At 71.9% G+C, this 56428-nt stretch carries 49 protein-coding genes and 1 pseudogene (2 of these 50 running past the window's edge); 28 read left to right on the top strand and 22 right to left on the bottom strand.

Annotation, left to right across the window (positions count from 1 at the left end; all coding sequences use genetic code 11):
- Both ACWBNA_RS20405 and ACWBNA_RS20400 read right to left on the bottom strand, forming a co-directional pair.
- Nucleotides 1–1398, bottom strand: partial view of an MGH1-like glycoside hydrolase domain-containing protein gene (locus tag ACWBNA_RS20405; RefSeq protein WP_482705856.1) — the 5' portion only. It extends 1320 nt beyond the left edge of the window; the window shows 1398 of its 2718 coding nt (coding positions 1–1398); its start codon is at nt 1396–1398; its stop codon lies off the left edge, out of view.
- Nucleotides 1399–1587: 189 nt separating this feature from the next.
- Nucleotides 1588–4962 carry a pyruvate carboxylase gene (locus tag ACWBNA_RS20400; protein ID WP_482705855.1) on the bottom strand — a complete coding sequence of 1125 codons (3375 nt, stop codon included), beginning with the start codon at nt 4960–4962 and terminating at the stop codon, nt 1588–1590.
- A gap of 211 nt (nt 4963–5173) precedes the next feature.
- On the opposite strand from ACWBNA_RS20400, the gene ACWBNA_RS20395 reads away from it, so the two are divergent.
- From ACWBNA_RS20395 to ACWBNA_RS20370, 6 genes are all read left to right on the top strand, one after another.
- Nucleotides 5174–6601: a hypothetical protein gene (locus tag ACWBNA_RS20395; protein WP_482705854.1), complete on the top strand. Its 1428-nt coding sequence runs from the start codon at nt 5174–5176 to the stop codon at nt 6599–6601.
- Nucleotides 6602–6651: 50 nt separating this feature from the next.
- Nucleotides 6652–7914: an AAA family ATPase gene (locus ACWBNA_RS20390; RefSeq protein ID WP_482705853.1), complete on the top strand. Its 1263-nt coding sequence runs from the start codon at nt 6652–6654 to the stop codon at nt 7912–7914.
- On the top strand, nt 7911–9332 hold the full coding sequence (locus tag ACWBNA_RS20385) for a vWA domain-containing protein (protein WP_482705852.1): 1422 nt from the start codon (nt 7911–7913) through the stop codon (nt 9330–9332). The genes ACWBNA_RS20390 and ACWBNA_RS20385 overlap by 4 nt, the downstream gene beginning before the upstream one ends.
- A 479-nt stretch (nt 9333–9811) precedes the next feature.
- The gene (locus ACWBNA_RS20380) at nt 9812–10744 is read left to right on the top strand and encodes an amidohydrolase family protein (protein WP_482705851.1); all 933 of its coding nucleotides are present in this window, start codon (nt 9812–9814) and stop codon (nt 10742–10744) included.
- A gap of 329 nt (nt 10745–11073) precedes the next feature.
- Nucleotides 11074–11295 (top strand): hypothetical protein, encoded by a 222-nt coding sequence (locus tag ACWBNA_RS20375; RefSeq protein ID WP_482705850.1) that lies wholly within the window; start codon nt 11074–11076, stop codon nt 11293–11295.
- Nucleotides 11296–11334: 39 nt separating this feature from the next.
- Nucleotides 11335–11499 (top strand): hypothetical protein, encoded by a 165-nt coding sequence (locus ACWBNA_RS20370; RefSeq protein WP_482705849.1) that lies wholly within the window; start codon nt 11335–11337, stop codon nt 11497–11499.
- A gap of 143 nt (nt 11500–11642) precedes the next feature.
- On the opposite strand, the gene ACWBNA_RS20365 is transcribed toward ACWBNA_RS20370, so the two are convergent.
- Nucleotides 11643–12065, bottom strand: a complete 423-nt coding sequence (locus tag ACWBNA_RS20365) for a secondary thiamine-phosphate synthase enzyme YjbQ (protein WP_482705848.1) — start codon at nt 12063–12065, stop codon at nt 11643–11645.
- 218 nt (nt 12066–12283) lie between these two features.
- On the opposite strand from ACWBNA_RS20365, the gene ACWBNA_RS20360 reads away from it, so the two are divergent.
- The 5 genes from ACWBNA_RS20360 (at nt 12284) to ACWBNA_RS20340 (ending at nt 16326) form a co-directional block, all read left to right on the top strand.
- Nucleotides 12284–12367, top strand: a complete 84-nt coding sequence (locus ACWBNA_RS20360) for a putative leader peptide (protein WP_349817350.1) — start codon at nt 12284–12286, stop codon at nt 12365–12367.
- A gap of 141 nt (nt 12368–12508) precedes the next feature.
- A complete protein-coding gene (locus ACWBNA_RS20355; protein WP_482705847.1) occupies nt 12509–13393 on the top strand; it encodes an ABC transporter permease in 885 nt (294 codons plus the stop codon).
- Nucleotides 13366–14106: an ABC transporter ATP-binding protein gene (locus tag ACWBNA_RS20350; RefSeq protein WP_482705846.1), complete on the top strand. Its 741-nt coding sequence runs from the start codon at nt 13366–13368 to the stop codon at nt 14104–14106. Before ACWBNA_RS20355 ends, ACWBNA_RS20350 begins: the two co-directional genes overlap by 28 nt.
- A gap of 57 nt (nt 14107–14163) precedes the next feature.
- Entirely contained in the window at nt 14164–15189 is a 1026-nt protein-coding gene (locus ACWBNA_RS20345; RefSeq protein ID WP_482705845.1) for an ABC transporter substrate-binding protein, read from the top strand.
- Nucleotides 15190–15249: 60 nt separating this feature from the next.
- Nucleotides 15250–16326: an NAD(P)-binding domain-containing protein gene (locus ACWBNA_RS20340; RefSeq protein WP_482705844.1), complete on the top strand. Its 1077-nt coding sequence runs from the start codon at nt 15250–15252 to the stop codon at nt 16324–16326.
- Nucleotides 16327–16335: 9 nt separating this feature from the next.
- Here the strand turns inward: ACWBNA_RS20340 and mltG are convergent, their stop codons facing one another.
- Together mltG and ACWBNA_RS20330 are read right to left on the bottom strand one after the other, a co-directional pair.
- Nucleotides 16336–17178 (bottom strand): endolytic transglycosylase MltG, encoded by an 843-nt coding sequence (gene mltG / locus ACWBNA_RS20335; protein WP_482705843.1) that lies wholly within the window; start codon nt 17176–17178, stop codon nt 16336–16338.
- Between the two features lie 43 nt (nt 17179–17221).
- Complete coding sequence (locus ACWBNA_RS20330; RefSeq protein ID WP_482705842.1) at nt 17222–19030, bottom strand: ABC transporter ATP-binding protein; 1809 nt, start codon at nt 19028–19030, stop codon at nt 17222–17224.
- Between the two features lie 93 nt (nt 19031–19123).
- Here ACWBNA_RS20330 and ACWBNA_RS20325 point away from each other — a divergent pair, with 93 nt between their 5' ends.
- Nucleotides 19124–19579 (top strand): MarR family winged helix-turn-helix transcriptional regulator, encoded by a 456-nt coding sequence (locus ACWBNA_RS20325; protein ID WP_482705841.1) that lies wholly within the window; start codon nt 19124–19126, stop codon nt 19577–19579.
- Between the two features lie 73 nt (nt 19580–19652).
- Here the strand turns inward: ACWBNA_RS20325 and ACWBNA_RS20320 are convergent, their stop codons facing one another.
- From ACWBNA_RS20320 to ACWBNA_RS20310, 3 genes are all read right to left on the bottom strand, one after another.
- On the bottom strand, nt 19653–21179 hold the full coding sequence (locus tag ACWBNA_RS20320) for a cation:dicarboxylate symporter family transporter (protein WP_482705840.1): 1527 nt from the start codon (nt 21177–21179) through the stop codon (nt 19653–19655).
- Between the two features lie 173 nt (nt 21180–21352).
- Nucleotides 21353–22975 carry a peptide-N4-asparagine amidase gene (locus tag ACWBNA_RS20315; protein ID WP_482705839.1) on the bottom strand — a complete coding sequence of 541 codons (1623 nt, stop codon included), beginning with the start codon at nt 22973–22975 and terminating at the stop codon, nt 21353–21355.
- A 57-nt stretch (nt 22976–23032) separates the two neighbouring features.
- Nucleotides 23033–23782, bottom strand: a complete 750-nt coding sequence (locus ACWBNA_RS20310; RefSeq protein ID WP_482705838.1) for a hypothetical protein — start codon at nt 23780–23782, stop codon at nt 23033–23035.
- Nucleotides 23783–24070: 288 nt separating this feature from the next.
- Between ACWBNA_RS20310 and ACWBNA_RS20305 the strand changes: the two genes are divergently transcribed.
- From ACWBNA_RS20305 to ACWBNA_RS20290, 4 genes are all read left to right on the top strand, one after another.
- Entirely contained in the window at nt 24071–25867 is a 1797-nt protein-coding gene (locus ACWBNA_RS20305; protein ID WP_482705837.1) for an ABC transporter transmembrane domain-containing protein, read from the top strand.
- A complete protein-coding gene (locus ACWBNA_RS20300; RefSeq protein WP_482705836.1) occupies nt 25864–27645 on the top strand; it encodes an ABC transporter ATP-binding protein in 1782 nt (593 codons plus the stop codon). Before ACWBNA_RS20305 ends, ACWBNA_RS20300 begins: the two co-directional genes overlap by 4 nt.
- 286 nt (nt 27646–27931) lie before the next feature.
- Nucleotides 27932–28402 carry a DUF5709 domain-containing protein gene (locus ACWBNA_RS20295; protein ID WP_482705835.1) on the top strand — a complete coding sequence of 157 codons (471 nt, stop codon included), beginning with the start codon at nt 27932–27934 and terminating at the stop codon, nt 28400–28402.
- Nucleotides 28403–28456: 54 nt separating this feature from the next.
- Entirely contained in the window at nt 28457–28708 is a 252-nt protein-coding gene (locus ACWBNA_RS20290) for a type B 50S ribosomal protein L31 (protein WP_482705834.1), read from the top strand.
- A gap of 23 nt (nt 28709–28731) precedes the next feature.
- Here ACWBNA_RS20290 and ACWBNA_RS20285 read toward each other — a convergent pair whose 3' ends face one another.
- Complete coding sequence (locus ACWBNA_RS20285; RefSeq protein WP_482705833.1) at nt 28732–29526, bottom strand: metal-dependent hydrolase; 795 nt, start codon at nt 29524–29526, stop codon at nt 28732–28734.
- Nucleotides 29527–29671: 145 nt separating this feature from the next.
- Between ACWBNA_RS20285 and ACWBNA_RS20280 the strand changes: the two genes are divergently transcribed.
- Nucleotides 29672–32185, top strand: coding sequence for a DEAD/DEAH box helicase (locus ACWBNA_RS20280; protein WP_482705832.1), 2514 nt, complete (start codon nt 29672–29674; stop codon nt 32183–32185).
- Between the two features lie 19 nt (nt 32186–32204).
- Complete coding sequence (locus ACWBNA_RS20275; RefSeq protein WP_482705831.1) at nt 32205–33071, top strand: acyl-CoA thioesterase; 867 nt, start codon at nt 32205–32207, stop codon at nt 33069–33071.
- Between the two features lie 27 nt (nt 33072–33098).
- On the opposite strand, the gene ACWBNA_RS20270 is transcribed toward ACWBNA_RS20275, so the two are convergent.
- Both ACWBNA_RS20270 and ACWBNA_RS20265 read right to left on the bottom strand, forming a co-directional pair.
- Nucleotides 33099–34076: a DUF6397 family protein gene (locus ACWBNA_RS20270; RefSeq protein WP_482705830.1), complete on the bottom strand. Its 978-nt coding sequence runs from the start codon at nt 34074–34076 to the stop codon at nt 33099–33101.
- A 127-nt stretch (nt 34077–34203) separates the two neighbouring features.
- Complete coding sequence (locus ACWBNA_RS20265) at nt 34204–34617, bottom strand: roadblock/LC7 domain-containing protein (protein WP_482705829.1); 414 nt, start codon at nt 34615–34617, stop codon at nt 34204–34206.
- A gap of 95 nt (nt 34618–34712) precedes the next feature.
- On the opposite strand from ACWBNA_RS20265, the gene ACWBNA_RS20260 reads away from it, so the two are divergent.
- Nucleotides 34713–35141: a PPOX class F420-dependent oxidoreductase gene (locus ACWBNA_RS20260; protein WP_482705828.1), complete on the top strand. Its 429-nt coding sequence runs from the start codon at nt 34713–34715 to the stop codon at nt 35139–35141.
- Nucleotides 35142–35156: 15 nt separating this feature from the next.
- Here the strand turns inward: ACWBNA_RS20260 and ACWBNA_RS20255 are convergent, their stop codons facing one another.
- The 5 genes from ACWBNA_RS20255 to ACWBNA_RS20235 form a co-directional block, all read right to left on the bottom strand.
- The gene (locus tag ACWBNA_RS20255; RefSeq protein WP_482705827.1) at nt 35157–35762 is read right to left on the bottom strand and encodes a GTP-binding protein; all 606 of its coding nucleotides are present in this window, start codon (nt 35760–35762) and stop codon (nt 35157–35159) included.
- Nucleotides 35763–35837: 75 nt separating this feature from the next.
- Nucleotides 35838–36251, bottom strand: a complete 414-nt coding sequence (locus ACWBNA_RS20250; RefSeq protein WP_482705826.1) for a DUF742 domain-containing protein — start codon at nt 36249–36251, stop codon at nt 35838–35840.
- Between the two features lie 22 nt (nt 36252–36273).
- Nucleotides 36274–36711, bottom strand: coding sequence for a roadblock/LC7 domain-containing protein (locus tag ACWBNA_RS20245; protein ID WP_482705825.1), 438 nt, complete (start codon nt 36709–36711; stop codon nt 36274–36276).
- On the bottom strand, nt 36708–39353 hold the full coding sequence (locus ACWBNA_RS20240) for a sensor histidine kinase (RefSeq protein ID WP_482705824.1): 2646 nt from the start codon (nt 39351–39353) through the stop codon (nt 36708–36710). The genes ACWBNA_RS20245 and ACWBNA_RS20240 overlap by 4 nt, the downstream gene beginning before the upstream one ends.
- Nucleotides 39354–39412: 59 nt before the next feature.
- The gene (locus tag ACWBNA_RS20235; protein WP_482705823.1) at nt 39413–40186 is read right to left on the bottom strand and encodes an MHYT domain-containing protein; all 774 of its coding nucleotides are present in this window, start codon (nt 40184–40186) and stop codon (nt 39413–39415) included.
- A gap of 152 nt (nt 40187–40338) precedes the next feature.
- Between ACWBNA_RS20235 and ACWBNA_RS20230 the strand changes: the two genes are divergently transcribed.
- The gene (locus tag ACWBNA_RS20230) at nt 40339–40938 is read left to right on the top strand and encodes a class I SAM-dependent methyltransferase (RefSeq protein WP_482705822.1); all 600 of its coding nucleotides are present in this window, start codon (nt 40339–40341) and stop codon (nt 40936–40938) included.
- Between the two features lie 5 nt (nt 40939–40943).
- On the opposite strand, the gene ACWBNA_RS20225 is transcribed toward ACWBNA_RS20230, so the two are convergent.
- Complete coding sequence (locus ACWBNA_RS20225) at nt 40944–41699, bottom strand: alpha/beta fold hydrolase (protein ID WP_482705821.1); 756 nt, start codon at nt 41697–41699, stop codon at nt 40944–40946.
- Between the two features lie 142 nt (nt 41700–41841).
- Nucleotides 41842–42726 carry an oxygenase MpaB family protein gene (locus ACWBNA_RS20220; RefSeq protein WP_482705820.1) on the bottom strand — a complete coding sequence of 295 codons (885 nt, stop codon included), beginning with the start codon at nt 42724–42726 and terminating at the stop codon, nt 41842–41844.
- A gap of 99 nt (nt 42727–42825) precedes the next feature.
- Here ACWBNA_RS20220 and ACWBNA_RS20215 point away from each other — a divergent pair, with 99 nt between their 5' ends.
- Nucleotides 42826–43122: a hypothetical protein gene (locus ACWBNA_RS20215; protein ID WP_482705819.1), complete on the top strand. Its 297-nt coding sequence runs from the start codon at nt 42826–42828 to the stop codon at nt 43120–43122.
- A 133-nt stretch (nt 43123–43255) separates the two neighbouring features.
- Nucleotides 43256–44125 (top strand): hypothetical protein, encoded by an 870-nt coding sequence (locus ACWBNA_RS20210; protein WP_482705818.1) that lies wholly within the window; start codon nt 43256–43258, stop codon nt 44123–44125.
- 157 nt (nt 44126–44282) lie between these two features.
- Here ACWBNA_RS20210 and ACWBNA_RS20205 read toward each other — a convergent pair whose 3' ends face one another.
- Nucleotides 44283–44465 (bottom strand): hypothetical protein, encoded by a 183-nt coding sequence (locus ACWBNA_RS20205; protein ID WP_383875782.1) that lies wholly within the window; start codon nt 44463–44465, stop codon nt 44283–44285.
- A gap of 116 nt (nt 44466–44581) precedes the next feature.
- Nucleotides 44582–45361: pseudogene (locus ACWBNA_RS20200) on the bottom strand (fatty acid desaturase family protein); the annotation flags it as partial.
- 138 nt (nt 45362–45499) lie between these two features.
- On the opposite strand from ACWBNA_RS20200, the gene ACWBNA_RS20195 reads away from it, so the two are divergent.
- Complete coding sequence (locus tag ACWBNA_RS20195; protein ID WP_482705873.1) at nt 45500–48361, top strand: DEAD/DEAH box helicase; 2862 nt, start codon at nt 45500–45502, stop codon at nt 48359–48361.
- Entirely contained in the window at nt 48358–49626 is a 1269-nt protein-coding gene (locus tag ACWBNA_RS20190) for an SWIM zinc finger family protein (protein WP_482705817.1), read from the top strand. Before ACWBNA_RS20195 ends, ACWBNA_RS20190 begins: the two co-directional genes overlap by 4 nt.
- 96 nt (nt 49627–49722) lie before the next feature.
- Here ACWBNA_RS20190 and ACWBNA_RS20185 read toward each other — a convergent pair whose 3' ends face one another.
- Both ACWBNA_RS20185 and xylA read right to left on the bottom strand, forming a co-directional pair.
- Entirely contained in the window at nt 49723–50007 is a 285-nt protein-coding gene (locus tag ACWBNA_RS20185; protein WP_482705816.1) for a hypothetical protein, read from the bottom strand.
- Between the two features lie 473 nt (nt 50008–50480).
- Nucleotides 50481–51647, bottom strand: coding sequence for a xylose isomerase (gene xylA, locus ACWBNA_RS20180; protein WP_482705815.1), 1167 nt, complete (start codon nt 51645–51647; stop codon nt 50481–50483).
- A gap of 117 nt (nt 51648–51764) precedes the next feature.
- Between xylA and xylB the strand changes: the two genes are divergently transcribed.
- From xylB to exaC, 4 genes are all read left to right on the top strand, one after another.
- Nucleotides 51765–53210: a xylulokinase gene (gene xylB, locus ACWBNA_RS20175; protein ID WP_482705814.1), complete on the top strand. Its 1446-nt coding sequence runs from the start codon at nt 51765–51767 to the stop codon at nt 53208–53210.
- Between the two features lie 96 nt (nt 53211–53306).
- Nucleotides 53307–54515: an ROK family protein gene (locus ACWBNA_RS20170; protein ID WP_482705813.1), complete on the top strand. Its 1209-nt coding sequence runs from the start codon at nt 53307–53309 to the stop codon at nt 54513–54515.
- A gap of 276 nt (nt 54516–54791) precedes the next feature.
- Nucleotides 54792–56069: a GAF domain-containing protein gene (locus ACWBNA_RS20165; RefSeq protein WP_482705812.1), complete on the top strand. Its 1278-nt coding sequence runs from the start codon at nt 54792–54794 to the stop codon at nt 56067–56069.
- Between the two features lie 184 nt (nt 56070–56253).
- Nucleotides 56254–56428, top strand: partial view of an acetaldehyde dehydrogenase ExaC gene (gene exaC, locus ACWBNA_RS20160; protein ID WP_482705811.1) — the beginning only. Its footprint extends 1349 nt past the window's final position; only the first 175 of its 1524 coding nucleotides appear in the window; the start codon lies at nt 56254–56256; its stop codon lies off the right edge, out of view.

Below are 56428 nucleotides of genomic sequence, written 5' to 3'. Positions count from 1 at the left end.
GTAGGCGGGGATCTGGCCGTTGGGATGGAGGTAGTGGCGGTGCAGCAGCAGGTCGAGCTGGGACTTGGCGAAGCCGATGTCGACCATGGACAGGGCGATGGTGTGGAAGGCCAGGTCCCAGGCCGCGAACCACGGGTACTCCCAGGTGTCCGGCATCGACATGATCTCGTCGTTGACCATGTGGTACCAGCCGCTGTTGCGGACGCTCGGGTCGGCGGCGAGCGGGTCGACGCCGTGCTCGGTCAGCCAGCGCTCGACGTCGAGGTAGTAGTACTGCTTGCTCCACAGCATCCCGGCCAGTGCCTGCCGGACCACGCGTCGCTCGTCCTCGCCCATGCCGTCCGGCGTGATGCCGTCGTAGAAGGCGTCGGCCTCGGTGCGGCGCGTGTCCAGGACCTGCGCGAAGTCCTCCCAGGGGTCGGCGCGTTCGGTGTCGGTGAGGCGCAGGCGGATGGTGGCGCTCTGCTCGCCGGGGACGGTCAGGACGTGGTGGACGGCGGCCTTCGTACCGGTGCGCCGCGGGTTCACGGCCTGGGTCTCGCCGTGGACGACGTAGCGGTCGATGCCGTTCTTGACGTACGGCGTGGTGTTCGGGCTGCCGAAGACGCGCTCGTTGTCGGTCTCGTTGTCGGTGAAGAGGGTCTGAGACGTGCCCTCGTGGTACAGCCAGCGGGGACCGAGCTCTTCGTGGTCGGCGCGGACGGCACCCTCCGTCGCGCGCAGTGCGGGGACCGCCGAGCCGCCCGCCCACGACCAGGTGTGCCGGAACCAGAGGGTGGGCAGCAGGTGGAGCGTCGCCTCGTCGGGCCCGCGGTTGTGCGCGGTGATCTCGACCAGCAGGTCCTCCGGTCCGGCCTTCGCGTACTCGACGACGACGTCGACGTAGCGGTCCTCGTCGAAGACGCCGGTGTCGAGCAGCTCGTACTCGAAGTCGCCGCGGCCGCGGGCCCGGTTGGTGTCGACGAGGTCGCCGTAGGGGAACTCGCCCTGCGGGTACTTGTAGAGGTACTTCATGTACGAGTGGGTCGGCGTGTTGTCGAGGTGGAAGTAGTACTCCTTGACGTCCTCGCCGTGGTTGCCCTCGGTGTTGGTGAGGCCGAACATCCGCTCCTTGAGGATCGGGTCGCGGCCGTTCCACAGGGCCAGTGCGAAGCACAGACGCTGCTTGTCGTCGCTGACGCCGGCGATGCCGTCCTCGCCCCAGCGGTAGGCGCGCGACCGGGCCTGGTCGTGGGTGAAGTACGACCAGGCGTCGCCGTCGGCGCTGTAGTCCTCCCGGACCGTGCCCCACTGCCGCTCGCTCAGGTAGGGGCCCCAGCGCCGCCAGGGCGCCACGCCGTCGTCGGCCTCCGCGAGCCGCCGCCGCTCGGCGTCCCGTGCGTCCTCACCGGTCGTCATCGCCCACCATCCTCACGCCCCCGTCCGGCCCGCCCGACCCGTCCAGACTCCGACGGGTGGGGCAGGGCCGCAATCACACGCGGGGGCCCAGGCTGCCTGCGCCCGATGCCGGACGGGGCTCCTCCTGGACGGCGTACGGCTGTCGCCGCTTCGGCCGAACGAGTGGGGCGCGCAGCCGGCGCGGCCGCCTCAGCCGATTTCGACGAGCAGGTCTCCGCCCTCCACCTGCTGGATCTTGTTGATGGCCAGCCGGGACACCCGTCCGGCCTTCGTGGCGGTGATCGTGGCCTCCATCTTCATCGCCTCGATGGTGGCCACCGTGGCACCGGCCGCCACCTCGTCGCCCTCGGCGACCGCGAGCGTCACCACGCCGGCGAACGGCGCGGGGACGTGACCCGTGTTGGAACGGTCGGCCTTCTCGGTCACGGGCACGTCGGAGGACGCGGCGGTGTCGCGGACCTGGATCGGCCGCAGCTGGCCGTTGAGCGCGGACATCACGGTGCGCATACCGCGTTCGTCGGCCTCGCCGACGGCTTCCAGCTCGATGAGGAGCCGCACGCCGGTCTCGAGGTCGACGGCGTACTCCTTGCCGGGCCTGATGCCGTAGAAGAAGTCCTTGCTGTCCAGCACGCTGGTGTCGCCGAAGCTCTGCCGGTGTGCCTCGAACTCGCGTGTCGGCCCGGGGAACAGCAGCCGGTTGAGTGTGGCGCGCCGGTCCTTCTCCAGCCCCGTACGGTCCTGGGCCGTCAGTTCCTGCACGGGCTTGGCCTCGGCGCGGCCCTGGAGCGCCCTGGTGCGGAACGGCTCCGGCCAGCCGCCGGGCGGGGTCCCGAGCTCGCCGCGCAGAAAGCCGATGACGGAGTCGGGGATGTCGAACCGGTCCGGCGTCTCCTCGAACTCCGCGGGCGTCACCCCGGCGCCGACCAGGTGCAGGGCGAGGTCGCCGACCACCTTGGACGACGGGGTGACCTTCACCAGGTGGCCGAGGATGCGGTCGGCGGCGGCGTACATGGCCTCGATGTCCTCGAACCGGTCGCCGAGGCCCAGCGCGACGGCCTGGGTGCGCAGGTTGGACAGCTGTCCGCCGGGGATCTCGTGGTCGTAGACGCGGCCGGTCGGCGAGGCCAGGCCCGCCTCGAACGGGGCGTAGATCTTGCGGACGCTCTCCCAGTACGGCTCCAGGTCGCCGACGGCCCGCAGGTCGAGGCCGGTCGGCCGCTCGGAGTAGTCGGTCGCCGCCACGATCGCCGACAGCGACGGCTGCGAGGTGGTGCCCGCCATCGAGGCGACCGCCCCGTCCACAGCGTCCGCGCCGGCCTGGATCGCGGCGAGGTAGGTGGCGAGCTGGCCGCCCGCCGTGTCGTGGGTGTGCAGGTGGACGGGCAGGTCGAACTCGCGGCGCAGGGCGGAGACCAGCTTCGCGGCTGCGGGGGCGCGCAGCAGGCCGGCCATGTCCTTGACGGCGATGACGTGGGCGCCCGCGTCCACGATCTGCTCGGCCAGGCGGAGGTAGTAGTCGAGGGTGTACAGCCGCTCGTTCGGGTCGGACAGGTCGGAGGTGTAGCACAGGGCGACCTCGGCGACGGCCGTGCCGGTCGCCCGTACGGCGTCGATCGCGGGCCGCATCTGGCCGACGTCGTTGAGCGCGTCGAAGATGCGGAAGATGTCGATGCCGGTCGCAGCGGCCTCCTGCACGAAGGCGTCGGTCACCTCGGTCGGGTACGGCGTGTAGCCCACGGTGTTGCGGCCGCGCAGCAGCATCTGCAGGCAGATGTTCGGCACGGCCTCGCGCAGGGCGGCCAGCCGCTCCCAGGGGTCCTCGGCGAGGAAGCGCAGCGCGACGTCGTAGGTGGCGCCGCCCCAGCACTCCAGGGACAGCAGCTCGGGCAGGGTGCGGGCCACGACCGGGGCGACGGCGAGCATGTCCTTGGTGCGGACCCGGGTGGCGAGCAGCGACTGGTGGGCGTCGCGGAAGGTGGTGTCGGTGACGCCGATGGTCGGCGACTCGCGCAGCCGGCGGGCGAAGCCCTCGGGGCCGAGCTCGGTGAGCTGCTGCTTGGAACCGGCGGGCGGTTCGGTGTCGGCGGGACGCGGCAGCTTGGTGGTGGGGTCGATCAGGTCGGGCCGCTCACCGTGCGGCTTGTTCACCGTCACGTCGGCGAGGTAGGTGAGCAGTTTGGTGCCGCGGTCGGCGGAGTGGCGTGCGGTGAGCAGGTGCGGGCGCTGTTCGATGAACGACGTGGTGACGTTTCCGGCCTGGAAGTCCGGGTCGTCGAGGACCGCCTGCAGGAACGGGATGTTCGTGGACACCCCGCGGATGCGGAACTCGGCCACGGCACGCCGGGCCCGGCGGACCGCGGTCGTGAAGTCCCGGCCCCGGCAGGTGAGCTTGACCAGCATGGAGTCGAAGTGCGCGCTGATCTCCGTACCGGCGTGGGTGGTGCCGCCGTCGAGGCGGATGCCCGACCCGCCGGGCGAACGGTAGGCGCTGATCCTGCCGGTGTCGGGGCGGAAGCCGTTGGCCGGGTCCTCGGTGGTGATACGGCACTGGAGGGCGGCGCCGTGCAGGGTGACGGTCTCCTGGGAGAGGCCGAGGTCGGCGAGGGTCTCGCCGGCGGCGATGCGCAGCTGGGCCTGTACCAGGTCGACGTCGGTGACCTCCTCGGTCACCGTGTGCTCGACCTGGATGCGCGGGTTCATCTCGATGAAGACGTGGTTGCCGTCGCGGTCGAGCAGGAACTCCACGGTGCCGGCGTTGCGGTAGCCGATCTCGCGGGCGAACCGCACGGCGTCGGCGCAGATCCGCTCACGCAGCGCCGGATCGAGGTTGGGCGCGGGCGCCAGCTCGATGACCTTCTGGTGGCGGCGCTGCACGGAACAGTCCCGCTCGAAGAGGTGGATGACGTTGCCCTGCCCGTCGGCGAGGATCTGCACCTCGATGTGACGGGGTTCGACGACGGCCTTCTCCAGGAAGACGGTGGCGTCGCCGAACGCGGACGCCGCCTCGCGCGCGGCCGCCTCGATGGACTCGCGCAGCTGGGCGGGCTCCTGGACGCGGCGCATACCGCGCCCTCCGCCGCCGGCGACCGCCTTCACGAACACCGGGAAGCCGATATCCTCGGCGGCCCGCACCAGCTCGTCCACGTCGGTCGAGGGCGCCGAGGAACCCAGCACCGGTACGCCGGCCGCGCGGGCGGCGGCCACCGCGCGGGCCTTGTTTCCCGTCAGCTCCAGGATGTGCGCGCTGGGCCCGACGAAGGTGATGCCGGCCTCCTCGCACGCCCGGGCCAGCTCGGGGTTCTCCGACAGGAACCCGTAGCCCGGGTAGACGGCGTCCGCCCCGGCCAGCCGGGCCGCGCGGATGATCTCCTCGACGGAGAGGTAGGCCCGTACCGGGTGCCCCGGCTCGCCGATCTCGTAGGCCTCGTCGGCCTTCATCCGGTGCAGCGAGTTGCGGTCCTCGTGCGGGAAGACGGCGACCGTCCTCGCGCCCAGCTCATAGCCGGCACGAAACGCGCGAATCGCGATCTCGCCTCGGTTGGCCACCAGTACCTTGCGGAGCATCCCGGATCCCTTCGAACTGCCGGTGAGGGACACCATCGTGTCGGTGATACCGCCCGCGTGCCATGAGAGCCAAGTCACTCGGGCGGGGCGCCGACGGTCCGGAGCGGCCGTATATCACCTGACAGACGGCCACGGGCGCCGCTATGCTCCCCGCGATGACGACTCACTCTGTTGGCAGATTGGGGGACCCGTCCGCGCAAGGTGAGTGCTGATGCTCACTCAGACCGCGAACAGGGACTCCCGCCTTTCCTTCTGGCTGCGCGTGCGCGAGTTCGCCGTGCCGCCCTCCATGATCGAGACTGCGACCGCCCGCCGGCACGTCGGGGACTGGGCGGGGGCGTGCGCCGCCGCAGGCATCGACGTCGATCTCCATCCGCGTTCCGTGGCACGGACCCATGGCCCGGAACTCGCGGCCCGCATCCGGGCCGATCTCCGCCATCTGGCTCCTGACCTGCTGCGCTGGCACCTGCCGAGGATCGCCCCGGACGGGCTGCTGCGCCCGGGACTCACCCTCTCCCTGACCCGGTACGAGGCTGCGGGGCGGGACGGGGTGTCCCCCGTGCACCTCGTGGTCAGGACAGCGCCGGCCTGGGCGGACGCCGGTCAGCGGATCAGCCTCGCACTGTGGGACGCATCCCACTCCGAGGGCGGTGCCTGTCGGCATCCGCATCCCCGGCCCAGCCGACGGTTCCGCCTCGACCTGCACCGGCATCTGTGGGACGTACGCAGAACCGATGAGCTGCGCAACCGGTCCGGCGCCGATCTGCCGGCCGGCGACGACGGTCCGGTACCGGACCCGGATCTGCTGGGCGCGGTGCCGCAGGGGCGTCGCTGCGCCGTCGACCGGTGGGCGGCCGAGGCGATGATCCTGCTGCGCGCCGAGGGGCGATCCGCGTCGGAGCGTTGCGTCGTCGTGCGGCTCGGGGGGCGGCATCGGCTGGTCCTGGACCTGGCCCCGGACGGGGACAGGGACGGAGGCGGGGGCCGCGCAGGGCTGCCCGCGTTGCGGCTCGCGGGGAAGCCCGTCGGCGGCGGTACCTCGGCGCTGCCGGTGCTGCCCGACGCGGCCACCTGGGTACCACCCGATCTGGAACTGATCCGCACCGGTGCGATCGAGGTCGACCGGCTGCACCCGCTGGTCGCCTCGGCACTGGTACCCGACCACTCGCCGGCCGCCTCGCCCCGGCCTTCGGACCAGGCGGCGCGACCGCGTCTGGTGGAGTGCCGGGGAGCTCGGCACCGGATCGGCCTGGTCGACGGGGTCCTGGCCCCGCTGGACCACGGCCCGGACGAGATCCGGCGGGAGGAACTGCTCGTCGCGCTGACGGGTACGCCGCTTCCCTGTCTGCGGGCCATCGACGAGGCACACCGTCGTCCGGACTGCCTCACCGGCGTCCGCGAGCGCCTGGACCACGGCGACATCGCCGGTGCGCTGGCCGTCGTCGAGGGCCTGCTGGGCCCCGGCGCTGTGCTGCGCGACGGCGCTCTGCGGGACGAACTCGAGGCGGCCGCCCGGCGGCGGATCACCTACGGGCTGTTCAGGGCCGGCCTCGTCGGGCCCGGACCCGACCGCGTCCGCCCGGGTGAGCCCCGTCCCCGTGCACACCGCTCACACCCACGCCACACGACCGCTCGCTGACCCGGGGACCTCTGCCCCCACACACCCACCAGTCACAAAGGTGATCACACATGCCCACATGCGCCCCGTACACCCCTTCCGACCTCGCCCACGACTCCCAACTCGACATCGCGGGCGAGTTGCTGACCCTGCTGCGCGACTCCACCACCGAACCGCGTCCCGACATCCAACTCGAGGCGCTGACCCTGGCCGTGGCCGCCGACCTGCCGGTCCTGCTGTGGGGTGAGCCGGGCATCGGAAAGACCGCGGCCCTGACCCAGCTCGCCGGGGCCCTGGACCTTCCGCTGACCACGGTGATCGCCAGCGTGCACGAGCCGTCCGACTTCTCGGGACTGCCCGTCATCGGGGACGACCCCGCGGAACAGGGGGTGCCGATGGCCCCTCCGGACTGGGCGGTACGACTGGTACGGGCCGGCCGAGGGCTGCTGTTCCTGGACGAACTGTCCACCGCGGCACCGGCTGTGCAGGCCGCCCTGCTCCGCCTCGTCCTCGAGCGGCGGATCGGCTCCCTGCGGCTGCCGCCCGGCGTCCGGATCGTGGCCGCCGCCAACCCGCGGTCCTCGGCGGCCGACGGCTGGGAGCTGAGCCCGCCTCTCGCCAACCGTTTCGTCCATCTCCAGTGGACCCACGACCACGAGGTCGTCGTCCGCGGCCTCGGCGGGACCTGGCCCCGGGCGACCCTGCCACGGCTCGCCCCGGAGAAGCTGCCCCAGGCCGTGGACTTCGCCCGCCGCGCGGTGTGCGGGCTCCTCACCGCCCGCCCGAGGCTCGTGCACCAACTGCCCAGCAGCGAAACGCGCCGCGGCGGCGCCTGGCCGTCGCCCCGGAGCTGGGAGATGACCCTGTGCCTGATCGCCTTCGCGACCGCCGCCGGCTCCTCCCGGGAGGTACTCTCCCTGCTGGTCAGGGGCACCGTGGGGGACGGTCCGGGGCTGGAGTTGCTGGCGAGCCTGGACCGGATGGACCTCCCCGACCCCGAGGCGGTGCTCGCCGACCCGGCGGGTGCCGTGCTGCCCGAGCGGGGCGATCTGCGCCAGGCCGTGCTCGACGGTGTGGTGGACGCCGTCCGCAAGCGCCCGGAGCGGTCCCGCTGGGACGCGGCCTGGACGCTCCTGGTCCGGGCGGTGGAGACCGGAGCCCCGGATCTGGTGGTCGTCCCCGCGACCACGCTCGCCTCGCTGCGCCGGGAGGACTGGGACGTTCCGGCGTCGATCGAGCGGCTCGCCGGCGTGGTGACCCTGTCCCGGCGGGCGGACCAGGCGGCGGATCGCGCGGCCGCCCGGGGCGCGGTCACCGCGAAGGCAGGCCGATGAGGACGGCACCGGCCCGGTTGTCGCAGGCAGCGGGGGCAGCGGATGTACCGGAAACACCGGACACGCCGCACGCCCTGACGGCACCGCACGCCCCTGCCGCACCGCAGGTACCAGTCGCACTGCACGCCCCTGCCGCACCGCATGGCACGGCCGCACCGCATGGCACGGCCGCACCGCAAGCGCCAGCCGCACCGGCGGCGCTGGACCTCGACAAGCTCTTCGCCGCCCGACTGCACGCCGCCCGGGTCCGGCCCTACCTGGCGTCGGCCCTGTTCGCCCTGCACACCGTCGCGTCGCTGCGGGTGCCGACCATGGCCGTCGACCGGCACTGGCGGTGCTACGTCTCGCCCACGTTCGTGGACCGGACGCCGGTGGAGGAACTGGCCGGCGTGTGGGTGCACGAGGTGTCGCACCTGCTGCGCGACCATCACGGGCGCGGCGACCGGGTCGCGCGGCAGCGCGGACTGACCGGCCCGGGGGAACGGCTGCGGATGAACATCGCCGCGGACTGCGAGATCAACGACGACGTCTTCGGGGACGGGCTCATCCGGCCCGAAGGCGCGGTCGTGCCGGCGTCCCTGCACCTGCCGACGGGGCAGCTCATGGAGGACTACCTGCGCCAGTTCCGGCTCGGGCCGCGTACCCAGGACCTGTCCTGGCTGGACTGCGGCAGTGGCGCCGACGGTCTGGAGAGGGCGTGGGACCTGGGACCGGACGGCGCGCACGGCCTGAGCGAGCGGGAACGGGACGCGGTCCGGTTCCGGGTGGCGCAGGGCATCACCGGCCGCCCCGGAAGCGCCTCCAAGGGGTGGCAGCGGTGGGCGGAGGAGGCGTTCCATCCGCCGCAGCCCTGGCGGGAGTTGCTGGGGGCGGCGGTCCGCTCGGCGGCCTCCGGCCCGGGTGCGGGCGAGGACTACACCTACGGCCGGCCGTCTCGGCGCTCGGTCGGAGTACCCGGCGTCGTCCTGCCGAGCCTGCGGCGCAGGCCACCCCGGGTCTGCGTGATCATCGACACGTCCGGGTCGGTCAGTGACGCCGAACTGGGCAGCGCGGTCCTCGAAGTCGCCGCCATCTCCCGCGCCGTGGGCGGCCGTCGCGACCTGGTCACCGTACTGCCGTGCGACGCGGCGGCCCGGGTCGTACACCCGCTGTGCCGTGGCGAGGGCATACCGCTGATGGGCGGTGGGGGCACGGATCTGCGCACGGGCTTCGCCAGGGCGCTGCGAACGCGGCCCCGACCCGACGTCGTCGTGGTCCTCACCGACGGCCAGACGCCCTGGCCGGAAACCCGGCCACCGTGCCGGACGGTGGTGGGTCTGTTCCCCCGGCAGCACACGGGCGGCTCGGCGAACGAGGACGATCCCGACTACGTGCCGGACTCGCCGCCCTCCTGGGCACGCGTGGTGGACATCGGCTAGGCCCTGCGGGGGGGGCGTGGGCGGGGCCGTTCGCGAGGGCGCGCACAGTGGCCTCGACAGCGATCCGTACTCCTCGGCGGACCGCGCTGTACGGATCCGAACCCCGGTGCGTGTCCGGTGACGCCCCAGAGGGTGGCCGCGTCGGTGTCGGCGTCCAGGACGGGCGCCGTCCCTCACCGCGACCGTACCGCCGCCCCCGGAACACGAGATACACGTGGCCCATGCCATCCGCACCGAAACGGGCAAGGATTCGTCGGGGGTCTACACAAGGCGGGTCGGCGAGTGGCGAGTCGCGGGTGGCCGGTGGCGGGTGGATGTGGAGGGACCGGAGATGCAGGAGAGTATGGGCTTTCGCGGTCGATCGTGCCCCGCCCGGACGACGACCGGCCCCGCGGGGTGGACGTGGAGGCGGTGAGCCACGACATCCTGGGGACCGACGACGTCCGGAGCGCACTTCGCGCCTTGGTGGGAGGAGCGTCATGACCAACGTCGACGTACACCAGCATCTGTGGAGCCCGTCGCTGGTGGCGGCCCTGCGGTCCCGCCGCGAACCGCCGTTCCTGGACGGCTGGACGCTCTTTCTGGCCGGTGAGCCGCCCTACGAGATATCTCCCGCCGACCACGACATCGCCCGGCGTGCGGAACTCGCCGCCACCGACGGCCTCGGCCGGGTGCTCGTCTCGCTGTCCGCCCCGATCGGCGTGGAGTGGCTGCCCTCGGCCGAGGCGCGGCCTCTGCTCGACGCCTACCACGAGGGCACGGCCGCGCTCCCCGAGCCGTTCGGCGGCTGGGCGGCCGCCTGTGTACGGGACATCGACCCGAACGCGACGGCCAAGGCCCTCGACCAGGGGTTCGCCGGACTCCAGCTCCCCGCGAACGCCCTGGCCGACGCGACCGGCTACGCGCGGTGCGCGCCGCTGCTCGAACTGCTCGAGGAGCGCGACCTCCCGCTGTTCGTCCATCCGGGGCCCGCGGCCGGCGGGTCCGACGGGCCCGGCTGGTGGCCCGCGATGGTGCCGTATGTCCAGCAGATGCACGCCGCCTGGTTCGCCTTCCGTGCCTTCGGCCGGCCGCGTCATCCGCGCCTGCGGGTGTGCTTCGCGCTGCTGGCCGGCCTCGCCCCGCTGCATGCCGAACGGTTCGCCGCCCGGGGCGGCAGCCAGGAGGAGACGGACCCGGGGGTGTTCGTGGAGACGTCGTCGTACGGTCCGCGCGCCGTCGACGCGATCGTCCGCGCCCTCGGTGTGGACGCCGTGGTCCAGGGCTCTGACCGGCCCTACGCGGAGCCGCCGCAACATCCCGGCTTCGGGCTCGGCGGAGCGGCGGCGTACGCCTTCCGCATCGCCAATCCACGGCGGCTGCTGACCGGAAAGGACCGAACGCCGGCCGCGGGCCGGCGCGAGGTCGCGTGACGGCAGGGCCGTCGGCGCCCCGCGCACCAGGTATGTCTCCTCGACGAGAGAACACGGATCCACATCACCTCTGCCCGGCTGTGTGCGGCTTCCGTCACATGCCTCAAAGGGTCTGAGGGCACCCCACGGCGTATCTCCGGCTATCCACCCGATTACCGGGAACACCCCGATCCGCCCACCCGGCAAGTCGGCGAGCGCCTCCGCGTACAGCCGAAGAAGGCCGCGTCGCACGCCATGTGATCTTCAGCGTGGAGATTTTTCCTGATCGATCACGGCAAGTGGCAGCAGCGCGCCTGTTGCGGCGATCCGGCAGGCGCATACTGGTGACAATGACAAAGTCACCCGTGCCCAAGCGCCATCTGCCGACCAGCCCCTTCCTGGCCCCGGCCTCACCCCCTTCCAAGCAGTTCGTCGTAGGCGGCCGAGTCACACACGACGTGTACGGCCTCGGCCGCGTGACCGCCGTCGAGGAGGGAATCGCGGTTGTCGTCGACTTCGGTTCCCTCGAAGCGCGGATCATGAGCCCGTACAACAAGTTGACCAATCTTTAGACGGCCCCCGCGCACGCCGGCGGCACCCCCGTGCTTGGCATGCCCGCACTGAAAGTGAGACGTCTCATCGCTACGATCCCGCTGTTCTCCGACCCGGAGCCGACCCACTTCCACGCCACGGCTGTGTCCCCGCCCCCGAAGAGGGATCCCTTCATGGCGGCCCCGGACGTGGAGGAGGACACCTCCGAAGCCCTGGCTGAGTGATCGGCCGGTCTCGCAGTCGGCTTCGGGTGGCGGCGGTGATGTGACTCTCATCACCGCGGGCCCGGCGGTTTCGCGCTGCGGACACCCGCAAGGTGCCCGTCTTGCTGGGCGGATGTGACCCGGCCGCCCCAGCACGCCCTTGCTCATCCCAGGAAGCTCAACCGCACCTGACGGTTCGGGTTGTCACGGTTGGTGTCCACCAGGCACACCGACTGCCAGGTCCCCAGCTCCAGTCGGCCGTTCAGCACGGGCAGGGTGGCGTGCGGCGGGACGACCGCGGGCAGGACGTGGTCACGGCCGTGGCCGGGGCTGCCGTGGCGGTGCTGCCAGCGGTCGTCCGCGGGCAGGAGGGTGTGCAGGGCGGCGAGGAGGTCGTCGTCGCTGCCGGCACCCGTTTCGATGATCGCGATTCCGGCGGTGGCGTGCGGCACGAAGACGTTCAGCAGGCCGTCGCGGCCGGCGGCCACCTCCCCCAGGAAGGCCTCGCAGTCACGGGTCAGGTCGGCGATCCGCTCCGCGGAGCCGGTGGCCACGTTCAGGACTCGGGTGGTGAAAGCGTCTGACATGCCTCCCATCCTGACCCAGGAGCCGCGTTTCACACGCGACCGCTCACTCGCCGTCTGATACGGGCAGTCCACTCCCCGCTGGATCCGGCGGTCCACCCCCCAGGGATGCGGGCGGTCCACCCCGCAGGGATGCGGGCGGCCCACCCCCGGGGATGCGGGCGGTCCATTCCGCGAGACGCCATTGACCATGGCCACGCCATCTCGCTACTTTCGGCCGCATGTTGCGTTCAGCCCTGCTCACCACGCGCGGTCACATCGACCTGCTGCGGGTGGCTTCCGCCGCGTGTCGCCGCGGCTGCTGACGCCCTTTTCCGCTTTCTCGCCGTTCCTCGGCCCCCCTTCGCCCGTGCTTCAGCGCGCTCACGTGCTCTGACCCGCCGGTGATGTCGCGGCGCTGAGACGCGCCCCCTCTCCCCCGGACGCTCACCTCCCGTGGAGCACTCATGAGCATCAGCCATGCCCCACCCGGCGCATCGGAAACCGATATTTCCCCCATGTCACTTTCGGGTGACGTCGCACCGGAACTCGACCTCGAACCCATCTTCCCCAGCTCCTCCCGCCGCACCCGTGTCCCCCGCTGGCTGCGCCGCACCACCGGCCCGTTCCTGCTGCTCGCGCTGTGGCAACTCCTCAGCAGCACCGGCGTGTTGACCGCCGACGTGCTGGCCTCGCCGGGTCGGATCGCCGAGGTCGCCCGGGATCTGGTCACCGACGGTTCCCTGGGCTCCGCCATGGGCACCTCGCTGCAGCGCGTGGCGGTCGGACTGCTGCTGGGTACCGTTGTCGGTACCGGACTCGCCCTGGTCTCGGGCCTGTTCCGGATCGGCGAGGACCTGGTGGACGCGCCCGTCCAGATGCTGCGGACCGTGCCCTTCGTGGGCCTGATCCCGCTGTTCATCATCTGGTTCGGCATCGGCGAGGCTCCGAAGGTCGCCATCATCACGCTCGGCGTGACGTTCCCGCTCTACCTCAACGTGTACGCCGGCATCCGCGGCGTCGACGCCCAGCTGATCGAGGCCGGGGAGTCCCTCGGCCTGTCGCGGTGGGGGCTCGTGCGACACGTCGTCCTGCCTGGCGCGCTGCCCGGGGCCATGACCGGGCTGCGCTACTCCCTCGGCATCGCCTGGCTCGCCCTCGTCTTCGCGGAGCAGATCAACGCGGACTCCGGGATCGGCTTCCTCATGGTGCAGGCGCGGGACTTCCTGCGGACCGACGTGATCGTGGTCTGCCTGATCGTCTACGCCTTCCTCGGCCTGCTGGCCGACTTCGTCGTCCGTACCCTCGAAAGGCTGCTGCTGCAATGGCGACCGACGTTCACCGGCCGGTAGGCACACGATCGGCGGTACGCGTCGAGGGGCTCACCCGCTCCTTCGACGGCCGCCCGGTCATCGACAACCTCCAACTGGAGCTTCAGCAGGGCGAGTTCGTCGCCCTGATCGGCCGCAGCGGCTGCGGCAAGTCCACCCTGCTGCGCATCCTCGCCGGCCTCGACCGGGACATCGAGGGCACCGTCCTGGTGCCGCGTCGCAAGGCCGTCGCCTTCCAGGCGCCGCGTCTGATGCCGTGGAAGAAGGTGTGGCGCAACGTGCTGCTCGGACTGCCCGGCAAGCCCGGCCGCGCCGTCGCCGAGCAAGCTCTCACCGAGGTCGGTCTGAGCCACCGGTCCGACGCCTGGCCCAAGACCCTCTCCGGCGGCGAAGCCCAACGTGCCTCGCTGGCACGGGCGTTGGTCCGCGAACCCGATCTGCTGCTGCTCGACGAGCCGTTCGGCGCGCTCGACGCGCTCACCCGCATCAAGGCCCAGCGCCTGGTGGGCGAGTTGTGGCAGCGCCGCGGATGTGCCGTGCTGCTCGTCACGCACGACGTCGAGGAGGCCGTCCTGCTCGCCGACCGCGTCCTGGTCATGGACGACGGAGTCATCGCGCACGAGCAGGAGATCGGCCTCGACCGCCCGCGCGACATCACCGACCCGCGCTTCGCCGAACTGCGCGCCGGCCTCCTGGAACGTCTGGGCGTCGACACCGCCGCCGAAGCCGCCTGAACTCCCGCCGCCCTCCCCACCCTCCCCGCCACCCCAGTCATCCGGAACGGAACCACCATGCGACGACGCCTCGCCCCCGCCGCACTGCTCCTCCCCTTCGCCCTGCTGCTCACCGCCTGCGGCGGGAACTCGGCCGCCTCGACGGGTGGCGACACCGACGGCAAGGGCTCCCTGACGCTGAACGTCGGTGACCAGAAGGGCGGTTCGGAGGCCATACTGCGCGCCGCCGGCGAGCTGAAGAACCTCGACTACAAGATCAAGTGGTCCACGTTCACCTCCGGCCCGCCGCTGTTGGAGGCTGTCAACGCGAAGGCCGTCGACATCGGCGGCGTCGGCAACACCCCGCCGGTCTTCGCGGCCGGCGCCGGTTCGAAGATCACGGTCGTGTCCGCCTGGCACGGCACCTCCAAGGGCGACGCCATCCTCGTACCGAAGGGCTCGAAACTGACCGGGCCCGAGGACCTCAAGGGCAGGTCGGTCGCCGTGGCGCAGGGCTCCTCCGCTCACTATCAACTGGTCGCCTCCCTCAAGGCGGCCGGGCTGAGCGTCGGCGACATCAAGGTCAAGTACCTCCAGCCGGCCGACGCGCTGGCCGCCTTCACGTCCGGCAGCGTCGACGCGTGGGCGGTCTGGGACCCGTACACCTCGCAGATCCTCAAGGCCGGGCAGGGCCGCGTCCTGACGACCGGCGAGGGTGTGACCAACGGGCTGACCTTCCAGGTGGCGGCGCCCGGCGCGCTGAAGGACAGGAAGAAGACCGCGGCGATCAAGGACTACCTGGAGCGGCTGCGAAGGGCGACCGCCTGGGTCCACGACCATCAGGAGGAGTGGGCGAAGGTCTGGGCGAAGGACACCGGGCTGCCCTACGACGTGGCGCTGGCCTCGGTGCGGCGCACCAACTCGACGCGGATCTCCGTCGCCGTGGACAAGCCGCTCATCGCCTCCGAGCAGGAGATCGCCGACGCGTTCACCGAGCTGAAGCTGATCCCGCGCAAGGTCGACTTCGGCGCCTTCGTGGACACGCGGTTCAACGGTGACCTGCCGGCGTCGACCACACCGGCCCGCCCCGCCGGCGGCTCCTGAGACAGGGCGGCCGTACCGGTCCCCGGGAAGATCCACGACCGCCCCACTGTTAGTAGAACCGTGAACAACATGCGTGAGGTCGAGGTGGTAGTCATCGGCGCCGGTCAGGCCGGACTGGCCGCCGCCTTCCACCTGCGGCGCACCGGCTTCGAGCCGGACCGCCACTTCGTGGTGCTCGACCACTCCCCGGGGCCCGGCGGCGCCTGGCAGTTCCGGTGGCCCTCACTGACGTACGGCAAGGTGCACGGGATGCACTCCCTGCCCGGCCTGGAACTCACGGACGGCGATCCGGCACGGCCGTCCTCCGAGGTCGTCGCCGACTACTTCGCCACGTACGAGCGCACCTTCGACCTGCGCGTACGGCGACCCGTCGACGTGCGTGCCGTGCGCGAGGGCACCGGCGGGCGGCTGCTCGTCGAGACATCAGCCGGGACCTGGGCGACGCGGGCGCTGATCAACGCGACCGGGACCTGGGACCGGCCGTTCTGGCCGCGCTACGCGGGCCAGGAGACCTTCCGGGGACGGCAGTTGCACACCGCGCAGTACCCCGGGCCCGAGAAGTTCGCAGGGCAGCGGGTCGTGGTGGTGGGCGCGGGCGCGTCCGGTACCCAGCATCTGCTGGAGATCGCCGCGTACGCGGCCTCCACCACCTGGGTCACCCGGCGGCCGCCCGTCTTCCGCGAGCGTCCCTTCGACGAGGACGCGGGCCGCGCGGCGGTCGCACTCGTCGAGGAACGGGTGCGGCAGGGCCTGGCGCCGAAAAGCGTGGTCTCGGTGACCGGGCTGCCGCTCAACGACGCGATCCGGCAGGGTATCGAGGACGGGGTCCTGGACCGGCTGCCGATGTTCGACCGGATCACCCCCGACGGCGTGGAGTGGAACGACGGGCGGCACGTGGACGCCGACGTCATCCTGTGGGCGACCGGGTTCCGGCCCGCCATCGACCATCTGACACCGCTGAAACTGCGCGAGCCCGGCGGCGGCATCCGGATCGACGGCACGCGCGCCGTCACCGATCCGCGGATCCACCTCGTCGGCTACGGCCCGTCGGCGAGCACCATCGGCGCGAACCGGGCGGGCCGTGCGGCCGTACGCGACATCAGGCGGCTGCTGGCCCAGGAGCCGGTCGCCGCGTAGCGTCCCCGGTCACCGGGCGGCCTGCGGGCTCGCCTTCCGGTGGGCGTTGAACTCCGCCACGTTGCGCTGGTGTTCGGCGTAGTCGGCGGTGAAGCGGGTGTCGCCGGGCTTGACGGTGACGAAGTACAGCCAGTCCCCCGGGGTCGGGTTGATGGCGGCGCGCACCGCGTCCTCGCCCGGGTTGTCGATGGGGGTCGGCGGCAGACCCATGCGCTGATACGAGTTGTAGGGGCTCTCGATCCGCGTGTCGGCGGCGGTGGTCTTGAGCGTGAAGCGGTTCAGCGCGTAGTTGAGGGTGGAGTCCATCTGCAGCGGCATGCCGCGCTCCAGGCGGTTGAAGACGACCCGGGCCACCTTGCCCATGTCCGCCTTGGTGGCCGCCTCGGCCTGGACGATGCTCGCGATGGTGACCGCCTGGTAGACGTTCATCGCGTTGCGCTGCGCGCCCGCCGCGATCGGGGCGCCGTTGAACCTGCGGTTCGCGGTGTCGACCATGAACGTCAACAGCGCCTCGGGCGTCGCCTTCTCCCGGAGCGGATACGTCGCCGGGAAGAGGTAGCCCTCCGGGTTGCCCTCCGCGTCGGCCGGCAGCTTCAGACGGGCCTTGGCCAGGGACTTCTTGGCGCTGCCGGCGGGCAGGGCGAGGGCCTTGTCGACCGCGTCGTACACCTGGCCGGCCCGCCAGCCCTCCGGGATCACCAGCGTCCTGGGCTTCGTCTCCGCGTCATCGTCCAGGCTCAGCAGCGGCACCGCCACGGCGGTGCCGGCCACGACGGCCCCGGTCGCGATGAGGGCGACCCGGCCCCGGCGCGTCAGTCGAATCGTGCTCCGTGGCGGAGTGTTCGTGTGCATGCGGGCACGGTAACCCGCTAAAGCACACAAACCCGGCATATCGTCATCTTGTCGGCTCCAGTCGGGCGTCCTTGCGGACCAGCGCCGCATACCGCCCGCCCAGCTCCGACAGCTCCTCGTGCGTGCCCCGTTCCGCGACGCGTCCGGCCTCCAGGACCACGATCTGGTCGGCACCCCGAATGGTGGACAGCCGGTGCGCGATGGTGAGCGTGGTGCGGTTGGCGGAGAGCGCGTCGATGGCCTCCTGAACAGCGTGTTCGGTGCCGGTGTCCAGAGCGCTGGTCGCCTCGTCGAGGATCAGCACGGGCGGGTCACGCAGGATGGTCCGGGCGATGGCCAGCCGTTGCTTCTCACCACCGGAGAAACGGTGACCGCGCTCGCCGACGACCGTGTCGTAGCCGTCGGGCAGGGAGGCGATGTGGTCGTGGATCTGGGCCGCCTTCGCCGCCTGCTCGATCTCCTCGTCGGTGGCGTCCGGCTTGGCGAAGCGCAGGTTGTCGGCGACCGTGGCGTGGAAGAGGTACGTCTCCTGCGAGACGACGCCGACCGCGCGCGCGAGGGTGTCGAAGTCGAGGTCGCGGACGTCGACCCCGTCGAGGGTGAGGCGGCCGCCCGTAACGTCGTACAGGCGCGGCACGAGATAGCCGAGGGTGGACTTCCCGGCGCCGGTCGGTCCGACGACCGCGAGACTGCTGCCGGCGGGGACGGTGACGTCGATGCCGTCGAGGACGGGGCCCACCGAGTTGTCGTTGCTGTCGTAGCGGAACTCGACGTTCTCGAAGCGCACCTCGCCCTTGACGTGGTCCAGCCGGACCGGGTGCTCGGGCTCGGTGATGTCTATCGGCAGGTCGAGATACTCGAAGATGCGCTGGAACAGCGCGAGCGACGCCTGGATCTGCACACCGGTCGACAGCAGGCTGACCGCCGGGCGGAACAGCCCCTGCTGAAGCGAGACGAAGGCGACGATGGTGCCGATGGAGATCTTGGGGCCACCCGTCTGGAGGGCGAGACCCGCGGTCCAGTAGATGACGGCGGGCATGGCGGCCATGACGATCGAGATGACGGCCATGCGCCAGCGGCCCGCCATGCTCGACCGCACTTCGAGGTCGACCAGTTGGTCGGACTCCTCGGAGAAGGACCGCGTCAGCGAGTCGGAGCGGCCCATCGTGCGACCCAGCAGGATGCCGCTGACCGACAGCGACTCGGTGACCGTCGCGGCCATCGCGGCCATCTGCTTCTGCCGCTCGGTGGTGATCTTCTTGCGCTCGTTGCCCACCCGGCGGCTGATCCACACGAAGACCGGCAGCAGGAGCAGGGACACGACCGTCAGACGCCAGTCGAGGACGACCATCGCGACGATCGTGGCGACCACGCTGGTCAGGTTGGAGACCAGGGAGGTGGCGGTCGAGGTGACGGTGGCCTGCATGCCGCCGATGTCGTTGGCGATGCGGGACTGGACCTCGCCGGTGCGGGTGCGCGTGAAGAAGGCGAGGGACATGCGCTGCAGACGGCCGTACACCGCGGTGCGCAGGTCGTGCATGACGCGCTGGCCGACCGTCGTGGAGATGAGGGTCTGCAGCACGCCGAAGACGCTGGTGAGGACGGCGCTCAGGATCATGCCGAGCGCCAGCAGGCTCAGCAGCCCGGTGCGGCCCTCAGGGATGGCGACGTCCAGCGTCTCCTTCAGCAGGAACGGGGTCGCCACGGTGACCAGGGACGCGGCACCGACCAGCAGGCCGACGACGCCGAGCCGGGCGCGGTAGGGCTTGAACAACTTGAGGATGCGGCGCACCTGCCGGGGTTCGTCGGTCGAGGTGCCGGAAGAGGGGGTCAGGTTGATGTCGTCGCGCATGGCTCCTACGGAGGGTGAGGGGGTCGAGACTGACGGAGCTTAGCTCATTGTTACCTCTACTCACAATGAACGTGGTCCTGATATTGTTCCCGTATGACGACCCCCGATCCCGACGGCGTGCTCGCCGAGCAGTTGCTGCGGCTCACCCGTCGAGTGCACCGGATCCAGAAGCGGCACCTGGAGCGGCGCGATCTCGGCGTCACGCCGGCCCAGTCCCGCCTGCTGCGCACGCTCGCGCACTGCGACTCGCCGCCTCGCATGGCCGACCTCGCCGAACGGCTGGAGGTGGTGCCCCGGGCCGTGACGAGCCTCGTCGACGGCCTGGAGGCGAGCGGCAAGGTGCGGCGGGTCCCGGACCCGGTCAATCGCCGGGTGATCCGCATCGAGCTCACCGACGACGGGCACAAGGCGCTGCTGGAGCTGCGGGGTGCGCGCCGGGCCGCCGCGGAGGAGATCCTGGCACCGCTGAGCGACGAACAGCGCGAGGTGCTCGGCGGGTTGCTGGACACGCTGGTGGACGGGGCGCCTGTGCGGGGGCGGAACTGCTGAACGCCTCATGGCCGCGGCCGCCGCTCCGTACTGCTGGAGCGGCGGCCACGGCCTGCTGGCGGGCCGGCTGTCCTCAACCGGCCTCAGGGGCCTGCTCCTTGGACGACTGCGCGGGTACGGCGGAGAGTCGCTCCTCGGCGGCGACCTTCCCGGTGACGGCCTCCTCGTCGGCGGCCTTCCCGGCGGCAATCGTCCCAGTGACGGCCACAGGCTCGCTCTCCTTGCCCTGTGCCGTCGGCGCGGTCTCGCGGCCGTCCTCGGTCGGCACGATCTCGTCGCCGTCGCCGTCGCCGTCGTCCGCCGTCGGCGTGGTCTCGCCGTCCAGGACCCTCTTCGCCTTGTCGGCGTCCAGCGCGCCCTCCCAGCGGGAGACGGCGAAGACGGCGACACAGTTGCCTAGCAGGTTCGTCACGACGCGCATCGAGTCCATGATGCGGTCCACACCGAGCAGCAGCGCGACGGCGCCGGCCGGGATGGCCCCCAGCGAGGAGGCCGTCGCGGACAGGGCGAGGAAGGCCGATCCCGGGATGCCGGCCATGCCCTTGCTGGTCAGCATGAGCACGAGGACCACGGTGATCTGCTGACCGAGGCTCAGGTCCACGCCGACGGCCTGGGCGATGAACAGCGTGCCGATGGACAGGTAGAGCGAGGCTCCGTCGAGGTTGAAGGAGTATCCCGTCGGCAGCACCAGGCCGACCGCGTCGTCACGGGCACCGGCCTTGCGCAGCTTCTGCATGACGCGCGGCATGACGGACTCGGTGGAGGCGGTGCCGAGCGCCAGGAGTATCTCCTCGCGGATGTAGCGGACGAACTTCCAGAGGCTGAGCCCGGTGACCGCCTTGAGCGCGCCGGCGAGCAGCACGATGAAGAGCGCGGCGGCCACGTAGCACAGGATGATCAGCTTGGCGTACGTCTCGATCACACCGAGCCCGTACTGGCCGATCAGGACGGCCATCGCACCGAACACCGCGATCGGGGCGAGCCGCATGATGAACCCGACGACCGCGAAGATGATCTCCTGGGCCTGCTCGATGGCGGGCAGGACCTGCGGCACCTTGGTGTGTCCGAGGTGGAGCAGCGCGGCACCCACCAGGCAGGCCAGGATGAGCACTTGCAGCAGGGAGTTCTCGGCGAAGGCGCCGATGAAACTGGTGGGAATCGCGTCGACGACGAACTCGGTCGTCGAGGGCAGCGAGCCGCCGCCCGTCTTCGCGTCCACCGCGGAGGTGTTGAGCGTGGACGGGTCGACGTTCATCCCCGAGCCGGGCTGGACGAGGTTGGCGGCGACGAGACCGATGACCAGGGCGAGGGTGCTCGCGACCTCGAACCAGATCAGCGCCTTGAGCCCGATCCGGCCGAACGCCTTGAGGTCACCGGCCTTGGCGATGCCGACGACGACCACACAGAACACCAGCGGCGAGATGATCGTCTTGATGAGCCGCGTGAAACCGTCGCCGAGCGGCTGGAGATCCGTGGCCACGTCGGGCCACAGCTTCCCGACGACGATTCCGAGCACGAGCGCGCAGGCGACCTGCGCGAACAGAGAGGTACGCAGTATGCGTGCGACGCGTCGCGGCGAAGACGGGACGGACGGCGGCACGGGCACTCCTTGAGGGGGGACGGTGATCCACAGAAGCCGGGGAGAGGACTTCTGCGATACGGAAAGCGGTTTCCGTGCCGATCACTCTGGAGGCGACGTTGATCGCCCACAAGACCTCCGTGTTGCCGCCGCGTAAATCCACGCCACCTGTGACGCATCGCACACCACTGCGGTCAGCAGCCCCGGTGATCCTCGGTGAGCACCCCCTGGATGGTGGTCAGCGAGCGGTCGTAGCACCCGCCGGAACCGCGGATCCGGTAGCGCTCACCCGTCGTGCCGACCGCGTGCCGCTGGTCGCGCGGCACGTTCACCGTGTACGTCGCGTCGCCCGTGTAGGTGTCGTCGAGCCGCGACCAGTGGGTGCGCCGGCCGCCCGACGACCCGGTCACCATGGCACGGTCACCAAGCGTCAGCACCGTGCGCAGCCGGTCGGCCGCGCCCAGCGTGGTCGTGCCGTCCATCGTGTACGTCCGGCGCGTCCGCGTCGTGCGAGCCGGTCCGCGTCCGTCGACGGTGACCGACTCGTCGTCCGTCCACGTGGCGTCCAGCGCGTCCACGGTCTCGCCGTCGGTCCAGCGGTGCGTAGAGGTGTTCGCGAGGGAGCGGCTGACGGTGGTGGTCACCCGGCCGTGCGAGGTGTCGACGTATCCGGCGACGGTCAGCCGGTGGTCACCCTCGGTGTCCACCCGGTGCTCCGCCCCGGGCGTGTACGTCGAGGAGTCGGCGAGGTCGCCGACCTTGTGCGCGGTGAGCTTGCCGGTGACGTGCGCCCTCTTCGCGTCCTGCCAGACGAGGACGTTCACGGGGACGCTCCAGCCGCTCTGCCCCTCGGGCACGCCGACCACGGAGACCTCGACGCGGTGCGGGCGGCCGTCGTTGAGGAGGCCGGCGAAGGGCGTCAGGTCGTATTCGATCGGCTTGATGTCGAAGGCACGCGGTCCCGGAACGACGTACCAGAGGAAGGGGTTGGACCAGCCGCCGGTCCACACGGTCGGGAACTGGGCGGCGATGCCCGCGAGTTGCCCGTCGACCTTGACCTGCACCTCACGGTAGGGACCGCCATCGGCCTGGCAGGAGTACGGGGCCTCGTCGGGGACCGTCAGATACCAGTACTCCTCACAGCCGCCGCCGGAGCCGGTGGCGTACACCTCGGCGAGGATGCGTTCGCTGTTGCGCGGGGTGGTGAGGGTGGACCGGTCGTCGAGGGTCAGGACCTGGTCCGGCGTGGCGGCCGGCTTGCCCGCGTAGAACGTCAGGGTGACCAAGACGTCGATGATCCCGGTGTACGTGTCGTCCACGACGTTCCCGATGAGCATCTCGACGTCCTGGCTGCCGCGAAGGGTGTCGCCGTAGCGCGTCACGTCCTTCTCGACGGACCACTCGATGCCGTCGGGCGAGGGCTGGGGCGTGGACGTACGGAAGATCTCGACCCCGCCCAGGTGCAGATAACCGAGCCGGTCGAACTGCCGCCCCTTGACCTTGCCGTCCATGCGCAGCACGACCTTGCTCCAGCTGTCGCCGCAGCCTTTCGGCGGCGTGTATGTGCCCTTGTAGGGAGTGAAGTCGCGGAACCGCGCTTCGGCGACGGTGACCTGGCAGGACTTTCCGGCGGGCTTGGTGAGGGGCGGGGCGGCCGTGATGGGGTCGTGCCAGTCGCTGCCGAACTCGGCGGGGACCGCGGCGGACGGGGCCGGGGCGGTACCGGTTTCCGCGGCAGGCGCGGGTGTCACCCCGAGGAGGGTGCTCGCCAGGAGGGTTGCTCCGGCGAGCATGGACATGATGATCCGTCTCTTCATGGCCGGTGTTCTACGGCGAGTTGGGCGTCTGCCGCAATGAGGCCTCCCGCACGAGCCCTACGTCTTCAGGTCGGCCCTGTCCCCCATCACCACCACGGGATGCCGATCCGGGTCGAGCGTCCGCAGCAGATACCGCATCGCCGGCTTCGGCAGACTGACGCAGGCCGACGTACCGCTGCCGTGGTCCATGTGCAGCCAGATCCCGCCACCCTTGGAGGTGCCTTCGGGACGCGTCGGGTCGTTCGGCGCAGTGCCCCTGACGCGGTTGTAGTCGATGGCGATGACGTAGTCGAAGTCGTGCCAGTACGACCTCGACCACCAGCGCGGGGCCGCGAACGCACTCGACCGCGTGTACGGAAACCCGGCCCCCGGGTCCGGCAGCACGCCGCCCGCGTCGCTGAGCGTGAACACCCCGACGGGGCTGCGGTCGTCGTCCTCGTGGTGGTCGGTGGTCCAGCCCTTCTTGCCGTTGTGCGCCGGCCAGCTGCGGGTGCGGTCCCAGGCGGAGCCGTGCTTCGTGTACAGCACGACCACGGCGTCCGCGGAGTCCTTGCCCTCCCCGTAGACCGCCACGACCTGGCGGGAGTCCGCGGGGATACGCTGCTGCAACCGGTCACCGACGTCGGGGATGCGGGTCGTGCGCGCCGGGGCGGCGCCGGCCGGGTGGCTCGGGGCGGCCTTCCCCACGGAGCCCACGTGCCCACCACCGCTCGGCTCGGCGCCCGCGCACGCCGACATGACCACCAGAAGCAACCCGCCGACCGCCGACGCCACCACCGCATGCACTCCACCGCTGCCGTTGCGCATCGCTCCATGGTCGCACCACCGCAGGGAGGCGGATCTGCGCACAGGCAGCGGTCCGCACCGGTGGCTGCTCTGACACCGGTGGCCGGTCGGCCACCGGTAGCCGGTGGCCGGTAGCCGGTCGAACGCCGGTGGCCGGTAGCCGGTCGAACGCCGGTGGCCGGTAGCCGGTTCTGTGCACGGGAGCGAAAAACCGGTTGCCCCCGACCACGTTGCGACGCGAACCTTTCACGGTTTGCTGCCGCAGTTCGCGGCTCCCTCCACCCCCCTGACACGAGCCACTGGGACGTCATGCAGATCCAAGACCTTCCGTATCCCGATCCGGGCGTGCCCGACGCGCGCTCGGGTCCCCGATTCCTGTGGTGGCTCTTCCGGAATCAGCTGGGAGGCCAGCTCAAGTCGCTGGCATGGGGACTGCTGCACTTCGTGTCCGTCTCCGCGCTGCCGTTCTGTGTCGGTCTCGCCATCCAGGCCGTCGTCGACCACTCCGGCCGGCGGCTCGCTCTCGCGGGCGGGCTCCTGGCGCTGTGCTGCGCCGGGCAGGCGATCGGCGACACCTTCCTGCACCGCACCGCCGTCACCAACTGGATCACGGCGGCCGCCCGGGTCCAACAGCTGCTGGCCCACAAGGCCGCCCAGTTGGGCTCGGCACTGACCCGGCGGGTCGCGGCCGGTGAGGTCGTGTCCGTCTCCACGGGCGACGTCGAGAAGATCGGCTGGTTCGTCGAGGCATGGTCGCGGTTCACCGCGGCGGCGGTCACCGTCGTGCTGGTCTGCGTCGGCCTGGTCGTCTACCAACCCGCGCTCGGCGTGGTCGTCGCCGTGGGCCTGCCGGTTCTGGCGCTGTCGGTGCTGCCACTGCTGCCCCGCGCGACCCGGCGCGCCGACTTCCAGCGCGAGAAGGCCGGACGGGCCACCGAACTCGCCTCGGACACCGTCGCCGGCCTGCGCGTGCTGCGCGGCATCGGCGGCGAGGAACTGTTCCTCGACCGCTACCGCCGTGCCTCCCAGGAGGTCCGCCACGCGGCCGTGCGCAGCGCCCGGATGTGGGCCCTGATCACCGCGATCCAGGTTCTGCTGCCGGGGCTGCTGATGGTCGCGGTCGTCTGGTACGGCGTCCACCTGGCCCGCCAGGGCCGCATCGGTGTCGGCGAACTGGTCACCGTCTACAGCTCGGTCATGGTCCTCACCTATCCCCTGCGCCACTTCGAAGAGATCGCGATGGCCTACTCCTTCTCGCGCCCCTCGGCCAAACGGGCCGCGCGAGTGCTGTCGCTGGAGCGGGCGACCGACACCGTCGGATCGCGCGCCGCCGAGGTGCCCTCCGGTGACCTGTACGACCCGGCGACCGGTCTGCTCGCCCCCTCAGGCCGGCTCACCGCGGTGGTCTGCGGCGACCCGGATGCGGCGGGACGCCTCGCGGAACGGCTGGGCGGCCACCCCTCGGAGCAGGGCACTTCGGCGCTGCTGGGCGGCGTGCCTCTCGACGAGCTCCCGCTCGACTCCGCACGGACGGCCGTCCTCGTCCAGGACAAGGACCCGGTACTGCTGTCCGGTTCACTGCGCGAACTGCTCGACGTGCCCGCCTCGGGTGACGTCGGCGCCGCGGAGGCCCTGGCGGCCGCGCAGTGCCAGGACGTGCTGACCGCCCTGCTCCAGGGGTCGCTCGACGCCGCGGATCCGATGGACGCCCGCATCACCGAACGCGGACGCTCCCTCTCCGGCGGCCAGCGCCAGCGGCTCGCCCTGGCCCGGTCGCTGCTCACCGACCCGGAGGTGCTCGTCCTGGACGAGCCGACCTCCGCCGTCGACTCGCACACCGAGGCGCGGATCGCGGAGAGCGTGCGCGAGCTGCGGGCGGGGCGCACGACCGTGATGTTCACCTCCTCGCCCCTGCTCCTCGACCGCGCGGACCGGGTCGTCCTGGTGCACGAGGGTGAGGTCGTGACGGTCGGCGTGCATCGCGAACTCGTCCACCAGGACCCCCGGTACCGGGCGGTCGTGACCCGCGAGACCGACGAAGAGGCCGCCCTGAACGGCGTACTCGAAGAGCTCGACGAACTGGAAGAAATCGAGGAGACAGCATGATCGGCGTGGCGCCACCGGCGTACGACCCGGCGGCCCCGACGACAGCGAACACGCTGCCCGTCGGAGCCTCCGCGACCGTACGCGCCTACGTGGCCGAACTGTTCCGCCGTCACCGCCGTGCCTTTCTGCTCCTCATCACCGTCAACACGGTGGCCGTGCTTGCCTCGATGGTCGGTCCGTGGCTGCTGGGCGGACTCGTGGAGCGACTGTCGGACGGCGCGCGTGAACTCCATCTGGGGCTGACCGTCACGCTGTTCGCGACCGCTCTCGTCATCCAGGCCGTGTTCGTGCGCGAAGTGCGGCTGCGCGGCTCGATGCTCGGCGAGCGCATGCTGGCCGACCTGCGCGAGGACTTCCTCGTGCGGTCGGTCGGACTGCCGCCGGGCGTCCTGGAGCGGGCCGGGACCGGCGACCTGCTGTCCCGGATCACCACGGACATCGACCGGCTCGGCAACGCGATGCGCGAGGCCGTGCCGCAGCTGGCGATCGGCGTGGTGTGGACGGCCCTGCTGCTGGGCGGGCTGGTGATCACGGCACCGCCGCTGGCGGCCGCCGTGCTGCTCGCCCTTCCGCTGCTGGTCGTCGGCTGCCGCTGGTACTTCCGGCGGGCGCCGTCCGCCTACCGTTCGGAAGCCGCCGGGTACGCCGGTGTGGCAGCCGCGCTCGCCGAGACCGTCGACGCCGGGCGCACCGTCGAGGCCCACCGGCTCGCCCGCCGCCGTATCGAACTGTCCGAGCGCCGGATCAAGGAGTGGACCGCCTGGGAGCGTTACACGCTGTGGCTGCGGTCGGTGCTCTTCCCCGTCATCAACGTCACCCACGTCACCGTGCTCGGCTCGGTCCTGTTGATCGGCGGTGTGTTCGCCCTGCGGGGCTGGATCGACGTCGGTCAGCTGACGACCGGTGCGCTGATCGCGCAGATGCTTGTCGACCCGGTGAACCTCATCCTGCGCTGGTTCGACGAGCTCCAGGTCGCCGAGGTGTCGCTGGCCCGGCTGGTCGGCGTACGGGACATCGAGCCGGATGCCGGGGACGCCGCGGTGGCCCCCGAGGGGCGGAACGTGCACGCGGACCGGGTGCACTTCGGCTACGTCGAGGGCGTGGACGTGCTGCGCAAGGTCTCCCTCGAGGTGGCGCCCGGCACCCGGCTGGCCCTGGTCGGCCCGTCGGGCGCGGGCAAGTCCACCCTGGGCAGGCTGCTCGCCGGCGTCTACGCGCCCCGGGACGGCCGGATCACCCTCGGCGGCGCCGAACTCTCGCGGATGCCCGCGGAACGGGTCCGCGAGCACGTGGCCCTCGTCAACCAGGAACACCACGTCTTCGTGGGGGCCCTGCGCGACAACCTGCTGCTCGCCCGGACCGGCGCCGACGACGCCGAGCTGTGGGCGGCGCTCGGCGCGGTCGACGCCGACGGCTGGGCTCGTGCGCTCGACGACGGCCTGGACACCGAGGTCGGCTCGGGCGGTCTGGCGCTCACTCCGGCCCAGGCCCAGCAGATCGCGCTGGCCCGCCTGGTGCTGGCCGACCCGCACACCCTGGTCCTGGACGAGGCGACCTCGCTCCTCGACCCGCGCGCGGCCCGTCACCTGGAACGCTCCCTCGCCCGTGTCCTCGACGGCCGCACGGTGATCGCCATCGCCCACCGCCTGCACACCGCTCACGACGCGGACGTGATCGCCGTGGTCGAGAACGGCCGCATCAGCGAGCTGGGCAGCCACGACGAGCTGGTCACCGCCGACGGTGCGTACGCGGCGCTGTGGCGGTCCTGGCACGGGTGAGCGAGGGTCCCGCCCGCCCCTCAGCCGGGGTGCGGGCGGGCGGAGCGGTGTGGGTTCGCCCCCGCGCGGGCCGCGCGAAGGCCATTCGGGGGCTAGCCGCCCCGTAGCGGTGGTGTCCGTGGCGTTGCGCGGTGCCGAAAAGGGGTGGAAGGCTGGAAACCGGCACCGACTCGGGGAGCGCCCGCGGTGCACGCGGTTCGCCGAGGCGCGCCGCGTGTGGCCCGTACGCCCGCGGCCGGCCGCCGACCGCGGGGAGGATGGCCGCCCTCATCACCTGGAGGTACCCGTGAACAGCGCCGACGGATGGGGGGACGACGTCTACCAGCCCGACGGGTCCGAGATCCAGGACGACGCGGGACTGCTCGACGCGGAGGACACCCTGGACAACGACGGTGTCGCCGACCCTCTCGACCGGGGCTGGTCCCCTCCGGAGCGGCCCTGGGCGGTGGAACACAGCGGCGTGACGGCCTCCGAGCGCCGGCAGGGCGAGACGCTGGACCAGCGGCTCGCCGAGGAGCTGCCCGATCCCGTCGCCCCCGAGGACGACGGCATCGGGGACTGCGAGGGCACTGACGGGGAACTCCTCGACAACGAGGTCGGCGCGGCCCGCTCCGGCCGACTCGTGGCACCCGACGAAGGAGCACACGAGGACGAGGAGAGCGCGCTGGTCGCGACGGACGTGGGTATCGACGGCGCGGCCGCCTCCGCGGAGGAGGCCGCGATGCACATCGTCGACGAGGAGACCCTGTCCGGCTGATCCCGCCGTCCCCGCGTCCTCGGACGCCCCACCGACGCCGTAGAAGGAGCATCCATGCAGCAGGACAAGCACCCCGACTACCACCAGGTGGTCTTCCGTGACCGCGCCGCGGGCTACGCCTTCCTGACCAGGTCCACCGCGGCCAGCGACCAGACCATCGAGTGGGACGACGGCAGGACGTACCCGGTGGTGGACGTGGAGATCTCCTCGGAGAGCCACCCCTTCTACACCGGCAAGGCACGGACGGTGGACACCGAGGGCCGCATCGCCCAGTTCGAGCGGCGCTTCGGGGGCCAGGCGGGCTGATGCCGGCCCGGCGGGCCGGCCACTCAGATGAAGTTGAGAGCCGCCGCGCAGCCCACGCCCCCGAGCAGCATGAACGCCGGCATGAGCACCTTCAGCTCGACCCAGCTGCCGGCCCTGAACCGCATGAACTTCGGCGGGCCGATCGGGTACCAGCGCTTGCGTCCCAACGGGATCGGCCACAGGACCGGGCAGCCGGAGACGGTCAGCGCGTCCCCGATGTCGTGCACCAGCGCGCCCAGCACGATCGGCAGCCCCAGCCACAGGTACTCCTGGCCCGGCGCCGAGAACAGCCAGTCCGAGCCGTTGCCCGTCTTGTCCAGGGTGCCGGCGAGGATCCATGAGCTCGTCGCGGCGAGCAGCCAGACCAGGACGTCGGCGCTGGAGCCCCGGGTCGCCCGCCACAGCAGGCCTTCGATGGCCAGCACCATGTGCACGAACAGGAGCGCCAGCACCGCCCAGCGCCCCCCGGTGATCGCCGCCACCGAGGCGCCCGCGCCGATCATCACGGCCCACAGCCAGGTGTGTGTGAGCGTGCGGTGCCCACCGGAGCGGCGCGGGTCGCCCTGCTTCTTCGTGGCCTTGTAGACCGCGTAGGAGAGCTTGTCGACGATCTCGCACAGCCCGCGGGAGATCGGTCCGAAGGCGCGCGAGATGGTGGCGGCCTTGTGGTCGAGGTCCGGGGCGAGCGCGGCGCCGGCGCAGATCAGGGCTCCGACCAGGAGGACCGGCCAGGGCATGGTGTGTCCCGCCGCGGCGGCCGCGGCACCGACGCCGAGCCAGGCCGCGGCGCCTGAAAGTGAGTGTGCTGGTCCCATCATCGCCGCTGCCCGCCCCATTCCTCGTGTGCCGCTGTTCAGTTGACCGGGCGCGCTGACGCTCCGTCGCCGACACAGCGTAGCGTTCGCGATCTTCGTACCCGCATCCGATTCCCCTGTAGGGGAGGAGGGCAGGCAAGATGGGTGGGTGACCCTCATCGATCAGCTGCCGCCGACCGCCGACCCCGACGCCCTCTATGACGCATTCGAGTCGTGGGCCCAGGAGCGCGGTCTCACGCTCTACCCGCATCAGGAGGAGGCTCTGATCGAAGCGGTCTCCGGTGCCAACGTGATCGTGTCGACGCCCACCGGCTCCGGCAAGAGCATGATCGCGGCGGGCGCCCACTTCGCCGCGCTGGCCCGTGACGAGGTCACCTTCTACACGGCTCCGATCAAGGCGCTCGTCTCGGAGAAGTTCTTCGAGCTGTGCAAGATGTTCGGCACCGAGAACGTCGGCATGCTGACCGGCGACGCGTCCGTCAACGCCGACGCCCCCGTCATCTGCTGCACCGCCGAGGTGCTCGCCTCGATCGCCCTGCGCGACGGCAAGCGCGCGGACGTCGGCCAGGTCGTCATGGACGAGTTCCACTTCTACGCCGAGACGGACCGCGGCTGGGCCTGGCAGATCCCCATCCTGGAACTTCCTCAGGCGCAATTCATCCTGATGTCGGCCACCCTCGGCGACGTCGCGATGTTCGAGAAGGACCTCACCCGCCGCACCGGCCGGCCGACGTCGGTCGTCCGCTCGGCGACCCGCCCGGTGCCGCTCTCCTACGAGTACCGGCTCACCCCGCTCACGGAGACGCTGACCGAGCTGCTGGATACCAGGCAGGCGCCGGTCTACATCGTGCACTTCACCCAGGCGCAGGCCGTGGAGCGGGCGCAGGCCCTGATGAGCATCAACATGTGCACCCGCGAGGAGAAGGACCAGATCGCCGAACTGATCGGCAACTTCCGCTTCACCACCAAGTTCGGCCGCAGCCTCTCCCGCTACGTACGGCACGGCATCGGCGTCCACCACGCGGGCATGCTGCCCAAGTACCGCCGACTGGTGGAGAAGCTCGCGCAGGCCGGTCTGCTGAAGGTCATCTGCGGCACGGACACGCTCGGCGTGGGCGTCAACGTGCCCATCCGCACGGTGCTGTTCACGGCGCTGGCCAAGTACGACGGCACCCGCGTACGCACGCTGCGCGCCCGTGAGTTCCACCAGATCGCCGGCCGCGCCGGACGGGCGGGTTTCGACACGGCGGGCTACGTCGTCGCGCAGGCCCCCGAGCACGTGGTGGAGAACGAAAAGGCGCTCGCCAAGGCGGGCGACGACCCGAAGAAGCGCCGGAAGGTCGTCCGCAAGAAGGCGCCCGAGGGCTTCGTCGGGTGGACGGACAGCACCTTCGAGAAGCTGATCACCTCCGATCCGGAGCCGCTGACGTCCCGTTTCCGGGTGACGCACACCATGCTGCTGTCGGTGATCGCCCGGCCCGGCAACGCCTTCGAGGCGATGCGGCACCTCCTGGAGGACAACCACGAGCCGCGCAAGCAGCAGCTGCGGCACATCCGGCGGGCGATCGCCATCTACCGTTCGCTGCTGGACGGCGGCATCGTCGAAAAACTCGACACGCCGGACGCCGAGGGTCGCATCGTCCGCCTCACGGTCGACCTTCAGCAGGACTTCGCGCTCAACCAGCCGCTGTCCACCTTCGCGCTCGCCGCGTTCGAGCTCCTGGACCCCGAGTCGCCGTCCTACGCCCTGGACATGGTCTCCGTCGTGGAGTCCACGCTCGACGACCCGCGGCAGATCCTCGCCGCCCAGCAGAACAAGGCGCGTGGCGAGGCCGTGGCCGCGATGAAGTCGGACGGAGTCGAGTACGAGGAGCGCATGGAGCGGCTCCAGGACGTCACGTACCCGAAGCCCCTGGAGGAGTTGCTCTTCCACGCGTACGACACGTACCGCAAGAGCCATCCCTGGGTGGGCGACCATCCGCTGTCCCCGAAGTCCGTCATCCGTGACATGTACGAACGCGCGATGTCCTTCACGGAGTTGGTGTCCCACTACGAGCTGGCCCGCACCGAGGGCATCGTGCTGCGCTACCTCGCGAGCGCCTACAAGGCCCTGGACCACACCGTCCCGGACGACCTCAAGTCCGAGGATCTTCAGGACCTGATCGAGTGGCTCGGTGAGATGGTCCGCCAGGTCGACTCCAGCCTGCTGGACGAGTGGGAGCAGCTCGCGAACCCGGAGGAGATGACCGCCGAGGAGGCTCAGGAGAAGGCCGACCAGGTCAAGCCGGTCACCGCCAACGCACGTGCCTTCCGCGTCCTGGTCCGCAACGCCATGTTCCGCCGCGTCGAGCTCGCCGCTCTCGACCAGGTGGAGCAGCTCGGCGAGCTGGACGCCGAGACCGGCTGGGACGCCGACGCCTGGGGCGAGGCGATGGACAAGTACTGGGACGAGTACGACGACCTCGGCACCGGTCCCGACGCCCGCGGCCCCAAGCTGCTGGTGATCGAGGAGGAGCCGCAGAACGGTTTGTGGCGCGTGCGCCAGATCTTCGACGACCCGAACGACGATCACGACTGGGGCATCAGCGCGGAGGTCGACCTCTCGGCCTCCGATGCCGAAGGCCGTGCGATCGTCCGCGTCACCGACGTCGGCCAGCTGTGAGCACAGGAGAATTTCACCCATGACGAATCCGGCCGTGAAACTGGTCGACCTGCTCGATCTGGAACAGATCGAGGTCAACATCTTCCGTGGGCTCAGCCCGGACGAGTCCCTCCAGCGGGTCTTCGGCGGCCAGGTGGCCGGCCAGGCACTGGTCGCCGCCGGCCGCACCACGGAGGGCGACCGCCCGGTGCACTCGCTGCACGCGTACTTCCTGCGCCCCGGACGGCCGGGGGTACCGATCGTGTACCAGGTCGAACGGGTGCGGGACGGGCGGTCGTTCACGACCCGCCGGGTCACCGCGGTGCAGCAGGGCCGCACGATCTTCAATCTCACCGCCTCCTTTCACAAGCCCGAGCAAGGGAGCTTCGAGCACCAGCTGCCGCCGGCCCGCAAGGTTCCTGATCCGGATTCCCTGCCGACGGTCACGGACGAGATCCGCGAGCATCTGGGCGCGCTGCCCGAGCAGTGGGAACGCATGGCCCGCCGCCAGCCCTTCGACATCCGCTACGTGGACCGGCTGCGCTGGACCGCCGAGGAGGTCAAGGACGCCGAGCCGCGCAGCGCGGTGTGGATGCGCGCGGTCGGACCGCTCGGCGACGACCCGCTCGTGCACACCTGCGCACTGACCTACGCCAGCGACATGACCCTCCTGGACGCCGTCCGCATCCCGGTGGAGCCGCTGTGGGGTCCGCGGGGGTTCGACATGGCGTCGCTGGACCACGCCATGTGGTTCCATCGGCCGTTTCGCGCGGACGAGTGGTTCCTGTACGACCAGGAGTCGCCGATCGCCACGGGTGGACGCGGTCTGGCCCGCGGCCGGATCTACGACGTGGAAGGGCGCCTGCTCGTGTCGGTCGTCCAGGAAGGGTTGTTCAGGGCGTTGTAGGCCGTTCAGTGCCTTGGCGGCCGTTCATCAGGGCCTTGACGGCCGTTCCGGACCTGCCGGCCGTTCACGCCTTGCGGATCGTTCACGCCCCGCGGGCCGGGGGCTGGCGCGGCGGAGCCAGCCCAGCAGTTTTCGGGGCGGCTGCGCCCGCGGCTCCCCGGGCAAGGGTGAGTCGTGGTGCGCGGCCACGGGAACCCGTTTCGCCGCGGGGACCTGTGGCGTCGCCGGACGCGGTGCCGGCCGGTGCTCTCGTGCTTCCTCCAGGGCCCGGACCAGGTCGGCCCTCAGCCAGCCGATCTCGTCCGGCGCGTCGGCCGTCATGATCCGCTCGGCGAGGTGCGCGGCGGGAGAGCCCGGTGCGCCGTGGGCGGGCGGCCCCGGCCTGAAGCGGTTCACGTGGGACCGCTCGTAGGGGTCGGTGACGAGTCCCGCGATCTGGAGGGGGTCGAGGAAGGCGGCCACGGCCCCGGCCTCCTCCCACGGGTCGCCGGCCTGCCGGAGCAGGAATCCCAGGTGGCGTCCGCGCCAGTTACGAGCGCGCAGATCCAGGCCGGCCTCGAGCTGGTCGCGCATTCCCTCGGGCATGCGCGCCGTCAGCAGTCGGGTGTTCTTCTCGTCGGCCGCGAACTGCCGTAGTTCCTCGGCCAGATACCGCCAGACCACGGCTCGGTAGCGGTTCAGATAGTAGGAAACCGGCACCACCAGGCCCAGGCGTGCCAGGCGCGTGAACCTTCCTGGGGACACCTCCATGACGGCCGCGCCCTCCGTGGTGCCCACAGTCTCCACACGTGCTCGAAGGGACTCCGGGAAGCCTTCGTGCGCACAGAGCCGGTCGATCTCGGAGCGGGTGACGCGACGGCCCCCGCTGCGTTCGCCGGGCACGGTCTGGATGTACCCGAGGTGGACGGCGAGGTCGAACTCGCCTCGCTTGAGCCGCAGTTCCCGTGCGGCGCGACTCGGCGCGCACGAAAGGTGGTGCGATGTGGTGATGGTGTCGACAGACATGGTCGATCTCCCCCGTGGAGTCGATTGCTCACGCTGTGTGCGTTCGCCGTGACAAAAACCGTAGCCGGTCCGACGGACCTCGCGGCGAGCCTGTGGACAACTCCACGAGGGACCTCGAATGTGCAGGTCAGAGGTCCTTCTCCGGGCTGAGCTCGGGCTGTCGGACGTCCACGCCGAGGTGCTCGCCGACGCGATTGACGAGCAGGGTCATCTCGTAGGCGATCTGGCCGATGTCCGCCTCCGCCCCGCTGAGCACGCACAGACAGCTGCCGGTGCCCGCCGCGGTGACGAACAGCACCGCGTCGTCGAACTCGACCATCGTCTGCCGCACCCGGCCGGCGCCGAAGTGCCGTCCCGAGCCCTTGGCCAGGCTGTGAAGTCCGGACGAGACGGCTGCCAGGTGCTCCGCGTCCTCGCGGCGAAGTCCCGTGCTCGCCCCGGTCACCAACCCGTCGTTGGACAGGACCAAGGCGTGCCGCACATGTTCGACGCGCTCGGTCAGGTCGTCCAACAGCCAGCCGAGTCGCTGGTTCTGCCCCATGTTTCCCGTCTCCCCGTGTGACGTCTCCTCCTCGCCGGAGGATCTCTTCGCCAGCCTTCCCCACCACCGGCGCCGGGGGCAAGGAGGATGGGGGCATGGCACAGAAGATGACCGACGTGGAATGGCGGGAGTTCGTCTCGTACGGCACCCGCACCGGAAAGCTGTCGACCGTGCGGGCCGACGGGAGCCCGCACCTGACGCCGATCTGGTTCCTGCTCGACGGGGACGAGATCGTGTTCAACACCGGAAAGACCACCGTGAAGGGACGCAACCTGGCCCGGGACGGCCGGGTCGCCCTGTGCGTGGACGACGACCGGCCGCCCTTCGGCTTCGTGGTCATACAGGGCCGCGCCCAGCTCTCCGAGGACCTCGACGAGGTCAGGCACTGGGCGGGGCGCATCGGGGCGCGGTACATGGGCGAGGAACGGGCGGAGGAGTTCGGCACGCGCAACGGCGTACCGGGCGAGCTCCTCGTCCGGGTCTCGATCGACAAGGTCCTGGCGCAGAAGGCGGTCGCCGACTGAGAGCGACCGCCCGGGTCAGCTGACCGAGTCGAGCAGCCGGGCGGTGTGCATCCGCCCGGCGTACTCGACCAGCCGGATCAGCACCTCCTTTCCCGAGTCACGGTCACGGGCGTCGCAGAGCACCACGGGTGTGCCCTGGTCGAGATCGAGAGCGAGCGAGACGTCCTGGGCACCGTAGGTCCGGGCGTCCGCGAAGCAGTTGACGGCCACCACGAACGGGATGTGCCGGTGCTCGAAGTAGTCGACCGCGGGGAAGCAGTCCTCCAGTCGGCGGGTGTCGGCGAGGACCACGGCTCCGAGGGCGCCCTGGGACAGCTCGTCCCACAGGAACCAGAAGCGGTCCTGGCCCGGCGTGCCGAAGAGGTAGAGGGACAGGCCGGAGCGGATGGTGATGCGGCCGAAGTCCATGGCGACCGTCGTGGTGACCTTCTGGTCCACGCCGTCGGTGTCGTCCACCAACTGACCGGCCTCACTGAGCAGTTCCTCGGTGCGCAGCGGCCGGATCTCGCTGACCGCGCCCACCAGGGTGGTCTTGCCCACGCCGAACCCGCCGGCGACCAGTATCTTCAGCGCCAGCGCGGCCGTCTCGCCGTCCTGGGCGTCACAGTCATCGGAGACCATCGATCACTTCTCTCGGGAGGGCCGGCAAGGGGTTGGCGTCAACGGGTGTGTGCAGGGTGACAAATGCGGCTTCATCTACAACGCTCGCAGTCCCTCGATCACTTCGCGCAGAATCCGTTCGTCGGGCAGCTGCGCGGGCGGCACCGGACGGCTGACGTTCACACAGCCGAGTTCGAGCAGGTCACCGAGGAGCACCCGGACCACGCCCACGGGCAGGTCGGCGCCCGCGGCGAGTTCCGCGACCGACTGCGTCTCCGGACGGCACAGGTCGATCAGGGCCCGGTGCTCCGGTCCCAGAGCGGTGCCGTCGTCGAAGCCGGGCGCTCCCGCGTCCAGCGTGACGAGGGCGATCAGGTCGAATCGCACCCCCGTGGGGCCGGGTTTGGTGCGTCCGCCCGTCATCGCGTACGGCCGGACGAGCGGCCCGGCCTCGCCGTCGTACCACTGGCTGCCCTGCTCCCGCGAGGCGCCCGTCATGTCCTCGGTCATCTGCGTGGACCGCCTTCCAGCCTCAGCCGGCGGCGGGGGGCCGCGCGCCGACGCGTGTAGGCGTGTACAGGTGTTCGCCGACGCGCTTGACCAGTCGTGCCATCTCGTAGGCGACGAGTCCTATGTCGGCGGTCACGGCAGTGAGGACGGCGAGGCAGGAGCCGTCGCCCGCGGCGGCCACGAACAGGAAGCCGTCGTCCATCTCCACCATGGTCTGGCGCACGCCTCCGGCGCCGAAGTGCCGGCCCGTGCCCTTGGCCAGACTGTGGAAGCCGGAGGCGACGGCGGCGAGGTGTTCGGCGTCCTCACGTCGCAGGTCGGTCGACGCGCCCACGGCGAGCCCGTCGTTGGACAGCACCACGGCGTGTCGTACGGCGCTCACGCGCACCACCAAGTCGTCCAGCAGCCAGTCCAGTTCGCCGGACCGCTGTGCGGCTCTCATGCTCGGGTCCTGGATCATTCGGGGTCTCCTTCGCTGCTGCTGTCACTGCCCGCCGGGAAATCGGGGGCGTCACCGCGGCCGGGCTGTCTGCCGCCGCCGCGGACCCAGCCTTCGCGGTAGGCGGCCATGCGGTCCCGTACGAGTTCGGGGGTGCGTTGGTCGTCGCCCGGGGCGGCGGAGGCCCGGGCCGGTTCCTCCGAGCGCCGTTCGCGCAGTTGGGGGGCGAGGTTCGCCTGCCGTACCCGGCGCGGGAGGTCGTCCGAGTCCTCGGCGGCGTCGTCCGCCGGACGGTGCAGACGCAAGGCGGTGACTCCGGGGGGTGGGGTGTCGGTCGTGGACCGGGCCGTGACTGGTGCCGGTCCCGGTGCCGGTGCCGGGCCTGGTACCGGTGCCGGGCCTGGTATCGATGCCGGGCCTGGTGCCGGTGCCGGGCCTGGTACCGATGCCGGTCCTGGTCCTGGTACCGGTGCCGGTGCGACCAGTGCGGGGCGGTCGGCCGGTGCCGGGACGGATTCCTGGCGCTGTGCGGTGGCGGCGGCCGCGCGCGTGTACTCGTGCTCCGCAGGCCGTTCCGCGTCCTCCTCGCGACGGGGGGACCGTTCGGCCGCGCCCGCGTGGAGCAGGGCTGTGGGCAGCAGGACGACCGCGGTCGTGCCGCCGTAGGGCGAGGTGCGCAGGTGCACCTTGATGCCGTGTCGGGCGGCGAGTCGGCTGACCACGAAGAGGCCGAGCCGGTCGCTGTCGAACAGGTCGAGTGTCTCGGACTGCTCGATGCGCCGGTTGGCCTCGTCGAGCGTGTCCTTGCCCATGCCGAGCCCCCGGTCCTCGACCTCGACGGCGTAGCCGTTGCCGACGGGCTCGCCGGTGACGCGCACGCGCGTGTGGGGCGGCGAGAACTGGGCGGCGTTCTCGATGATCTCGGCCAGGAGGTGGGTGAGGTCGGCGACGGCCGCGCCGACGACGGCCGCGTCGGGGAGCTGCCGTACCTCCACGCGCGCGTAGTCCTCGACCTCGGAGACGGCCGCGCGGACCACGTTCGTCAGGGAGACCGGCATGCGCCAGGCGCGGCCGGGTGCGGCGCCGGAGAGGATGATCAGGCTCTCGGCGTGGCGCCGCATGCGGGTGGTGAGGTGGTCGAGCCGGAACAGGTCGCTGAGCTCGTTCGGGTCGTCGGACCGGCGTTCCATGCTGTCCAGGAGGCTCAGCTGGCGGTGGACGAGGACCTGGCTGCGGCGAGCGAGGTTGACGAAGACTCCCGAGATGCCGCTGGCGAGCTCCGCGCGTTCCACGGCGGCCCGCAGCGCGGCGCGGTGCACGATGCCCAGGGCCTCGGCGACCTGGCCGGTCTCGTCCTCCGCGGGCGGTCCGGGCGGGGCCTCGGCCCGGACGTCGATCTCCTCGCCCGCGCGCAGCTTCCCCATGGCTTCGGGGAGTTTGCGGCGGGCGATCTCCAGGGCGCTGTTGCGCAGGCTCACCAGCTCGACGACGAGGCCGCGGCCGATGCGTACGGAGATGACGAGGGAGGCGGCGACGGCGACGAGGCCGAGGAGCACCGCGGCGCCGGCAGGGGTGAGCAGACCTCGGGTGAACGGGTCGGCCCGGTCGGCGACACCGCGTCCCGCGTCGTCCTCGATGGTCCGCATGCCGTCCTGCACGCGCGTGTGCGCCCCGCTCCAGGCGGCTTCCGGTGCCACGTCGATCGCGCGGGCGCCGGCGCCGACGGCGAGGATCTTGTCCTCGGTGGCACCCACGGTGGTGTAGGCGCTGCCGGCGGCGAGGCTGTGCCAGGCGGCGCGCTCGGAGCCCCGCAGGTCGGCGACGGCGGCCCCGGTGAGGGCGCGGCGTGTGTCGACGGCCCCGGTGAACAGCCGCAGCCGCTCGCCCGAGAGGCCCCCGGCAAGGCGTGCACTGGCGAGGATGACGTCCTCCTGGGCCAGTGCCTCGCCCGCGCGGGAGAACTCGAGCAGCACACGCGCGTCGGAGCCGAGTTCGGCGTCCTGGATGCCGGTGAGGGCGCCGCCCACCGCGAAGGCGCTCCCGATGGTCTTCGTGTACCGGCCGTAGGTCTCGTCCCAGCCCGCGCGGCGGTCGAGCACGTCCGTGCGCAGGGAACGCAGTTGTTCGGCGCCGGTGACGAACGCCTCGAGCCGCCGGGCCACGCCTGCGGGCAGTTCCTCGGCGTCGGCGATGGTGTTGGCGTCCCCGAGCCGCAGTTCGGCCACCGCGCGGTCGGTGCGTTCCGCGAGCTTCTTCAGATCGCCGTTCTGCCCGGCCGACGGTTCGGTCGCGTAGCGGACGGCGGCCGCCCGTTCGGTCTGGAGCGCGGCCACGGCCGCGGCGACGGGGGTCCGGATTCCGGAGTCCACGCGCTGCAACTGCCGCAGGCGGGCGACGTCCTGGGCGGTGGTGACGGTGGCGTACGCCCACAGGGCGAGCAGGGAGACGACCGGCACCATGAGCAGGCAGACGATCTTGGCGCGGACGGTCCTTGGGCGCATCAGCCGGCGTCCCGCGCGCGCGGGGGCGTCCTCCGGTATCGCGTCCACGGGGTCGTCCGGGACTTCGTCGGCCGGCGGTCCGGCATGCGCGCGGCGGCCGCGCACGGGGGGCTGGAGCGGCGTCTCGGCGCCGGCTGTGGGGGTCCTACGCGGTGTTCGCATGGCCTCCTCGCTCGGGAGTGGTTCGACACGTGCCGTCCGGGCAGCGGGGGTCCGGGCCGCTAGGGGACCGCGCCCTCGATCGGCCGCTGGGCGGAGGCGGTGGCCTGGCGCTCCCCCGACGTCGGCGACAGCGCGACGAAGGCCGAGGTCAGGAAGAGGTAGGACCCGAGGCCCACGGCGAGGGGGAAGATGAACTGCATCGCCGTGGCCCCGGGCAGTGCCGCCCCGGAGGGCTCGACGCGCACGCCCACCGCGAACATCCCGGTGTAGTGCATGCTGCTCACGGCCGCCCCCATGATGAGCGAGGCGAGGGTGACGGCGACGGGCGACTTGATGTTGAGGGCCGCCCACAGGGCCGCTGTCGCCGCGACGACGGCGATCAGGACGGAGAGCCCGACGAGCACCGGATCGTAGGTGACGTCGCCGTGCAGCCGTACCGCGGCCATGCCCAGGTAGTGCATGCTCGCGACGCCGAGCCCGGTGGTGAGTCCGCCGAGGAGGAGCGCACGGGTGCGGTCACGGCTGTAGCCGACGGCGAAGACGCCGGCACAGACGACGATCATGGCGACGAGCAGGCTCGCGATCGTGAGCGGCACGTCGTAGCGGATGTCGGTGCCGCCGGCGCTGAAGCCGAGCATGGCCACGAAGTGCATGGTCCAGATGCCGGTGCCGATCGCGGAGGCCGCGGTGACGAGCCAGTTGCGGCGCGAGCGCCCGGTGGCGCCGAGCGCGCGGACGGTGCAGCGCAGCCCGAGCGCGGCGCCTATGCAGGCCATCGCGTACGACAGTACGGGGGTCAGCCACCCCAGGGCGGCGTGGTCCAGGTGTCCCATGGATCCGGGACGCTAGTCCCGGCAGGGGCGCACAAAGAGGGCGCATTTCGAAAGGTGTTGCAATATGGCGCAGAGGTGTACCTGAACGATCGCGTCACGCTCGAACGTGTGCGCCCGGGCGCCATCCCTGTCGGTGAGGGATCATGCGGAACATGAGCGACCACCACACGCACGTGCAGGAGTTCTTCGCGGCCCGTGCCGCGGACTGGGACAGCCGGTTCCCCGACGACGGTCCCGCCTACGCCGCCGCGGTCGCGGACCTCGCCCTGCGCGAGGGTGATCGTGTGCTCGACGCGGGCTGCGGCACGGGACGGGCCCTGACGCCGCTGCGCGCGGCCGTGGGGCCTTCGGGAGTGGTCCTCGGAGCCGATCTGACCCCTGACATGCTGCAGGCCGCCGTACGGGCCGGACGGGGCCGGGACGGGCGGTTGCTGCTCGCCGACGTGACCGCGCTGCCGCTGCGTTCCGGGTCACTGGACGCGGTGTTCGGAGCGGGTCTCATCTCGCACCTGCCCGATCCGGCCGAGAACCTGAGGGAGTTGGCGCGGGTGGTGCGCCCCGGCGGCACGCTGGCACTGTTCCACCCGATCGGCAGGGCGGCGCTCGCGGCACGCCAGGGCCGGCGGATCACCCCCGACGATCTGCGCGCGGAACCCGTCCTCCGTCCGCTGCTGGCCGGTTCCGGCTGGCGGATGACCTCGTACGTCGACCGGGACGACCGGTTCCTGGCTCTGGCCGTCCGCGAGGGCTGACGCCGTCAGCCCTGCCCGGCGACCGCCGCCACGAAGGCCTCGGGGTTGTCGAACATGACGTTGTGACCGGCGCCGGGCACGCTCACCACGCGCACACCCGCGGCCTCCAGTCCTTTCCTCCCGTCGAGGTCACCGCTGAACTCGCCCTGCAGGTAGACACGGTCGACGGACAGCGCTTGCAGGATCGTGCGCATGACGGGGTCCGATCCGCGCCGCAGCCCGACGGCGCTGCGGTGCAGGGCGCGCGGGTCGGCCAGCCGCATGGTCGCCGCCCACAAGGGGCCGACCTTCTCCAGCACGCGCGCGTATCCGCCGTCCACGAACGCGTCCTCCTCGTAGGAGGCGATATCGCTGCTCCCGGGCCCGGGCGGCGGGGAGGCGTCGAGGTTGGCCTCCGTGAGGACGAGCCGCGAGACCAGGTCCGGCCGACGATGGGCGAGCACGAGGGCGACCGAGCCCCCCATGCTGTGCCCGATGAGCTCGGCGCCTGTCACGCCGGCCGCGTCCAGTGCCGCCGCCAGGGCGTCGGCGTGGTCCTCCAGCGTGTATCCGAAGTCGTCCGGCCGGTCGCTGGTGCCATGCCCGGGCAGGTCCACGAACAGGCTGCGTCGTCCCGCGAGTTCGGGCCGGGCCGCGATGTGCGCGTGGTACACGGCGGAGGCCGCCCCCAGCCCGTGCACGTACACGCGCGCGGGTCCCTGGCCCGGGGTCTGCGTCCACCGGACGCAGTTCCCCTTGCCGTCGAACTCGGCCTGCCTCATAAACTCTTTCCCCTTCGACATCGCCGCGGCGCAGGCTCGCCTTCCTCCCCGAGAGGCTGAACGATCCCTTCCGACGCGGTCTGCTGACCATCGCTCGTGCCACGTCCCGGCCACACTCCCCGGGCTGCGCGGCACGCTCGCCTCACTCCCCCGAGATGATCGCTGACGGGCCGCTGTGGCGTACCGGGCAGCCCCGCACTCCCGGAACCGGGCGGGTGCCCAGGTCCTCCGGTCGGTAGCCGTTCGGGTAGCCCTTGATCTCCCAGTTGTGGCGCGCGTGGTGTGGTGCGCGCCGGGGCGGCAGCAGCCGCACGGCGCGGCGGACGCCCGCGCGGGTGGCGGCGCCGGGCGGCGGGTAGCGGAAGGCCTTCAGGAGCGAGTCGTCGAGCAGGGCGAGCGTCGCGGTGCGCAGGAGCGGCGCGAGGGGGCGCGGGTACCAGGAGGCCATCAGGTCGAGCGTCGCGTCCGAGACGCGTCGTGCCTGCGGATCCCAGGCGAAATGGGCCTCTTCGTAGGCGTCGAGACACGCCTCGAACTCCTCGTAGGTCTCCGGTACGTCCTTGATGCCCATGTGCCGCCCCAGTGTGCGGTGGTGCACGGTGGAGGCGACGATCTCGTGACGCGACAGCCGGCGCCAGCCATAGGCGTCGATCCAGCGCTTGGGCATCACGACGAACGTGCAGAGCACGTACCGCATGTCGTCGTCGCTGATGTCGTAGCTGCGGTGCATCTGGTTGATGCGGCGGATCGCCGTTCGGCCCTGCTCGCTGACGAAACCGTGCTCGACCACGGCGTCGAGAAGCAGTGCGGTGTCGTCGTACCGCTTCTGCGTGCGGTCCGTGAGCTCCGCCGTCTCCGCGAGCAGTCGCCCGATGCTCGGCACGGCGTATGTTCGATACAGGGCCAGTTCCAGGGCGCGGGTGAAGTCCCAGGGGAACTCGTACGCCACGGAGAGCCGGTAGACCTCCGTGGCCTCCTTCTCCGGGTCCATCGTCCGTATCCGCGCGAGCCGCTCGAAGCGCTTCACCGCGCCGTCCCCCTTCTGCCGCCGAAGCTCCAACTCTACGTTGGGTAGCGGAAGATGAACGATCAGCCAGGGCAACCACACAGGGGGAAGGTGGTCAGCATGTTCGACAGGGTCCGCAAGTCCGGTGCCAGAGTCGTCCACGCACTGCGCGCCGAGACGGACACCGGCCGGGACACCCGCTCGCACAACCTCTTCGAAGCCGCCGCGGCATATGTGTCGGCCTGCGCGGAGGACGACCAGGAGCGGATCGACGAGGCCGCCGGCTGGGTGTCGCCGGAGGCGCTGTCCTTCGGGGTGAACGAGTTGGCGTGCCGGGCCGTCATCGCGCTCGCCCGGGAGCGCGACGAGTCGCCGCGGACGGTGGCGCGGGCACTTCTGGGGCTTCCGGTGGCCTGACGCACGGCACCGGATGGCCGTTTCGCCCCGTCCGGTCGGAAAACTGCAGCTCCGGTGCGCCGGGGAGTCGTGACAAGCGCCTTCCGGGCGCACTAGGGTGCGCGCCGTTGGACGAACCGATGGGGAGGCTGGGATGGCCGGGACGGACGAGGACGCCGTCGCCGCCGCGGACGACGCGCTCTATGTGCTGACGGCGGTGCTGCTGACGCCGGCGAAGTTCCCGAGCGTGCTGGGCGACGACTATCCGGAGGCCTGTGCGGCGCTCGGTCTCGCGCCGCTGGCCGACGGGTACGGCCTGGTGCTCGGCCAGGACGGCGGGGGCGCCCGGTGGACGGTCGTCGTCGACGACGTGTCGCTGGTCGCCGTCGCCATCGCGTCCTGGGACTGCGGCATGGAGCACGATCTGTCGCCCGACGAACGCACGGTCGTCGCCGCCCTGCCGGGCTGGCCCCTCGCGGTCGCCGTCGCGGCTCCGGGCGTGCCGGCGCCGCACGACCCCGACCCCGAGGTCGCGGACGGTCCGCCGCTGACGCCTCCGGACAACACCGTCTGGGGGGCGGCCCAGCGGCGGCTGGGCGCCGACGAGATCGCGCTCCAGTGGGCGATCTGGCGTGAGCAGATCGACGACGCGGCCTTCCAGAGCCGCGGCGACGGAAGCTCCGAAACCACGGACGACGACGAGCCGTCCGACAGCACCGGTGGATCACGGGAAGCCGAGAAGGACGTACGCACAGGGCACGGCGGTATCCGGCGGGTCCTCGCGGAGGCCCGCGCCTACGTGGACGCGCCCCCTCCCCTCGGTCGCGTCCGGTCGTCCTTCGCTCCCGGGGACGCGCGGACGCTGCGTGCCGACGGTCCCGGCTGGTCACTCGTGGCCAGGACCGACGACATCGCGTTCGTCCTGCTCGACGACGAGCCCGGTGAGGTCCTGCCGGTCGGCCGGGGTCCGGAGTTGCCGGGCCTCCTGGAGGCGCTCGACAAGATGGCCGTACGCCCGATCTGAGCCCGGCCGGGCGGTGACGGGTCCGTGCCTGAACGCCCGGGTGTGCCGTGGGGACGTCCGCCCGCTCGCGGACCATGCCGGTCGGCAGGTCCGCGAGCGGCTCTACGGTGGGGTCCCGCGCACTGGTCGGCTCGGCCGGAGCCGACGCGGTGGTGCGTCAGCGGCCCAGCTCCTTTCGCGTGACGCGGCGCAGCCTGCGCCGCTGTGAGGGGTCCAGCGTGAGGTACGCGGCCGCCGGGACTCCCAGGACGATCAGGAGCGCGGCCCACCAGGGCAGCCAGATCAGCAGGATGAGCCCGACCGCCACCCCTCCTGCGGCGATCTTCGCCTTCTTCGACATGTGCGTCGCCTCCTCCGCGGCCAGTGCCGCTCTCTGTCCAGAAAAACGGGTCCGCGCCTCCCGCGGTTCCGAACCGCGACCCTGAGACGTCCCTGAGACATCCCCGACGCGCGCCCCTACTCCGTCCGCAGGGGCTCTCCCACCTGGTGCATGTGGCGAAGAGCCTGTCGGTAGGAGTCGACGAGCCCGGTCTCCGCGTAGGGGATATCCAACTCCCGGCAGTGTGCGCGCACCAGGGGCCGGACGAGCCGCAGATGGGGGCGGGGCATGCTGGGGAAGAGGTGGTGCCCGATCTGGTACTTGAGGCCGCCGAGGAACCAGTCGGTCACCGCGCCGCCGCGGATGTTGCGCGAGGTGAGGAACTGTCGGCGCAGGTGGCCCCATGGTGCGCCGCTCGGGTCCGGCATCTGCATGCCCTTGTGGTTGGGCGCGAAGGACAGCCCCAGGTGCAGGCCGAAGAGGGCCTGGTGGAGGGCCGCGAACGCGAGCGCCTTGCCGGGCGACATGGATGTGAGCAGCAGCGTCGCGTAACCGAGGAGATGGCTCACCAGGAGCACGGCCTCCACGGACCGCTCCGCGGGCGACTGGCGGCGCAGGTCCCTGAAGCCCTGGACCTTCAGGGCGACGCCTTCGAGGAGGGTGAGCGGGAAGAACAGCCAGGCCTGGTGGCGGGTGAGCCGGCGCCGGAAGCCGGTGCGGACCGCGGCCTGCTCGCCGGTGAAGACGAGGACGTCGGCGGCGACGTCGGGGTCCTTGTCGATGTGGTTGGGGTTGGCATGGTGCCGGTTGTGCTTGTGGTTCCACCAGCCGTAGCTCATCGTGACGAAACGTACGGATCGGTGACCCGCCGCGATCATGAGGCAACCCCCCGTGTACGGCCGGGGGGCCAGCACCGCGCGGGCAGGGGGGTGACGACACCTCCGAGAGAAGTGATGCAGGTCACCTATTACGCATACCGATGGGACGGCGACAGTGCTGTATCCTCGGCGGCCGACCTAGTAGTCAAATTTGAGGAATTCGGCATCTCTGTGCGGATGGTTTCCCCGGCACCAGCGACCCAGATCTCCGAACTGGCCCATTGTTGCGCCCTGTTCGTGCCCGGCGACCCGGCTCGCACCGGCCGTGTCGCCTTCTGGCGGCCCGACGGTGGCGCCCCTCCTGCCGTGGCGGCGGGGACGGTCGAAGACCTGGCCGTCGTTCTGCCAGGCGACGACGGTGTCGAGCTGGTGAGCGTGCCGGCCCTCCTGCTGCCGGTGCGCGCCGCGCTGCCGGTGCTCACGCGTGCGCGTGCGCGTGCCGACGAACACGCACATCGCGCGTCCGCGTTCTGGGGTGCGGCGGCCGTGCTGGCCCTGCACCTCGTGGCCCGCGGGCTGCTTCTGCCCGGCCTCTCCCCGAGCGACCACGACGCCTGGCGGGCAGGCCCCCTGCGGACGGCGGACGTGGACCACATCCGCCGGCTCGCCGCCGCGATGCCGCCCGAGGCTCACGCCGTGCCCCTGGACGACGCCCGGCCCCTGCGCCTGCCCGACCCGGAGCAGTTGCTGCGCGCCTTCCTGGACGCGGTCGCCGACACGCTGCCCCGCTCCCCCGCGGCACCACTGGCGACCGGCGGGCCCGCCTATGCGGCGCCGGAACCGCAGCACCTGCCCGAGCAGCGCCCGTGGGCCGCCGCCGTCGCCGCGGGTCACGACGCGGGCGTACGGCTCTCGCTGCGCATCGAGGTACCCGGTCTGAACGACGCTCAGGATGACGCGGTGCTGCCGTTGCGAGCCGTGCTGCGGGTGCACAGCGTGAGCGACCCGGCGCTCGTCGCGGACGCCGTCGAGGTGTGGACGGGGACCGGCACGGCGGGCGAGGCGTTCGGCGCGCGCGAGCGGATGCACGGTCTGCTCGCGCTCCGCCGCGCTGCCCGGGCATGGCCGCCGCTCGCGCCGCTGCTCTCGGCCTCCGTGCCCGACGCCGTCGAACTCGCCGACGAGGAGGTCACCGAACTACTCGGGGAGGGGGCCCGCAGCCTCCTCGGGGCCGGAGTCGAGGTGCACTGGCCGAAGGAACTGTCCCGCAAGCTGACCGCCCGCGCGGTGGTCGGTCCCCCGGACGAGGAGACGGGCCCCGCCAAGGTCTCGGCGGACACACCGTCGTTCCTGTCCGCCGACGCGCTGCTCTCCTTCGACTGGCGGTTCGCGCTGGGCGACCAGCGGCTCACCAGGGAAGAACTCGACCGCCTCGCCGAGGCCGGCCGCCCCGTCGTGCGCCTGCGTGACCAGTGGGTCCTGGTCGACCCCGAGGAGGTGCGCCGCGCCCGCGCCCAGCAGGACCGCAAGGTGACGCCCGTCGACGCCCTGAGTGCCGCCCTGACGGGCTCTACGGAGGTCGACGGCCACCGGGTCGACGTCCATCCCACGGGCTGGCTGGCGGAGCTGCGGGAGCGCCTCGCGGACCCCGAGGCGCAGGAGCCGGTCGCACCGCCCGCCGCGCTCGCCGCCACGCTGCGGGACTACCAGCGGCGGGGCCTGAGCTGGCTGGCCCGGACGACGTCACTGGGTCTGGGCTGCTGTCTGGCCGACGACATGGGACTCGGCAAGACCATCACCCTGATCGCGTTGCATCTGCACCGCCAGACCGACGCCGAGTCCGCCGGTGCCACGCTCGTGGTGTGCCCGACGTCCCTGATGGGCAACTGGCAGCGCGAGATCGAGAGGTTCGCACCGGGCACTCCCGTGCGCCGTTTCCACGGGTCGCGCCGCAGCCTGGACGACCTGGCCGACGGGGAGTTCGTCCTCACCACGTACGGCACGATGCGCCTGGACGCCCGCCGGCTCGGCGAGGTGCCGTGGGGCATGGTCGTGGCGGACGAGGCCCAGCACGTGAAGAACCCGTACTCGGCGACCGCCCGGGAGCTGCGCTCGATCGGCGCACGCGCACGCGTGGCGCTCACCGGCACGCCGGTGGAGAACAACCTGTCCGAGCTGTGGGCGATCCTCGACTGGACGACCCCCGGCCTGCTGGGCCGGCTCGGCACCTTTCGCACGCGGTACGCGCAGCCTGTCGAGGGCCGTCAGGACCCGGCCGCCGCGGAGCGGCTCGCCCGGCTCGTACGCCCCTTCCTGCTGCGACGCCGCAAGTCGGATCCGGGGATCGCCCCGGAACTGCCGCCGAAGACCGAGACCGACCGTGCCGTGTCGCTCAGCCGGGAACAGACAGGCCTGTACGAGGCGGTGGTGCGCGAGACCCTCGCGGAGATCGCCGGCGCCGACGACATGGCCCGGCACGGGCTGATCGTGAAGCTGCTGACGAGCCTGAAGCAGATCTGCAACCACCCGGCGCAGTTCCTCAAGGAGGAGCGGCCGACGATCGCCGGACGCTCCGGGAAGCTGGAGCTGCTGGACGAGCTCCTCGACACCATCCTCGCCGAGGGCGCGAGCGTCCTCGTCTTCACGCAGTACGTGCAGATGGCGCGGATCATCGAGCGGCACCTGGCGGCTCGCGGCACGCCGTCCCAGTTCCTGCACGGCGGGACGCCCGTTCCTCAGCGGGAGGCGATGGTGCGGCGCTTCCAGGACGGTGAGGTTCCCGTCTTCCTGCTGTCGTTGAAGGCCGCGGGCACGGGCCTGAACCTCACCCGGGCCGAGCACGTCGTGCACTACGACCGCTGGTGGAACCCCGCGGTCGAGGCGCAGGCCACCGACCGCGCGTACCGCATCGGCCAGACCCGGCCCGTGCAGGTGCACCGGCTGATCACGGAGGGGACCATCGAGGACCGCATCGCCGACATGCTCGACCGCAAGCGCCAGCTGGCCGACGCGGTGCTCGGCGCGGGCGAGGCGGCGCTCACGGAACTGACGGACAGGGAACTGGCCGATCTGGTCGAACTGCGAGGGGGCGCCCGATGAACGAGCACGACGGTGACATGGAGCGCACGTTCGCCGCGTTGCCTCCCGCGTCCGGGAGGGGCTTCGCGCAGACGTGGTGGGGCCGGGCCTGGCTGAAGGCCCTGGAGGACACGGCACTGGACTCGCAGCAGGTGAAGGCGGGACGCAGGCTCGCGCGCGCGGGAGCCGTCGGCGCCGTGTCGGTGCGCCCGGGACGCATCACCGCGGTCGTCCAGGACCGCGACCGCACCCCCCACCGGGCTGACGTGCTGCTGGCGGAGCTGTCGGACGAGCAGTGGGACCGTTTCCTCGACATGGCCGTCGAACGGGCCGGGCACGTGGCGGCGCTGCTGGACCGCGACATGCCGCCGCACCTGGTCGAGGACGCGGCCGCGGCCGGCGTCGAACTGCTGCCGGGCATGGGCGATCTGGAGCCGCAGTGCGACTGCGACGCCTGGGACCACTGCGGACACACCGTGGCACTGTGCCATCAGGTGGCGCGGCTGCTGGACCAGGATCCCTTCGTGCTGCTCCTGATGCGGGGCCGCGCCGAACGCGCCCTGCTGGACGCACTCCAGGAGCGCAGCGCCGCGCCCGCCGCGACGGTGGCCGAACCGGCGGGCGTGGATGCCGCGGAGGCGTACGTGGCCGGGGACGTCCTGCCCCCGCTGCCCGCTCCGCCCGAACTGCCCGAGGAGGCAGGCGTGCCGTCGGCCCTGGACACCGAGGACCCGCCCGCGTCCGGGATCGATCCGGCGGCACTGGAGTTCCTGGCCGCCAGGACGGCGGTGGAGGCCCACCGTCTGCTCGGCGAGGCTCTTCGGACGGATCCGGGATCGCCTGTGGACGAAGCCGGGCTGACGGCGGCTCAGGACGCCGTCCGTCTGGCCGCGGGCACCCCCGCGAAGGCCGTTCTGGCCCGGCTCGCCGACGGTTCCGGGCGCGGCCGGGAGCAGCTGGCCCTGGCCGTGCGGGCCTGGCGGCACGGGGGCGCTGCCGCGCTGGCGGTGTGCGAGGAGGCGTGGACCGTGGAAGGCGAAACGCTCGCACGCGCGCGTGCCGCCCTGGACTCGGCCTGGGACGAGGACGAACGTCCGACGCTGCGGACGCAGGCCAACCGGTGGACGGTCGTCGACGCTGCCGGCCAGGTGCGTCTGGGGCGGGACGGCCGTTGGTGGCCGTATCGGAAGGAGGGCGGTCGCTGGGTGCCCGTCGGCGGGGCGGCCCAGGATCCCGCGACCGCGCTGGCCTCGGCGGAGGCCGGGCCCGAGGAGGAGAGCTCCTGACGGGGAGGGAGGGCGTCGCGCGCGGGCCACGAAACGCTCGCCCTCCGGTCGGATGCCGGACGCGTAGCCGCAACCCGGGCGTCCGCCGGTCAGCGGCTACGGAAGGACGTCGCCGAGTGACGGGATCAGCGATTCGAGGTCGCTGGGGAGATCGCTCGGGAAGTCGCTCGGCAGCTCGGTGGGGAGCTGCGACGGCAGCTCGGTCGGCAGAGTGCTGGGCAGTTCGGTCGGGAGGCTGAAGGACGGCGAGGCGGAGCCGCTCGTGCTCGCGCTGCTCTCGGGGGGCGCCTTCTCGTCCGGCGAGTCGCCGTTGCCCGACGCCATGAGGACGACCACGGCCACGGCCACCGCGACCGCGATCAGGGCCAGGATGACGAACAAAGGGCTACGGCGCCTTGCCGGGCCACCGGGCGGCCCGCCCGGTTCGCCGGTGGGAGTCATCGGCTGGGTCGACGAGAAACCGTGTTGTGAGGAGCCCTCGTACGAAGCCGAACCACCGTACGGGGCCCGTCCGTTGTGGCCGAAGCCTTCGGGAGGCGGTCCGAAACCGTCGCCCGGGGGCGGCGTGTCTCCCGGTGGCCCGGGCGGCGGCTGAGGCGGTACGGGCGGCATGGCCATACCGCCCAGAGTCGCCTCGAAGCGGTCACGGCGCGAGCCCCGCGCGGAAGTTGATACGGCGTCATGCCTTGGACCGCATGATTCCGGAACATTCCGCGCGGGATCGCTCAAAGCCGTGGTTGCCCTGATTGCCCTGATTGCCCTGAAGCAGACGTCACACACACGCCGACGTCACCCGGAATCCGAGCCCGCAGAGAAACCGAGTCCTCGGAAACCGAGGGCACGCGCGCGTGCGTTCAGCCACGCGCCCCCAGCAGGTGGTCCATCGCGAGCTGGTCGAGCCGCTCGAAGCCCATCCCGCGCGCGGCGGCCGACTCCACGTCGAAGTCCTCGAAGGCGCCGCGGTCGGCGAGGAGGGACTTCAGGCCGTCGGCCGCGGTGGGCTGTGCCAGCTCGTCCAGACGCGAGGTGCGCAGGGCCTCCTGGACCTCCGGGTCGGCACGGAAGGCGGCCGCGCGCTCCTTGAGGATGAGGTAGTTGCGCATGCAGCCCGCGGCCGACGCCCACACGCCGTCGAGGTCCTCGGTCCGCGGCGGCTTGAAGTCGAAGTGCAGGGGGCCGTCGTAGCCGGCGCTCTCCAGGAGGTCGACCAGCCAGAAGGCCGCGCGCAGGTCACCGCCGCCGAACCGCAGGTCCTGGTCGTACTTGATGCCGGACTGGCCGTTGAGGTCGATGTGGAAGAGCTTGCCCGCCCATAGTGCCTGCGCGATGCCGTGCGGGAAGTTCAGGCCGGCCATCTGCTCGTGGCCCACCTCCGGGTTGACGCCGTACAGCTCGGGACGCTCCAGGCGCTCGATGAACGCCAGCGCGTGGCCGACCGTGGGCAGCAGGATGTCGCCGCGCGGCTCGTTCGGCTTGGGCTCGATGGCGAAGCGCAGGTCGTAACCCTGCTCGGTCACGTACTCGCCGAGGAGGTCGAAGCCCTCCTTCATGCGGTCGAGCGCGACGCGTACGTCCTTGGCGGCGCCGGACTCGGCACCCTCGCGCCCGCCCCAGGCGACGTAGGTCTTGGCGCCCAGCTCGGCCGCCAGGTCGATGTTGCGGATCGTCTTGCGCAGGGCGTAGCGGCGCACGTCGCGGTCGTTCGCGGTGAACGCGCCGTCCTTGAAGACGGGGTGCGTGAAGAGGTTGGTGGTGGCCATCGGCACCTTCATGCCGGTCGCGTCGAGGGCCTCCCTGAAGCGCTTGATGTGCGCCTCACGCTCGGTGTCCGAGGACCCGAAGGGGATCAGGTCGTCGTCATGGAAGGTCACGCCGTGGGCGCCGAGCTCGGCCAGGCGCTGCACCGTCTCGACCGGGTCCAGGGCACGCCGCGTGGCGTCGCCGAACGGGTCCCTTCCCTGCCAGCCGACGGTCCACAGGCCGAAGGTGAACCTGTCCTCGGGGGTGGGCTGGTAGTTCATGCCGCGGCTCCTTGCGTGCTGAGACTATTTCGTCATGGCCGTTTACAAATTAGTATGCGATCGCATCTCTGGGAAGACAGACCCCGCAGAGCCGCGGAAAAATTTAGGGAGAGCACGATGTCAGCAGCCGAGGGTCCGCTCGTCGTCGGCGTGGACACGTCCACGCAGTCCACGAAGGCGCTGGTCGTCGACGTGGCGACCGGACAGGTCGTCGCGAGCGGCCAGGCACCGCACACCGTGTCCTCCGGGGCGGGGCGCGAGAGCGACCCGCGTCAGTGGTGGGACGCCCTGTGCGAGGCCCTGCGCCAGTGCGGTGACGCGGCCCGCGAGGCGGCCGCGGTGTCGATCGGCGGGCAGCAGCACGGGCTCGTCACGCTGGACGCGCGGGGCGAGCCGGTACGCCCGGCCCTGCTGTGGAACGACGTGCGCTCGGCGCCCCAGGCCCGGCGGCTGACCGAGGAGCTGGGCGGCGCGAAGTTCTGGGCCGAGCGCACCGGCTCGGTGCCGGCCGCGTCCTTCACGGTGACGAAGTGGGCGTGGCTCGCCGAGCACGAGCCGCAGGCCGTCCGGGCGACCAAGGCCGTGCGCCTCCCCCACGACTACCTCACCGAGCGCCTCACGGGGCAGGGCACCACCGACCGCGGCGACGTCTCCGGCACCGGCTGGTGGGCGTCGGGGACGGAGTCGTACGACCAGGAGATCCTCGCCCACGTGGGGCTCGACCCCGCCCTGCTGCCCCGGGTGGTCCGGCCCGGCGAGGTGGCCGGTACCGTGCGCGACGGCCACGACCTGCCGTTCTCCAAGGGCACCCTCGTGGCTCCCGGCACCGGCGACAACGCGGCCGCCGCGCTCGGCCTGGGCCTGCGGCCCGGTACGCCGGTGATGAGCCTCGGCACCTCGGGCACGGTGTACGCCGTGTCGAAGCGCCGCCCCGCGGACCCGACCGGCACCGTGGCGGGCTTCGCCGACGCCCACGGCGACTGGCTGCCGCTGGCCTGCACCCTGAACTGCACCCTCGCCGTGGACCGGGTCGCGGCCCTGCTGGGACTGGACCGCGAGGCCGTCGAACCCACCACCGGCGTCACCCTCCTCCCCTACCTGGACGGCGAGCGCACACCCGCACTGCCGAACGCCTCGGGGCTGCTGCACGGGCTGCGCCACGACACGACCGGCGGACAGCTCCTGCAGGCGGCCTACGACGGTGCCGTGCACTCGTTGCTCGGCGCGCTCGACCTGGTCCTCGACGAGGACGCGGACCGCTCGACCCCGCTGCTGCTGATCGGCGGCGGCGCCCGGGGCACGGCCTGGCAGGCCACCGTACGGCGACTGTCCGGGCGCCCGGTGCAGGTGCCCGAGGCCAGGGAGCTGGTGGCGCTCGGCGCTGCGGCCCAGGCGGCCGGCCTGCTGACCGGCGAGGATCCGGCCGCGGTCGCCCGGCGCTGGAACACGGCATCCGGGCCGGTGCTGGACGCCGTCGAGCGGGACGAGGCGGCACTGGCCAGGATCGCCGGGGTACTCTCCGACGCGGCGCCGCTGCTGGAGCGGGGGACGGAAGACCACTGAGGGCGCTTGTGTGACTGGCGGGCGCCCCTCTCGTGGCCACCGGCCGCCCTACCTGTGGGTGACCGTCGACATCACCGAGCAAGGACGGACGGAGGCATGACCGCACCGCTGCACGAGGCCCACCCGGCCGGCCCCGGCCGTGCCCTGCCCGACACCCAGCAGGGCATGCGCCGCCGCAACCTCGCCCGGGTGATGCACACCGTCAGTGCCGAGGGGCCGCTGTCCCGTGCCGCCGTCGCCTCGCGCATCGGTCTGACCCGGGCCGCGGTGTCGACCCTCGTCGACGAACTCATACGCTCCGGACTGCTGGAGGAGCTGGGCCCCGAGCGGCCCGGCCGGGTGGGCCGACCGGGATCGGCGCTCGCCGTCAGCGGGCACGGTCCCGCCGGGATCGGCGCCGAGATCGGCGTCGACCACCTCGCGGTCTGCGCGGTCGACCTGCGCGGTCAGGTGCGGTCCAGGGCCGTGCGGTACGGCGCGAACCGCGGGCGCGCCCCAGGTCCCGTGATCGACGAGCTCACCGAACTGGTCCGTGCCGTGGTCGGTGAGGCGGAGCGCGAGGGTCTGTGGCCCGCGGGGCTCGCCGTGGCCGTGCCCGGGCTGGTGGCGCGCGACGCCCGTACCGTCGTACGCGCCCCGAACCTCGACTGGCACGACACGGACCTCGGCGCCCTGTTGCCGAACGAGTACCCGCTGGCCGTCGGCAATGAGGCCAACTTCGGTGCGCTGGCCGAACTCTGGCTCGGTGACGGCACCCCCCGCGACTTCCTGCACGTGTCGGCGGAGATCGGCATCGGCGCGGCGCTCGTGGTGGACGGACGGCTGCTGCACGGAACGCGCGGATTCGCGGGCGAGCTCGGGCATGTGCCGGTCCGGCCGGACGGACCGGACTGTCCGTGCGGCGGCCGGGGGTGCCTGGAGCAGTACGCCGGCGAGGAGGCGGTGCTGCGGGCGGCCGGTCTGGAGCCGGGCGAGGATCGCGTCGGGCTGCTCGCGGGACGCGCCGCGGACGGGGACGAGAACGTACGGCGTGCGCTGCGCGACGCGGGAGAGGCGCTCGGCATCGCGCTGACCGGGGCGGTCAACCTGCTGGATCCGGTGGGCGTGGTGCTCGGCGGTGCGCTGGCCGGGCTCGCGCCGTGGCTGTTGCCGTCCCTGCGGGAGGAACTGGCCCGGCGCACGGCCGGACCGGCCTGTCCGGTGTCCGTGTCCCGGCTGGGCTCCGAGGGACCGTTGCTGGGGGCCGCGCACTCGGTGGTGCGGGGGGTCCTCGACGACCCGGCAGCCGTGGCCGAACGGGCCTGACCCCGGGCCGGCCCCACCCATGCGGGTGAGGGAGTTTTCCACCATCCTTCCCTCGTCCACCGAAGCACGGTGTGCGCTGCTGCCCAACCGGCAGGCGCCGTACCGTGATGCACGAGAAGTGCGGCCGTCGTGCCACGTCGACGGCGGGCGTCCGCCCCGGAGCGGCGGCGGGGCTGCCTTTCGGATGAGCACGGATGACCACGGTCGAAACGGTTGTCCGGGCGCGCACCCGGAGTGACGATGTCCCCGACCGCATCGCCCTTCAGGGAGGCCGATTTGACCGATCCCTGGGTGGCCCTCGAACCGGGGGCCGACCCCGCCGAGCGCCTTCGGATGCTGCGGCGCGCGCATGAGACGTTCACCGAGGCCGGCACGGTGCCGCGGCCGGTGCGATCGGTGGTGGCCGACTCGTGGCGGCGTTCCGCGCGGGCCGGCGTCGGACCCGACGGCACCGCGTGCGTGGACCTCATGGACGGCGACCTCGGCGCCTACCGGGCCGAGCATCCGCTGGCGCGGGTGATGCCGCTGTTCCGTGAGTTGCTGGGCACGTTCGCCTCCGACGGCGAGCACCTGCTCGCGGTGTGCGACGCACACGGCAGGCTGCTGTGGGTGGAGGGTCATCCGGCCACTCGCGCACAGGCCGGGCGGATGAACTTCGTGCCGGGTGCCCGCTGGGCGGAGACGGCGGTCGGCACGAACGCGCCGGGTACGGCGATCGCCCTCGACCGGCCGGTACAGGTGTTCGCGGCCGAGCACTTCATCCGCAGGGTCCAGCCCTGGACGTGCGCGGCGGCACCGGTGCACGATCCGCGTTCCGGGCGGGTGCTCGGTGCGGTGGACATCACGGGCGGGGACCGGCTCGCGCATCCGCACAGCCTGGGTTTCGTGCAGGCCGTCGCGCGGGCCGCCGAATCCCACCTGGCGCTGCTCGCACCCGAGGGGCCCGCCACCGACACGGCCGAACTGACCGCGCTGGGCCGCGACGAGGCGCTGTTGCTCACCGCCGGCCGCAGGATCAGGCTCAGCCGTCGGCACAGCGAGATCGTGCTGCTGCTGGCCCGCCATCCCGAGGGACTGACCGGCGACGAACTGCTGTGCGCGCTGTACGAGGACGAGTCGGTGACGCCGGTGACGCTGCGCGCCGAGTTGGCGCGGCTACGCCGGCTGCTCGGCCCCGGTCTGCTCACGTCACGGCCGTACCGGCTCACCGTGCCCGTCGAGTCCGATGTGGCCGTGGTGGAGCGGCGGTTGGAGACCGGCGCCGTCACGGCGGCGGTGACCGCGTACCCGGGCCCGCTGCTGCCGGGCTCCCAGGCCCCGTCGGTGGTCAGGCTCAGGCGCCGTCTCGCCGACGGACTGCGTACGGCGCTCGTCGCCCGCCGCGATCCCGACCTGTTGGCTGACTGGGCGCACGCGCCCTGGGGCGAGGACGACCTCGACGTATGGCGGGCACTCGCCGCGGTACGACCGACGGCGACGATCCGGGCCCGCCTCTCCGCGCTCGAGTCGGAGCTGGCGGGGCCGGCGGCCAGGTCGCGTGCGTCGGGGCGTTGAGCGAGGGCGCCTTCGGCCGCCGGTGACAGGGCCACGCCGCGTACCCGGCGTGTCCCACGTACCCCGCCCGTGATCCCACGTACCCGACGCCTGGTTCACGCAACGTACCTGCAACCTCCCGCTCCCTAGCCTCGCGCCGAGAGCTGCCCAACGGCGGGCAGCGCTTCTGAAGGAGGCCGGCAGCATGACCCGTTACGCGGCGCCCGGAACCGAAGGCGCGATCGTCTCCTACCAGGCGCGCTATGACCACTTCATCGGAGGCGAGTACGTACCGCCGGCCCGCGGACAGTACTTCGAGAACCCGTCGCCGGTGAACGGGCAGCCGTTCACGGAGGTCGCCCGCGGCACGGCGGAGGACG

The organism is Streptomyces sp. Q2, assembly GCF_056820935.1.
Note: the sequence above shows the minus strand (reverse complement) of the source record. Positions and strands in the feature narration are given on the sequence as shown.

Coding starts and splice junctions, on each gene's coding strand:
- ACWBNA_RS20400 (WP_482705855.1), bottom strand. CDS start 4,962: ATGCTCCGCAAGGTACTGGTGGCCAACCGAGGCGAGATCGCGATTCGC.
- ACWBNA_RS20395 (WP_482705854.1), top strand. CDS start 5,174: ATGCTCACTCAGACCGCGAACAGGGACTCCCGCCTTTCCTTCTGGCTG.
- ACWBNA_RS20390 (WP_482705853.1), top strand. CDS start 6,652: ATGCCCACATGCGCCCCGTACACCCCTTCCGACCTCGCCCACGACTCC.
- ACWBNA_RS20385 (WP_482705852.1), top strand. CDS start 7,911: ATGAGGACGGCACCGGCCCGGTTGTCGCAGGCAGCGGGGGCAGCGGAT.
- ACWBNA_RS20380 (WP_482705851.1), top strand. CDS start 9,812: ATGACCAACGTCGACGTACACCAGCATCTGTGGAGCCCGTCGCTGGTG.
- ACWBNA_RS20375 (WP_482705850.1), top strand. CDS start 11,074: ATGACAAAGTCACCCGTGCCCAAGCGCCATCTGCCGACCAGCCCCTTC.
- ACWBNA_RS20370 (WP_482705849.1), top strand. CDS start 11,335: ATGCCCGCACTGAAAGTGAGACGTCTCATCGCTACGATCCCGCTGTTC.
- ACWBNA_RS20365 (WP_482705848.1), bottom strand. CDS start 12,065: ATGTCAGACGCTTTCACCACCCGAGTCCTGAACGTGGCCACCGGCTCC.
- ACWBNA_RS20360 (WP_349817350.1), top strand. CDS start 12,284: ATGTTGCGTTCAGCCCTGCTCACCACGCGCGGTCACATCGACCTGCTG.
- ACWBNA_RS20355 (WP_482705847.1), top strand. CDS start 12,509: ATGAGCATCAGCCATGCCCCACCCGGCGCATCGGAAACCGATATTTCC.
- ACWBNA_RS20350 (WP_482705846.1), top strand. CDS start 13,366: ATGGCGACCGACGTTCACCGGCCGGTAGGCACACGATCGGCGGTACGC.
- ACWBNA_RS20345 (WP_482705845.1), top strand. CDS start 14,164: ATGCGACGACGCCTCGCCCCCGCCGCACTGCTCCTCCCCTTCGCCCTG.
- mltG (WP_482705843.1), bottom strand. CDS start 17,178: ATGCACACGAACACTCCGCCACGGAGCACGATTCGACTGACGCGCCGG.
- ACWBNA_RS20330 (WP_482705842.1), bottom strand. CDS start 19,030: ATGCGCGACGACATCAACCTGACCCCCTCTTCCGGCACCTCGACCGAC.
- ACWBNA_RS20325 (WP_482705841.1), top strand. CDS start 19,124: ATGACGACCCCCGATCCCGACGGCGTGCTCGCCGAGCAGTTGCTGCGG.
- ACWBNA_RS20315 (WP_482705839.1), bottom strand. CDS start 22,975: ATGAAGAGACGGATCATCATGTCCATGCTCGCCGGAGCAACCCTCCTG.
- ACWBNA_RS20310 (WP_482705838.1), bottom strand. CDS start 23,782: ATGCGCAACGGCAGCGGTGGAGTGCATGCGGTGGTGGCGTCGGCGGTC.
- ACWBNA_RS20305 (WP_482705837.1), top strand. CDS start 24,071: ATGCAGATCCAAGACCTTCCGTATCCCGATCCGGGCGTGCCCGACGCG.
- ACWBNA_RS20300 (WP_482705836.1), top strand. CDS start 25,864: ATGATCGGCGTGGCGCCACCGGCGTACGACCCGGCGGCCCCGACGACA.
- ACWBNA_RS20290 (WP_482705834.1), top strand. CDS start 28,457: ATGCAGCAGGACAAGCACCCCGACTACCACCAGGTGGTCTTCCGTGAC.
- ACWBNA_RS20285 (WP_482705833.1), bottom strand. CDS start 29,526: ATGATGGGACCAGCACACTCACTTTCAGGCGCCGCGGCCTGGCTCGGC.
- ACWBNA_RS20275 (WP_482705831.1), top strand. CDS start 32,205: ATGACGAATCCGGCCGTGAAACTGGTCGACCTGCTCGATCTGGAACAG.
- ACWBNA_RS20270 (WP_482705830.1), bottom strand. CDS start 34,076: ATGTCTGTCGACACCATCACCACATCGCACCACCTTTCGTGCGCGCCG.
- ACWBNA_RS20265 (WP_482705829.1), bottom strand. CDS start 34,617: ATGGGGCAGAACCAGCGACTCGGCTGGCTGTTGGACGACCTGACCGAG.
- ACWBNA_RS20260 (WP_482705828.1), top strand. CDS start 34,713: ATGGCACAGAAGATGACCGACGTGGAATGGCGGGAGTTCGTCTCGTAC.
- ACWBNA_RS20255 (WP_482705827.1), bottom strand. CDS start 35,762: ATGGTCTCCGATGACTGTGACGCCCAGGACGGCGAGACGGCCGCGCTG.
- ACWBNA_RS20250 (WP_482705826.1), bottom strand. CDS start 36,251: ATGACCGAGGACATGACGGGCGCCTCGCGGGAGCAGGGCAGCCAGTGG.
- ACWBNA_RS20245 (WP_482705825.1), bottom strand. CDS start 36,711: ATGATCCAGGACCCGAGCATGAGAGCCGCACAGCGGTCCGGCGAACTG.
- ACWBNA_RS20240 (WP_482705824.1), bottom strand. CDS start 39,353: ATGCGAACACCGCGTAGGACCCCCACAGCCGGCGCCGAGACGCCGCTC.
- ACWBNA_RS20235 (WP_482705823.1), bottom strand. CDS start 40,186: ATGGGACACCTGGACCACGCCGCCCTGGGGTGGCTGACCCCCGTACTG.
- ACWBNA_RS20230 (WP_482705822.1), top strand. CDS start 40,339: ATGAGCGACCACCACACGCACGTGCAGGAGTTCTTCGCGGCCCGTGCC.
- ACWBNA_RS20225 (WP_482705821.1), bottom strand. CDS start 41,699: ATGAGGCAGGCCGAGTTCGACGGCAAGGGGAACTGCGTCCGGTGGACG.
- ACWBNA_RS20215 (WP_482705819.1), top strand. CDS start 42,826: ATGTTCGACAGGGTCCGCAAGTCCGGTGCCAGAGTCGTCCACGCACTG.
- ACWBNA_RS20210 (WP_482705818.1), top strand. CDS start 43,256: ATGGCCGGGACGGACGAGGACGCCGTCGCCGCCGCGGACGACGCGCTC.
- ACWBNA_RS20205 (WP_383875782.1), bottom strand. CDS start 44,465: ATGTCGAAGAAGGCGAAGATCGCCGCAGGAGGGGTGGCGGTCGGGCTC.
- ACWBNA_RS20195 (WP_482705873.1), top strand. CDS start 45,500: ATGGTTTCCCCGGCACCAGCGACCCAGATCTCCGAACTGGCCCATTGT.
- ACWBNA_RS20190 (WP_482705817.1), top strand. CDS start 48,358: ATGAACGAGCACGACGGTGACATGGAGCGCACGTTCGCCGCGTTGCCT.
- xylA (WP_482705815.1), bottom strand. CDS start 51,647: ATGAACTACCAGCCCACCCCCGAGGACAGGTTCACCTTCGGCCTGTGG.
- xylB (WP_482705814.1), top strand. CDS start 51,765: ATGTCAGCAGCCGAGGGTCCGCTCGTCGTCGGCGTGGACACGTCCACG.
- ACWBNA_RS20170 (WP_482705813.1), top strand. CDS start 53,307: ATGACCGCACCGCTGCACGAGGCCCACCCGGCCGGCCCCGGCCGTGCC.